The organism is Mycobacterium asiaticum, from assembly GCF_001673315.1.
GTDB lineage: Bacteria > Actinomycetota > Actinomycetes > Mycobacteriales > Mycobacteriaceae > Mycobacterium > Mycobacterium asiaticum_B.
The window spans coordinates 1-57,191 of record NZ_LZLQ01000055.1 but is presented as its reverse complement, the minus strand read 5'-3'; the positions used below and the strand labels follow the sequence as shown (position 1 = coordinate 57,191).

Genomic DNA, 57,191 nt, shown 5'->3' with positions numbered 1-57,191 from the left:
CCGACGGGGAGTTGACGGTATTCGTCGGTTCCTCCGGATGCGGCAAGACCACTGCGCTGCGGATGATCAACCGCATGGTCGACCCGACGTCTGGCACCGTCACGGTCGACGGAGCGGACGTCTCGACCGTCAACCCGGTGCGGTTGCGGCGCGGCATCGGTTACGTCATCCAGAACGCGGGATTGATGCCGCACCAACGGGTGATCGACAACGTCGCTGCGGTGCCGGTGCTCAACGGACAGTCCCGGCGGGCCGCACGCAACGCCGCCTATCAGGTACTGGAACGCGTCGGATTGGATATCAAGGTCGCGCGGCGCTATCCAGCGCAACTGTCCGGAGGTGAACAACAGCGGGTCGGTGTCGCGCGGGCGCTGGCCGCGGATCCGCCGATCCTGCTGATGGACGAGCCGTTCTCGGCCGTCGACCCCGTGGTTCGACATGCTCTGCAGAACGAAATCCTGCGTCTGCAAAGCGAATTGCGCAAGACCGTCGTGTTCGTCACCCACGACATCGACGAGGCGCTGCGGCTCGCCGACCGGGTCGCGGTGTTCGGTACCGGCGGTGTACTGCAGCAGTACGACGAGCCGGCCCGGTTGCTTTCACGTCCGGCGAATGACTTCGTGGCCAGGTTCATCGGTCTCGGCCGTGGCTATCGATGGTTGCAACTGGTCGACGCTGCTGGGTTACCGGTGCACGGCATTGACCGGGTACTCATCGATGATGTTGCCACAGCGCAACTTTCGGATGGCTGGGTGCTGGTGGTGGATAACGACGGTGGGCCGGTCGGTTGGCTCGATTCCGATGGCCTTCGGCGGCACCGAAGCGGTGCCCCGCTGGCGGCAAGCCTGACGCCGATCGGTTCGGTGTTCCACTTGGGCGGCAACCTGAGTCAGGCGCTGGACGCCGCGCTGTCATCGCCGTCGTCGATCGGCATAGCCGTGGACCGGGAGCAGAAGATCGTCGGTGGAATCCTGGCCGCCGATGTGCTGACCGCCGCAGAAGCCCACCGGCGGACCTGATGCATTATCTGCTGAACCACCTGAGCACCGCGTGGGCGCTGACCATCGTGCACCTGCGCCTGTCGCTGGTGCCGGTCGTGGTCGGACTGGCCGTCGCGGTGCCACTCGGCCTGGCAGCCCATCGCGCCCCGGTGCTGCGGCGGCTGACCACCGCAACAGCCAGCGTAGTTTTCACTATTCCGTCCCTGGCCCTATTCGTCGTCCTGCCGCTGATCATCGGCACCAGGATCCTCGACGAAGCCAACGTCATGGTCGCGCTGACGGCCTACACCACCGCCCTGATGGTGCGCGCGGTGCTCGAGGCGCTGGACGCGGTACCGGCGCAGGTCCGCGAGGCGGCCACCGCGGTCGGCTATGCGCCCGTGACCCGAATGCTGAAAGTCGAACTGCCGCTGTCTATTCCAGTGCTGATCGCCGGTCTGCGGGTGGTTGTCGTGACCAATATCGCGATGGTGTCGGTGGGGTCGGTGATCGGCATCGGTGGTTTGGGTACCTGGTTCACCGCCGGGTTCCAGACCAACAAGAGCGATCAGATTCTGGCCGGCATCATCGCGATATTCGTCTTGGCGATCGTGATCGACACCTTGATCAGTGTGCTCGGCCGGGTCGCCACGCCGTGGGAGCGGACATCGCGTGGCCGCCGCCGATTCCGATCACCAATCGTCGGCGGTGCCCGGTGAACTTCGTCGCGCAGGCGCTGTCATTCCTTACCACCGCGAGCAACTGGGCGGGCGCCACCGGCTTGGCGGCCCGCACCTTCGAGCACCTGCAGTACACCGCGCTCGCGGTGGCCGCGTCGGCCGTCATCGCCATCCCGATCGGGCTGATCATCGGGCACACGGGCCGGGGTCAGCTGCTGGTGGTGGGCGCGGTCAACGGCCTTCGGGCCCTGCCTACGCTGGGCGTGCTGTTGTTCGGTGTGCTGTTGTACGGGTTGGGTCTGGGTCCGCCGATCGTGGCGCTGATGCTGCTCGGTATTCCGGCGCTGTTGGCCGGCGCGTACGCGGGTATCGCCAGCGTCGACCGCCTGGTGGTGGACGCCGCGCGGGCGATGGGTATGACCGAGTGGCAGTTGCTGATGCGAGTCGAGGTGCCCAATGCGCTGCCGCTGATCCTGGGCGGGCTGCGCAACGCGACGCTGCAAGTGGTTGCCACCGCGACGGTGGCCGCCTACGCCAGTCTCGGAGGCCTGGGTCGCTATCTGATCGACGGAATCAAGGAACGGGAATTCACGATCGCGTTGGTCGGTGCCTTTATGGTGGCCGCGTTGGCGCTGATCCTGGATGGTCTGTTGGCGTTGGCGGTGTGGGCTTCGATGCCCGGCACCGGCCGGCTCGGCGCCGCCGCGGGCCGGTGGCAGCGGGTACCCAAGATCACAGTTACCGACAAAACCACCACGCCCGGCGGACACGTCCTACGGTAGGGGGGTGAACGCAGCTTCGTCTGACCCAACACAGCGTGTCTTAGCCGCGATGTTCACCTGGCGTGCTCAGGATTGCTCGCGGATGGAATCAGTGCGAGTTCAGTTGTCCGGCAAGCGAATCAAGGCGAACGGACGCATCGTCGCGGCCGCCACCGAGACCAACCCGGCGTTCGGCGCGTTCTACGAATTGCAGACCGACGAGTCCGGCGCCACCAAACGCTTCGGACTGACCGTCACACTGGCCGAACGCGAACGTCAGCTAGCGATCGCCCGCGACGAGGAGAACATGTGGTTGGTCACCGACCACCAGGGCGAGAGACGCGCCGGCTACAACGGTGCCCTCGACGTCGACCTGGTGTTCAGTCCGTTCTTCAATGCCTTGCCAATCCGGCGCCTCGGCATCCACGAGCGCGCGGAGATGCTGGCTTTGCCGATGGTCTATGTGAACGTGCCGTCCATGTCCATCGAGGCGGCGACCGTGAGCTACACCAGCGAAGGCCGCTTGGACGGGATCAAGTTGCGTTCGCCGGTGGCCGACACCACGGTGACCGTCGACGGCGACGGGTTCATCGTTGACTATCCAGGGTTGGCAGAGCGGATCTGATCACTCCGCCCGCCCGGCCGGCGGCGGCCAACTGCTGCCGCCAGTCATCGGCTCCGATGACGACGGTAACGATGTCCGAGCGCGGAAAACTTTCGTAACGGGTGCGGGCCGCGTGGCCTTGGTCGACCAGGTCGGCCACCGAACTGTGGCTCGCCAGCGAATCACGCGCACGGCTGAGCAGTTCGATGATCCGGCTGGTGGCCGGCACCAACTGGCCGGTGTTGGCCTCACACATCGCTCGGACCAGGTCCGGGGCGGTGCCGGCGACTCTGGTGGCATCCCGGAACGAGCCGGCGGCCAGCGCGAAGGCCAGCGGGACCTCGGCCGCGGTGACGGCCAGTGCTTCGGCAAGCAGGTGTGGCAGGTGCGAGATGGCGGCCGCGGCCGCATCGTGCTCGTCCGATTTGGCCGGCACCACCACCGCGCCGCAGTCCAACGCCAGCGTCATCACCATCGACCAGACGTGCGGGTCGACATGGTCGTCCACGCTGACCACCCAGGGTGCCCTGTTGAACAATCCGCCGTGCCCGGCGCGCCAGCCGGAATGCGCGGTGCCCGTCATCGGGTGGCCGCCGACGAAACGTTCCAGCAGCCCGGCGGCGGCGACCTCGTCGAGCACCGCGGTCTTGACGCTGGTGACATCGGTGAGCGGACAGTTCGGGGCCGCTTCGCGGATGTGGGCGAGCATGTTCGGCAGGGCCGGCATCGGCACAGCCAGCACAATCAACGCATCAGTCCGGGCGGCGCGGGTCAAAGTCTGCTGCAGGTCGGTGGTCGCGTCGAACCCGTCGGTCTGGGCTCCCTGTGCGCCCTCCACCGAGCGGTTATAGCCGAACACCTCGCGTCCGGACGCGGACGCAGCCCGCATGATTGAGCCACCGATCAGGCCCAGCCCGAGCACGCATACAGGTGTCTTCACCTCAGTCCTCACCACTTGTCCAAGGTTGGCACAGATCAATCGGCTGCGGGTTGCCCGTCCCGGCTCATCTGGCCAGAGGCCAGGTCAGGGACTAGCGTATGCGCCCATGGGAGTACAACGGGCCTCGAAAACGCAGGGCCCGTCCGCGGACACCCCGGACGGCTTCGGCGTTGCGGTGGTGCGCGAAGAGGGTCACTGGCGCTGTGCGCCGCTGGGCCCGAAATCCCTGGTCAGTCTGTCCGCGGCCGAGACCGAACTGCGGGAGCTGCGTAGCGCCGGGGCGGTATTCGGGCTGCTGGACGTCGACGACGAGTTTTTCGTCATCGTGCGGCCGGCACCGTCGGGGACACGATTGCTGTTGTCGGATGCAACCGCGGCGCTGGATTACGACATCGCCGCCGAGGTGCTGGACAACTTGGATGCGGACATCGATCCCGAAGACCTCGAGGACGCGGATCCCTTCGAGGAGGGTGACCTGGGATTACTTTCCGACATCGGGTTGCCCGAAGCGGTGTTGGGGGTCATTCTCGACGAGACCGACCTGTACGCCGACGAGCAACTCGGCCGGATTGCCCGCGAGATGGGTTTCGCCGATCAGTTGTCTGCGGTGATCGACCGTTTGGGTCGGTGAGGGTTTCTGACGAGCAGCTGATTCGCGCTGCACTGGCTGTCGCCGGAACCGCCGGGCCACGCGATGTGCCGATCGGTGCCGTGGTCGTCGGTGCCGACGGCGCCGAACTCGCCCGGGCGGTCAATGCCCGCGAAGCCCTCGGGGATCCCACCGCACACGCCGAGATCCTGGCGTTGCGCGCCGCGGCCGGAGTCCTGGGCGACGGTTGGCGCCTGGAAGGGGCGACGCTGGCGGTCACCGTGGAACCGTGCACCATGTGCGCCGGGGCACTGGTGTTGGCGCGGGTGGCCCGGGTGGTGTTCGGCGCGTGGGAACCCAAGACGGGTGCGGTCGGCTCGCTGTGGGATGTGGTTCGGGACCGCCGGTTGAACCATCGACCCGAAGTAACCGGTGGTGTGCTCGCTTCGGAGTGCGCCGCGCCGCTGGAAGAATTCTTTGCCCGCCAGCGATTGGGGTGAGCGGCGGTTGGTTCGGTAAGCTGCCTGGCGGTGGCGTGTCCGAGCGGCCTAAGGAGCACGCCTCGAAAGCGTGTGACGGCTAACACCGTCCGAGGGTTCAAATCCCTCCGCCACCGCCATGTGATGTCTCAAGACATACGCATAGCCCGAACCCTCGTTTAGGGTTCGGGTTTTTTCTTTGGGCGGCCGGGGGATCTCGTCGTCGAGTTAATTGCTGCTTGCAGGGACCGATCTTTATTGGCTCGCCCGCTCAATTCTGTGTCCGAGATCTTCTAGCTCGTCGAGCACACGGCTTGCGCCCCATAGCTGGTTGCGCTTGCGGTCGGTCAGCGGGCGCAGCACGCCGGCGTCCTGCAGGCGATTTATCGCGGCGAACACGCTGCTCCGAGGTGCGTTGACAAGTGATGCAACGTCATCGGACGAAACGATCGGTTTCGATGGCAACAGCAGCAGCAGCTTGTCCGTAGCACTATTGCGTCTAACTGGTCCGACCATGTTGCGCCACTCGTCGGGTATTTCCGCTAGGCGCTGTGCAGTAATGCGTGATTCTGCCGCAGCAGTCCTTGATGCCTTCGCGAACGTGTCGATCAGTGGGCGTAAGTCACCTGCGCGGTATGTGCTCAGGGCCCCGAAGTAGCGATCGCGCTGAGCTACAAGCGCCGATGCCAGAGGAACGACGAGACATGTGGTCGCTCCCCTTCTCCGCAGGATGGTGTTGATGAGTGCTCGACCGATTCGGCCGTTACCGTCAGCGAAGGGGTGGATTGATTCGAACTGTGCATGCGCTATGGCGGCCTGAATCAAGACGGGCATATCGGTCCTGTTCGCGAATGCTATGAGGTCGTCCATGTATGTCTGGACCATGTCAGGGGGTGGTGGGACGTACAGCGCGTCTCGGGGGGAGTAGTCGCTGCCGCCGATCCAGTTCTGAACGGTTCGTATGCGACCTGCATGCGGTCCCTCTGTCGGGTCGTCTCGCATCAGCGCCTCGTGTGCGCGCAGGATCGCGGTTGTTTGTACTGGGCCATGGTGATCGACGCTGGTGATCAATGCGTCTAGCGCTGTGGTTGCCGCAACCATCGAGACTGCGCTCGAGTTGCCTCTGTTGCCGTGGAGCGCGCGCGCATAGTCGTCCAGGCTTGCCTCAACGCGCTCGATTTTGGAGGACGCTACCGATTCGGTTCGAAGTAGGAGGGTGCTCAGCGCCGCCAGGTCGGTTCCGTGCACACTGTCGAGCCGAGAAATCTCACCCATTGCGGTCTCGAGCTCGACGGCGATGTCTGTGTTGATGTCGGCATCGAGGTCGGCGATATAGGGGGGAAGAGACACGACGACGGAACTCAGGGTTCTGTCCTCGCGGGTGCCGCCCCGCTGAGTCTGTGCCCACGGACGTCGCTGTGCGGTGTGTCTAGGCCAGGCATCTTGGGGTGTCATCGCTCTCCTAACTCGGACTAACTCTAGCGTTAGTCCGAGTTAAATTCATAAATCGGACCGTGATGCGCGACAGTCCGAGTGCCACAGCTCTGATGTCGGCAAACGAATGGCTGCCCAGGCGGCGAGATCAAGCCATGAATAACCTCGGTTGGCAAGTCGATAAAGGTTTCTTCGCACCCGAATGGAGAACCATGTACCGCGTATCGCGTGCGTCTTGCCAGACGGGTTTCGCTACTGTTGACGAGGTTTCTGGCGAAAAGATATCTTCGGAATCTGAGATTCCATTACCTACAAACCAGAACGCCGTCAAGTATGGGTAGATCCGCATCAGTAATGCGTGGGTCGATGAGGACGGTCGATAGTGGCGGCCATTGACGACCTGAATCAGGTTATGGGACCCGCGCTTACTGGTCGCGGATTTCAACTTGACGAGGCCGATGACGCTGTCTGGTACCGAAAGAGACCTGCCTGGGCGGTCTACTACCGCGGCAGCGAATGCAAACTGCAGGTCTGCTGGTCAGCGCGTGAGGGCGGCATCGACTTCATGCTGGCCCCGCTCAATGCGCCAAACGAGTTCGGGCTCATCAACCATTCGAAGAAGTGGCGATTCATGTTGGCGCTAAGCGAGGTAAATGACGGATTAAGAACGCCGTCACCAGATGCAGGACCGGAAACTTGGTGGGCCTGGCGCAAAGCGCTTTTCGACACACACTTCGAAGCTGCTCACCAAGCATTGTTACGACAGCACTGAGCTATAAACCGACGTTTCCCTACTTCGACCCGCCTCGCCGCAAGGTCCGCTGCACCTCGCCACCGCCAAAGCTCATGACTATTCACGCTTTTGGACGCGGGCGTGCGACGGCCAACACCGCCCGCCCCTCGCGCAACCGATCTCGCCGGCCGAGTTCAGCAAGCGCATCGCGGAATAACACGATGATCGCTGCCGTTGGAGGCCGTTGCTACGCTGGCAGCATGTGGTCAGCAACGAACAGCCGCGGAAACGTGGCGGTGTTGTTGTTGACGGATAAGGATTTGCGGCCCCGCGGTACCAACGGCTACACCACCTCCTGGGGCACCAATGCGCACGGCAAACTCGCCGGCGTGCCACCCTCACCTCGCTGACGACAGCGGCCATAGCTCACCTCATCTCGGCCTGGTCCAGGCCTTCTGATCGGTGCTCGCGCGTGCACTTGCCCCGCGTGCCGACCGCAGTCGTAGCTCCGCCTGTTCCTGGTCGCTGTGCCGAACATTTGGCATCCGCTGAAAGCAGTCTTCCCTTGCCGCCCTTGATATCTCGCTCCCTGCTCGACCGAAAACCTCGCGCCGCATTCCAACGGCTTACCGATCTCTTGCGCAGCGAGGCCATCAGCGGCGTGCTGCTGTTAGTCGCCACTAGCGCGGCCGTCATCTGGGCCAACTCACCATGGTCGGACAGTTACCACCAGTTCGGCGACACCACCTTCGGGCCGGCCAACCTGCACCTGGACCTGTCCCTGGCGCACTGGGCTGCCGACGGGCTCCTGGCCATTTTCTTCTTCATGATCGGCCTGGAACTCAAGCACGAATTCCTCGCTGGCGACCTGCGCAACCCACGGCGGGCAGCACTACCGGTCGCCGCTGCACTAGGCGGGATGGTCGCTCCGGCAGCCATCTACATCATCCTGAACGCCGGCAACACCGACGGCGCTCTGGCCGGATGGGCGATCCCCACCGCCACCGACATCGCCTTTGCGCTGCCGGTGCTGGCGGCCATCTCCACACACCTGCCACATGCACTGCGCATCTTCTTGTTAACGCTGGCAGTCGTCGACGATTTGCTCGCGGTCACCGTCATCGCCGTCTTCTACACCGACAAACTCAAGTTGGTGGCCCTAGTCGCAGCAGTTATCCCGTTAATTCTGTTTGCGGTAGCAGCCCGACGAACCACCAGCATCTGGATCCTGCTCCCACTGGCCGCTTTGGTCTGGTATCTCGTCCACGAGTCGGGGGTGCACGCGACGATAGCCGGCGTCCTGCTCGGCTTGACCCTTCCCGTCCACAACAACACCAAGGCTGGCCAGCGGGCTAGTCTGCAAGCCAAACCGCTGGAACATCAACTTCGGCCGCTTTCCGCCGGACTGGCAGTGCCCCTGTTCGCGTTCTTCACCGCCGGGGTCACTGTCGGTGGATCCGACGGCCTTGCCGACACCGTTCGCGATCCCGTCGCTATCGGCATCGTCACGGGCCTGATCTTCGGAAAAACGTTGGGAATCACAGGTGCCGCGGCACTCACCGCAGCTCTGACCCCCGCCGAACTGGATCGGTCCATGAAATGGGTCGATGTCATCGGCATCGGCCTTCTCGGCGGGATCGGCTTCACTATCTCGCTGCTTATCGGTGAAATCGCCTTTGCCGACAACCCAGCCCGTGAACAGCACATCAAACTCGCAGTCCTGGCCGGCAGCCTCACCGCGGCGCTATTCGCCGGCATCCTGCTGACAATGCGAAATCGGGCCTACCGGACGAAGGCGAGGATTCGGTCGGAATCCGTCGCCCGCTGTGAGGACCGGCCCCGGCTGGGTATGCATAAGTTGTCCGATCAGCGCCGGAGAGGAGAAACTGATGGCGAACGTGTTCGTTGAACCGCGACCGAAAGGCCGTGACGGAGACCCTATTTCGCACTACGTCGTGGAGGAACACGCGGATAGCGTTCTTGCCGAGTTCGACACCCAGCAAGAAGCTATTGGTTGGGCCAAAGAGCAGGGACATACACCTCACGTCGCCCGCGTCCGACACCTGGACGACAAAAAGAAGCCCGATCAATGGCGGGCGATCTGAAAGCAGTGCTTTAACTGCGGGACCCACTCCCGTAGCCGGTAACGTCCATGCATGTACCGACGGCTTCATTTCAGTCTCGATTGTGAAAGCAAATCAAGAATTTGACGCCGGCGATGATATGTATGCGGTGCTAATTCGTGTCGAGAATGAGCGATACGGACGGGGGAGCATGAGGTGCCGCCGGTGCGACGACGCGCATTGAGTTCAATAGCCGCGGTCTTAACCCTGGCGGCCAATATCACGATCCTGACACCGCTCCGCGCCGGCGCGGAGGTGGTCGCCGCGGTCGGCGCGACGGTATTGACACTTGACCCGGCATTTCGCTCTCTACCAGGCAACTGGCTGCGGGGTGAGTTGTTCGCGGCACCAAATGTCGTCGCTAAAGTGCCGTACAACAATTTTCCTGCCGCGCGCAACGTCCATCAGGGGGCGCTCAACCTCAACAACATGCTGCACGCCATCCCCGGGCCCAAGATCGTCCTCGGCCACAGCGAAGGCGCCCAAGTGGAAGACGATTGGCTGCGCACCTATGGTCCCAGCAGCGATATCGATCCGGCGTCTGTCACTTTCGTTCTCACCGGCGATCCGGAAGGGAAGTATGGCGGCTGCATGCGGGTCTCCAATAGCGGATGCACGGCCGCCTATGGCGGAACCGGTTTTCCCATCGATACGCGATACACCGTGAAGGTGGTTATCCGCCAATACGATTTCTGGGCAGATTGCCCGGCCAACTTGGCAAACTCCACTGCGCGGATGAACAGGTTCGCTTCGATGTTCGTCGCGGGCGCGGGTCAATACCGGCAGGTACACGGTGATTACAGCAATATCGGACTGAATGATCCAGCGAATACGACTTACGTGGAAGGAAATGCGACATACATCCTCGGAGCGCCCGCCACCTATTACCTGCCGATGGTCACGCTGCTGAAGATTCTGTCGCCGGAGGAACACAAGCGGAACGCCGACATCGAGCTACGCCCCAGTGTCGAAGCCGCATACAGCCGTCCGATGAGCGCACCGCCGCCGCCCGGGTGATCAAATCGGCCTCGGCACGCCACAGGTGAGTCCGCCGTCGATGACAAAATCGGCGCCGGTGGCGTACGACGATTCATCGCTGACCAGGAACACCACGAAATTGGATACCTCGGTCGGGGCGGCGCCTCGACGCATCGGAATGGGCTTCATGAACTGTTCGGTGACGCCCGCACTCAGCGGGGTGTGCACCAGGCCAGGGTGGATCGAATTGACCCAGACGTTGTGCGCCGACCCGCGCACCCTCTGGCACCAGCAACTCGGCGTGCGCGGCGCCCATGCCCTGCGCGCCGCCGCTGATCAGCACGACTTTGCCGTCGACCCGCCCCATCTAACCCCGATCCTGTCCGCTGGCGAGCTTGCGGATCAACTGCACTTCGCCGTCTTTGAAAGGTCGTCCATCCGGTTGCAGCAGGTCGGCGAACCAGACCTTGGGCGCAGCAGTGGCAGGGCGGTCCCACGAACTCCAGGGGAAGTAGGTCTGGGTTTTGCCGGCAACCAAACCCCAATTGAACGCACCTACGTTGTGCCGCCGGGCAATCGGCAGAATCCCCTCCACCGTGCTGCCCAGGGACCGCGCCAGGTACTCCGTGCAGATGATCGGCCTTCCCAGTGGCGTCAGTTCACCGATGCGTTCCTCGAATTCGCCTGGGGGAGCGTAACTGTGGAAGGTGATCACGTCGGCGTTGTCGAGTTGAATCCCCGCTATCGCGCTGCGGCTCCCGGGATCTCCCCAATTGCCCTGCCACACACCACTGGTCAATGGCTGAACGGGATCGACCGCCCGTGCCCACCGGAAGACCTCGGGGAGCAATCCGGCCACCCGGTCTACTTTGTCTTTGCGCTCCACCTTGCGGTACTCCCGCGCCGGGTTGTCGGGTTCATTCCACAAATCCCAGCCCAAAACCCTTTCGTCATTGCGGAATTGGGACAGCACACCGGTGACGTAGTCAGACAGGACAGCGGCGTAACGCCGGTCATCGAGGTGTTCGGCGCCGGGGCTCTGCACCCAGCCGGAGTTGTGCACTCCCGGACGGGGCGCGCGCTGACGTCCCAGTCTCGGGAACGGATCCCAACAGGAATCGAACAACACGAACAACGGCTTGATACCGTGCCGCGCCGCGATACCGACGAACTGTGCCAGGCGGGTCTGAAAGCCGACGCGGTCCTGAGCCCAGAGTTGATCGTGCAGAAAGACTCGCACGGTATTGAACCCGTGGAAACGTGCCACCGCCAGCTCGTTATCGATACGACGCGGGTCGTAGGTCCCGGCTTGGAACATCTCGAGCTGGTTAATGGCCGTCGAGGTGACGTAGTTGACACCGACCAGCCAACCCTGCGCTTGATACCAGTTGTGTGCGCGGTCAGCTGACCAGCGTCCTGCTTCGGCAGAGGCGCGAGGCGTCCGGGTCAAAGCCGTGCCGACTGCCAGCGCCAGGGGCAGCTTCAGAGCGGTTCGACGGTGCACCACGCGACGATAATTTTCTGAGGGCTCCACTCCGGTGCGGCTTACCGGTGCGCAACGCTTTGCGATTGGGAATTGTTATCCCGCCGTCACTCATCCACTCACAATCAGCGGAAGCGAGATCATGCCCGCCCCGCCGGTCACCATCAGAACCCAACGGCCGTCCACGGGCAGCGTTACCTCGATGGGGAATATCGCGAACCCGAGCTCGGCGGTAATGGCGGCCTCCGGCAACTCGAACTCGATGTTCAGCGGGTCGTCTTCGGTCGGCGGGCGGATCTCGACTCCGATGCGGCGCACCGGGCTGTCGGTCTCCGACTGCGTCAGCACCACAAGCAGAAACTGGGCTAAACGATTCGCATCGACTGCGAATCGGAGTAATACACCGCCCGAAACGTTCAGCTTGTTGTCCACTGCAGCCGCAGCTTCGGCCAGAAAGGCCCCGACTATCACCGGCTGAACCTACCGCCCCAACTGTTGCCCGGCTAGGGCTGGTGTTGCTATGCCCTGCGCGGCCGGCGATTTCCGAGGCGCCTTGCAATCCATCGCCTGACCACGGTTTGATCCCAGCACCGCACTGCAGGAACACATTTCGCCCGCACTCAATCCTGCGGCCGGCCACCTCGGCGGTAGTGACGACGAGCACGACACTGCCTTTCTGCCGATCGGAATCGGGCAGTTCGGGGTGCACGGTACCGCTGCGCTATGGTTCGACCAGGTCACGGCGACGACGCCCTGGGGAGGTAGTACGTGAATGCTGCGGACCCCCCCAACACCCTGGAAGACATCGACTTCGACGATCTGACATCGCCTCGGCTCACCGAAGTCCAGCGTCAGATCCTGACATTCACCGAAGCCAGGCGCGTCGAGTTCGATATCGACAGCATGATCGCCGAGGCGTGCGAACAGGCGGGCGTCGCTGATCTCGACGACACCGACGGATTCACCGAGCGCCTTAGCGCGCACGTAGCGGCGATCGAAGGCGACGACGGTCTGCGGCAGCTGACCCGGTCGACGCTGCGACAGCGCGTGGTACGGCTGCTACGCAACCGGCTGTCGCTGACCGAGCTCGTCAAACGCTTCCCCGAGATCGAGTCGATTTCGATCGAAAAGCCGTTCATTGTCGTCGGGATGCCCCGTTCGGGCACCACGCATCTGGTGAACCTGATCGCCGCCGATCCTCGTCGCCGCGCCCTTCCGTACTGGGAGAGTCAGGATCCCATCCCCGCTCCCGGCCAGGGGCCGGACACCAGCGGAGTGGATCCGCGCTACACGCGGAGCAAAAAGGAACACGAAGCGCTGATGGCCAGCGCCCCCGCTGTCGCCGCCATGCACGACCGGTACCCCGAAGCCATCGAGGAGGAAGTAGAAGTCCTCGACCTCGACCTGGCGTCCTACGTCTTAGAATGGCATGCGCGCGTGCCGGATTGGCGTGACTACTACTTGCGCCTCGATCAACACCGGCATTACGCGTATATGAAAAAGGTGTTGCAGGCGTTGACCTTCCTGCGTGGGCCGCGCACGTGGGTCCTCAAGAGTCCGCAGCACTGTGAGCAACTCGGTCCGCTGATGGCCACATTCCCGGACGCGACGGTGGTTTTCACGCACCGGGACCCGGTCGCGGTGATCCAGTCCGCGATCACCATGATGGCCTACTCCGACCGACTGCGCCGCCACACCATCGAGCCGGACTGGTTACTGAACTACTGGAGCGACCGCGTGCACCGGTTACTCGGCGCGGTCGTGCGCGACCGCGGTCTGGTGCCGGCCGAGCGCAGCATCGACATCAGCTTCCACCACCTCAACGGCAATGAAATGCCGCTGCTGGAAGACCTTTACCGGCGCGGTGGGGTGGACATGACCGCCTCGGCGCGCGACCGGTTCCAGCGCTATCTCGACGGCAATCCGCGCGGCAAGCATGGCCGGATCCACTACGACTTGCGCCGGCATTTCGGGATCTCACCCGACGAACTGCGCGGCCGGTTCGACTTCTATTACGACAGGTTCGACGTTCGCGCCGAATGAAGGGAACAACGATGTCCGAACCCGTCTACCGCAGCCGACCGGGCGCCGATGCTATGCGGCCTGCCGCGGCCGAGCGCGCCGAGCCCATCGCCCCCGGACTGTGGTGTTCACCCGGACTGTCGAACTCTTATCTGCTGACCACCGAAGACGGACGGGTGATCGTCAACACCGGCATGGGATTCGAAGGGCCGGTACACCGAGCCAACTTCGACGCCATCGACGACTCGCCGGTGCGTTACATCATCTTCACCCAGGGCCACGTCGACCACGTCGGTGGTCTGGACAGCGTGCGGGACTCGGATACAACGGTTGTCGCTCAGGCGAATTGGCGGCTCTGGCGAGACGACAACGAACGACTCATCCCGTATCGTGCCAGCCGCAGTGCCTTCGCGTTCAAGGAAACCCTGACCGCGGGAATTCAGGCGATCCAGCACCGTCTCGGCACCAAAAAGCTGGCACCGCAGAGCATCCCGGTCGTCGATCTCGACTTCGAGGACACCCTGACCTTGGACGTCGGCGGCCGCCGGCTGGAACTGATCTCGGTGCCGGGCGGGGAGACCAACGACTCGCTGGTGGTGTGGTTGCCCGAGGAGCGAGTGTGTCTGTGTGGGAACACTTTCGGGCCGCTGTTCGGGCACATCCCCAATCTCGTCACCATCCGTGGTGACCGTTACCGGGACGCCCTGACGGCCATCGCTTCAGTCGAGCGAGTGCGGCAACTGCAGCCAGAGTTGTTGGTGACGGGCCACTTCGATCCGATTACCGGCACCGACCGTATCGACAGCGAACTGACGCGATTGCGCGATGCCATCCAATACATCCACGATGAAACCGTCGCCGGGATGAACGCCGGCAAGGACGTTCAGACGTTGATGCGCGAAGTCGCATTACCCGCGGAACTCGAAGTGGGCGAAGGCTATGGAAAGGTGGCCTGGGACGTACGGGCGATCTGGGAGAACTACTCCGGGTGGTTCCACCACCGCTCGACCACCGAACTCTATCCCGTGGGTCTGGATGCCGTCGCTGCTGACCTGGTCGAACTGGCCGGCGCTGACGCCCTGGTGGATCGCGCGCGGGCGCACCTGAGCGCGGGCCGCCCGCTGCACGCCATTCACTTGGCCGAGTTGCTGCCGTCGGACCACCCCGACGTTCGCGAAGTGCTGAGAGTCGCTCACCAGGATCTGCTGGCCGACAGCACCAATTTTTGGGAAACCGCGTGGCTGAAGCAACAGATTGCGAGCAACTCATGACCGCTCCACTGGCACTGCAGGCCGAGGACCTCTACCACACCGGCGTCGTGGTGCCCGATCTCCAAGCGGCGATGACCCGACTCACCGCACTGGCCGGTTACCGCTGGATCAGTCCGATGAGTTACACGCTGCCCTTCCGGACGGCGGCCGGTACGCGTGAATTGACCTCGACGATCGTCTATTCCGTGCAAGCTCCGTATCTCGAACTGATACAGCAGGTTCCGGGCACTCCGTGGATGGCCGCCCCGGGCAACGCGGTGCACCACCTCGGCTACTTCACCGACGACCTCTCCGCGGCGGCTCGGTCACTGCAAGACCATGGCTTCGAATTCGAGATGACGGCTGAGGTGCCGGGTTCGGAACTGGGTTTGTTCGCTTACTATCTCGACGCGTCCGGAACGCGCATCGAGATCGTGGATCGCGCCCTGTTCCCTGACTTCCCCGCCTTCGTACAATCACAGGCCCGGTAGGCGAGATGCCGCTGACCGTGCTCCGCTTCAATTTCGGCTCCCCGCAGGGTGATCCGCGAAAGCAAGGGGAACTTATTCGTGCTGCATTGGAGCTGGCGCAATGGGGCGAGTCCCATGGCATCACGTCGGTGAGTGTCGACGAGCACCACGTCACCGGGCACGGCTGGAGCTGTAATCCGATCATGGCCGCGTCGATGTTCCTGGCCCGCACGTCGCGTCTGATCGCAAGCGTGGACTGTGCGCTCGGGCCGATGTGGAATCCTGTCCGGCTTGCCGAGGACATCGCACTGGTCGACAACATGAGTCAGGGCAGGTTGCACACGACGGTGGGCCTGGGTTATCGCGTTGTTGAATTCGACTCCCTGGGAGTCGATTTCAAACGGCGCGGCAAGCTGATGGACAACTTGATCGAGCGCATGCTGTCGATCTGGTCCGGCGGGGAGCCGGGTGTTTGCACCGGGACGTGGACCAGCCCCCATCCGCCGCTGTATATCGGCGGCGGATCACGTGCCACCGCGCGGCGTGCGGCGCGCTTCGGCTTGCCGCTGAGTCTGGCCGATTACCTGCCCGATGTCGCCGACCACTACCGCGAGCTGTGCGCCGACTCCGGCGTGGCACCGTTTGTGATCATGCCGGCGCCGATCAATCGGGGGATGATGTTTCTGCATGACGACCCGGACCGGGCGTGGGCCGAACTCGGTGACCACATCCGCTGGGAGGCGGTCACTTACGGCGCATGGTCGGCCGACGAGAGATCCCTCATGCACCTTCCCGGAGTTCAGACGCTAGATGAGGTCCGGGCGTCGGGTAGATATCGGTTTCTGACGCCAGAGCAGCTCGTCGCAGAAGTTCGTGGCGCCGAGAACTACGGTCCGATCGTGCTGCATCCACTGGTAGGCGGCATGCCGGTCGAGGAGGCCTGGAAATCGGTGCGGCTTCTCACCGATTCCGTACTGCCGGCGTTGGCTTAGAAACCCAGCGACGGATCCTGCGGCGCGAACTCCGTCACCAGCACGGGAATCGAGATCGCGCCGGTACCCCCGCTGACCACCAGGACCCACCGACCGTCGGAGGGCAACCGCAGCTGCAGTTCGAAGAAGGCGAAGCCGGGGAACTCGGCCACTGAGGCTTCCGGTACCTCGAACTCTAGGCGGATCGGGTCCTCGTCGGTCGGCGGTCGCATTTCGATCTTGAGCAGCCGGTCGGTGCTGCCGGGCTCGGCCTGAGTCAGGACCACCAACACGAACCGGGCCGACCGGTCGGGCCCGAGCGCGAATCGGGACAGCACCCCGCCGGACACATTGAGTTTGTTGTCGACCACAGCGGCCGCGTCGGCCAGGAAGGCGCCGGTAAGTATCACGCCGCTGAACCTACCACCTCCAAAAATTGTGCATATGACAACAATATGCCACTGCTACTATCTCCATTAGCTTTAGTTTGATATGTGGAGGGAGACTCCAATGCAGGTCCTGACTTTCGACTCGGCCGCCGCGGACATCGGTGCCCAGATATCGGACAACGCCTGGCGCGGTCTGCAGGCTGGGCGCACTGCGGCCAACGGGTTGTCCGCGCTGGCGCCGGCCGGAGCCGAGGAGGTTTCCGCGCAGGCGGTGATGGCGTTCACTTCCGATGCTGCGCAGATGATGGCCGTCAACCGGGCAGCCCAAGAGGAACTGATGCGAGCGGGGGACGCGATCATCGAAATCGCACGTATGTACTCGGCTGTCGATGCCGAGGCAGCCGCCAGCGTGATCGACGCCGGCATGCAGTGGGGCTCCAGGATGGCCATTTAGGGCGCGATAACCCCTCCGATAACGCCACTGAAAGCGCGATACTAGGCGCATGCCTGATCGCCTGCCTGATCGCAACGTGCTCGGTGGCCCGTTGGAACCGTGCGGCAACGAGCCAGTCACTGGCTTCTACCGGGACGGCTGCTGTTCCACCGGCGACCAGGATCGAGGGTTGCACACCATCTGTGCCGTCGTAACCGCGGAATTCCTCGAGCATCAGCGTTCGATCGGCAACGATCTGTCCACTCCGGTGCCCGAGTACCGCTTTCCCGGCCTGCTCCCCGGCGACCGTTGGTGCGTCACCGCCGTCAACTGGTTGCGCGCTCACCATGACGGGTGCGCGGCGCCGGTGGTCTTGGCGTCGACCCATGAGCGCACGCTGGACGTGGTGCCGCTCAATGTTCTGCAGGAGCACGCCGTGGATGTGCCAGACGACATCGCGAACCTGTAGTCAGGGGACCTCGGTCGCGTAGAGCCAGGCGTCCCATAACGGTCGCAGTGTCTCGTCGGAGTGTTTTGCCGCCAGATTGATGAAGTCGTCGGTGACGGCGTTCGAGTGCCGGTACCGGGTGGTCCAATCCTGCAGCAGCACAAAGAAATTCTGATCACCCAGCTGTCGGCGCAGGGCATGCAGGGTCAGTGCTCCCCGCTTGTACACCCGGTCGTCGAACATGAGGCGCGGCCCCGGATCGGTCAGCAGCAGGTCCTGGGGTTTCTGCGCCAGTTCCTTGTGGTGCAGTTGGGCCAATTCGTCGGCATCAGGACCTCCGCTACGTTCCGACCACAACCATTCCGCGTAGCAGGCGAATCCCTCGTGCAACCAGATGTCACGCCAGCTGCGCGCGGTCACCGAGTTGCCGAACCACTGATGCGCCAACTCGTGCGCGATGAGCTGTTCGCTGGCTCGAGTGCCGTCGCAGTGGTTGGCACCGAATATGGAAATTCCTTGCGCCTCAAGAGGAATATCCAACTCGTCATCAGTGACGACCACGGTGTAACCGGCTGCCAACGGATACGGGCCGAACAGTTCGGTGAACAACTCCACCATCTCGGGTTGCCGGGCGAAGTCGTGGTCGAATTCGCTCTTGAGCCGTTCCGGCAGCGCCGCCCGGATGGTGACCGGCGTCCGGGCCAACCGCTGGGACTCATAGACCCCGATCTGCAGCGTGATCAGATAGGTCGATGTCGGCTCAGGCTGTTCGAAGATCCAAACGGTCTGCGATGCCCGTGCCCGCCGGGATACCAGCTTCCCGTTCGCGATCACCCGATACGCACTCTCCGTGCTGATCTGAATCCGGAAGGCGGCTTTGATGCTCGGATGGTCGTTACAGGGGAACCAGGACGCCGCGCCGTTGGGCTGACCCGCGACCAGGGCACCGTCGGACAATTCTTCGAAACCCACGTCGCCCCAAAGTGTCCGGAGCGGTTTGGGGTTGCCGCCGTAGCGCACCACGACCGACATCGCGGCGCCGGCCGCCAGTTTCGTTGGCAGCGTGACGCGCAGCTTGCCGTCGCGGCAACTGAAACGGGCAGCGCGCTTGCCGTTGACCGATACCTTCGAGACCGACAGCGCACTGGATAGATCGAGGGTGAAGTCGGCTAGTTCGGTGAGCGTGACCGCGGTGATGGTCGCCGTCCCCGACAACCGGTTGATCGCGACCCGGTACTCCAGGTCCAGTTCGTAGCGCGACACCGTGTAGCCGACGTTGCCGTTGCGTGGTAGGTAGGGATCGACAACCCCGCTCGAAGGGGCTTTGTGGGCCGGGGATTTCACGCGGCCGTGCCTTCCGCGGTGTTTTTGCGGCCGGACTTCTTACGGCCCGCTTGCTTGGCTTGTTGTTTGCCTGGCTGCTTACCCAATTTCCAGGGCCGGACCGGATTGCCTTGCCAGCGAGTCGAACCGGGCACCTCGTCGCCACGCACCACCAGCGATGCCGGGCCGACGGATGCCCCGGCGCCAAGCCGGGCGGCGGGCAGCGCGACGCAGTGTGGGCCGAGGGTGGCGCCGGGTTCCAACACCACGCTGTCCATCCGCATGATCCGATCGTGGAACAGGTGCGTTTGCACCACGCAGCCGCGGTTGACGGTGCTGCCTGTCCCGAGGGCGACCAGATCGGCCTCTGGCAGCCAATAGGTCTCGCACCACGCGCCGCGCCCGATCGCAGCCCCCAGCCCGCGCAGCCACAGGTTCAGCAGCGGTGTGCCGGTGGCGGCCCGCGCAAACCACGGCGCGGCGACGGTTTCGACGAACGTATCGGCAAGCTCGTTGCGCCACACGAACGACGACCACAACGGATGTTCACCCGCCTTGATCCGGCCGACCAGCAACCACTTCGCGGCGACGGTCACCACCGCGGCGATCGCGCCGGCCGACAGCAGCACCAGCCCACCGCCGAGCGCGGCCGACCAGATCCCGAATCTGGTTACCAGCGCCTGCAGCACCCCGAGCACCGCCATCCCGACCGCGACCGTCACTGTCACCGGCAACAGCCGGCAGACCTCCACGGCAGCCCGCAGCACCTTCAACCGCGTGGGTGGCTGGTAGGTGGTCTCTTCGTCGGCCTCGGCGGGGCGCCGGCGCAACCGCATCGGCGGACTGCCCAGCCACGACGAGCCCCGTTTGGCTTTCGGCGGTGTAGCCGACAACACCGCAACAAGCCCGTCGTCAGGCACCCGACGACCGGGCTGGGTGATGCCGGAGTTGCCCAGGAATGCGCGCCTGCCCACCGTGCTCTCGGCCGCGTAGATCCAGCCGCCACCGAGTTCGTAGGAGGCGATCATGGTGTCGTCGGCCAGGAACGCACCGTCCTCGATCACAGCGAACCGGGGCGTGAGCAGGACCGTCGAGATCTCGGTGCCGCGGCCGACCCGGGCGCCGAGCATTCGTAACCAGGCCGGGGTGAAAACACTGGCGTAAATCGGGAAGAGGTAGTTGCGAGCGGCGTCCATCAGGCGTTCGGTGGTCCACAACTGCCATCCGGCGCGGCTGCGCACCGGGTGGTAGCCCTCGCGCATCCCGACGGACAGCGTCCGCACCGCGATCACCGTAATCAGGGCGTATGCGGTGAGCCCGACCAGCGCCGCGGCAGGTATCCACAGCAACGCCGGCAGCACGGCTTGCGAGAGGCTTCGGGTATGGCGCACCGCCAGCCCGATGACGACGAGTCCGCTTGCCACCGCGAGCAGCGGCAGCGCTGCCAGCAGCAATGAGGTCACTGCGTATACCGCCACCCACTGCGGTTTGGGTGCTGGTCGTTCGTCAGGCCACGGGTGCTTGACCCGCCCGGATTTGGTCGCGGGCGAACCCTTCCAGTACTGGCCGTTCTTGATCTTGTCGACGACTCCCGATCCGGGCGCCACGTCGGCGTTCTTGCCGACTACCGCACCGGGCAGCAGCGTGGTGCGTGCACCGATCGTTGCGTCGTTTCCGATTGTGATCGTGCCGAGGTGAAACAGGTCGCCGTCGACCCAATGCCCGCACAGGTCCACTTCCGGTTCGATCGCGCTGCGGTGGCCGACCGTCAACAGACCGGTGACCGGTGGCACCGAATGGAGGTCGACGCCCTTGCCGATCTCGGCGCCGAGAGCTCGTGCGTAGTAGACGAGCCACGGTGCGCCGGCGAGGTTTTCGGCGCCGCTGGCCGCGGCGAGCCGCTCGGCGAACCACACCCGCAGGTGCACCGATCCGCCTCGGGGATAGGTGCCGGGCCGCACGTTCCACAGCAGGATGCGCGCGCAAAGGACCGCGATGCCCATCCGGCCCATCGGCGTGACGAACAGGACGAGCGCCGCCGCGACGATCCACCAGTTCACCGCGACAGCCCACGGCACGAGATGCAGGGCACGGGCAACGTTGTTCCCCAAAGCCAGCCAGGTAACCCACTGCAGTGCGGACAACGTGGCCAGCGGCAGCATCAGCAGGGTTTGCGTCGCCTGCGTGCGAAGAGGCGTCGGCCGCACAACACGCTCAGACACCTGCGGCGGCGGTTCGAGTTCGTCGAGGAACGCAGCGAGCGAACCCAGCCGCGGGTGGTCGTACAGGTCGGCGACGGTGAGCTGGGGGTATTGCTGCCGCAAGGTCACCACCAATTGCGCCGCTGTCAGCGAGCCACCGCCCAGGGTGAAGAAGTCGGCTTCCAAGACTGCTCTGGTGCCGGTGGTCGTGTCGCCGAGCAGATCCCGCCACAATCCGGCCAGCCGAGCGGCAGTGCCGGCCAGTTCCGTGGTGTCCTCCTCGTCGGTACTGCCGGGCGGCGGCCACGGCAGCGCATCCCGATCGATCTTGCCGGAGGTGCGCGTCGGCAATTCTTCGACACGTACCAGCCGGGGCACCATCGCCGCGGGCAGCCGCTCGGCAAGTTCGTTGCGCGCGTTGGTGATATCGAATGACGGGTCCGCACTGAACACATATCCGACGAGGATCGGCGTCCCGGTAGTGGTTTGCCGGACCGCGGCCGCACCGCCGGCGACACCGTTGAGGTTCACCAGCGCTGCGTCCACCTCGCCGAGTTCGATGCGGCGACCGCCAACCTTGACCTGGTCGTCGGCGCGACCACAGAAGTACAGCCCGTCACGCTCGAGTCGCACGAGATCGCCGCTGCGATACGCCCGCGTCCAGCCGAGTGTCGGCATGGGGCCGTACTTTTCGGCGTCCTTGTCGGTATCCAGGTAGCGGGCCAGTCCTACGCCGCCGATCACCAGTTCGCCGGTTGCGCCGATGCTCACCGGTTCACCGTGGTCGTCGACGACGGCCAGATCCCAGCCAGCCAACGGCAGTCCGATACTGACGGCCCCCGAGCCGTCGAGCCGCGCGGCGCAGGCCACGACGGTGGCCTCGGTGGGGCCGTAGGTGTTCCAAACTTCGCGACCGCCCTCCACTCCCACGGCGAGCCGCTCGGCCAGGTCGGGCGGGCACGCCTCCCCGCCGAAGATCAACAGCCGCACCGCTTCTAACGCCTCGGCGGGCCACAACGCGGCCAGTGACGGCACCGTCGACACCACGGTGACGTCGCGGGTCACCAACCACGGTCCCAGGTCCATGCCGCTGCGCACCAGCGAACGGGGGGCGGGGACCAGGCAGGCGCCGTGCCGCCAGGCCAACCACATCTCCTCACACGAGGCGTCGAACGCCACCGACAATCCGGCCAGTACCCGGTCACCCGGGCCAATCGGATTGTCTTGCAGGAATATTCGCGCCTCGGCATCGACGAATGCCGCGGCGCTGCGGTGGGTGACCGCGACACCCTTGGGGGTGCCGGTGGATCCGGAAGTGAAGATTATCCAGGCGTCGTCGCGCGCCAGCGGCGCCCCGGCCCGCCACCCGCGCGACGCTCCCTGGGTGCGTTCGATGCCTTTGGCGCTGATGACGGCGACCACGCCGGCTTCGCCGAAGACCAAGTCGGCGCGCTCGTCGGGATCGTCTGCATCGACGGGCACATAGGCGGCGCCGGCGGCAAGGACAGCCAGGATCGCCACATACAGCGAGTAGCTGCCCGAGGGCATCCTGATGCCGATCCGGTCACCGCGGCCGATGCCGCGGGCCGCCAGCCAGGCGACGCTGTCGTTCATGTCCTCGAGCAGCTCGCTGTAGGTGATCTGGACGTCGCCGTCGTCAATCGCCACGGCATCCGGGTACTGCGCCGCGGTGTCGTTGAAGATGTCGATCAGCGTGCGCGGGCTCGGTGCGTCAGTTGACAGCAGGTACTGCGCAGGGATCGCGGGCACCTTTGGAACCCTAGTGGTCGCGCCGTTCCAACCAGTCGACCAGCGAGCGCCCGGCGTCCAGAACGTGGCGCTCGGCAATGGTTCGGGCACGCTCGGCGTCCTTGACCGCGAGCGCGTCGAGCAATTCCCGATGCTCGTCCAGTGAATGCTTCTCGTGGTCGGGGAACAGGGTGAGGAAATTGGTGGGCACCACCCGTGCGGCCTGCTTGATCTGCGTCATCAGCCGCTGGGAGTGGGCGGCACGGTGAATCCTCTGGTGGAAAAGCCAATTCGCCTCGCCGATGCTGTCGTCGCCGGATCGTGCCGCGACATCGGCTGCGAGTTCACGCAACGCCGCCAGTTCGTCAGGTTTCACTCGTTCGGCCGCCCAGGCGGCGGCCTGGCCGGTCAGCACACCCAGGATGGTGAAGCTGTCCAGCACATCGCCGGAGCTGATGCCGATCACGGTGACCCCGCTGCGGGGTGCGACACGCACCAGACCCTCGAAAGACAGCTCCAGCAGTGCCTCGCGGACCGGGGTGCGGCTGGTGGCGAATTCTTCGGTGATGGCGTCGAGGTCCAGGCGCGAGCCGGCCGGGAGGGTGCCGGTGAGGATGCGGTCGCGCAGTTCCCGGGCAGCGCGCTCGCGGACGGTGCCCGAGATGTCGATTCCCGAGTCTGACGGCACGGGTGCGAGCATAACAGGCGCCTAATTTAATATTTGAAATCTGAAATATCAGGTGTTAGATTCACAACTGTGCGAAGCGACAAGATGACCCTGGTGGCGTTCATGCAGGCCGGCAGCACATCGGTGTATGCGGGCTCGTGGCGGCACCCCGCGACCGAGCACCGCTACCTCGATGCGTCCTACTACGCGAAGATCGGCCGGCAGTTGGAAGAGGGCTGCTTCGACCTGATGTTCTTCGACGACCGACTGGCGATGCCAGGGGTCTATGGCGGATCCGTAGCCGAAGCGGTGTCCTTCGGTGCGCGTCCGGTCAAGCTGGACCTCGGTGTGGTGCTCGGGGTACTGGCGGAGGCCACTTCGCGCATCGGGCTCGGCGCCACCTACTCGACCACGTATTACGCGCCGTTTCATGTGGCGCGCACCTTCGCCTCGTTGGATCACCTCTCCGGAGGCCGCGCCGCGTGGAATGTCGTCACCTCCGTCAACGACAGCGAGGCGCAGAATTTCGGCATCGGCGCACACCTCGGCCACGACGAACGCTACGACCGCGCCGAGGAGTTCCTGGACGTGGTCACCGGGCTGTGGGACACCTGGGAGGACGACGCGGTACTGCACGACCGCGCGTCTGGCCACTATGCGGATCCGGCGAAGGTGCACGAACTTGGCCACGTGGGTCAGTACTTCTCCGCGCGCGGCCCGCTGACCGTACCCCGGACCCCGCAGGGCCGCCCGGTCATCATCCAGGCCGGGTCTTCGGGGCGTGGGCGCGAATTCGCTTCGCGCTGGGCCGAATTGATCTTCACCGGGGATCCCGGCATAGAGGTTGCCCGGAGCCATTACGCGGACCAGAAGCAACGGATCGAGGCGGCCGGGCGGGATCCGGGATCGGTACGCATCTGCCCGATGGCTTACGCCGTAGTGGGAGAGTCGGAGGCGCACGCCAAGGATCGCGAGGCGATGTTCCTCAACGACCTGGTGCATCCGATGGCATCGCTCACGCTGCTGTCCGAGCTGATGAATTATGACTTCGCACAACATGATTTGGACGATCTGGTCACAGATGAGCTCATCGCTGCGGTGTCCGGTATCCGCGGACTGGTGCAGAATCTGCGCGAACATCTCAGTGGCCCGGTGACCGTCGGCGATCTGGCCGGTCACCGTGCCACGCTGTTGCAGGGCCCGCGGTTCGTCGGTACCGGCGAGCAGGTAGCCGATCAGATGGCGGACTGGTTCGAAGGAGGGGCCTGCGACGGATTCGTCCTGGCGGCGACGCATCTGCCGGGGGCCTTCGAAGACGTGGTGCGCATGGTGGTTCCGCAACTGCAACGACGCGGACTGTTCCGCACCGCCTACGAATCGGCCACACTGCGGGGTCACCTCGGATTACAGCGACCCGCACGGGTCGGCGCCAATGCTTGACGGTGTGCGGGTGCTCGACCTGGCCACTCTGGCCGCAGCGCCGTTGGTGGCAACCTATCTGGGGGAATTCGGCGCCGATGTCATCAAGGTCGAGCAACCCGGTACGGGTGATCCCATTCGGGGATGGGGAAACCAACGCGACGGTGTCGGCCTGATGTGGAAGTCGATATCCCGTAACAAGCGCTGTGTGACACTGGATATGCGCTGCGCTGAGGGGCAGGACCTGGTGCGTCGGCTAGTGGCCATGGCCGACGTAGCGATTCTGAACACGCGACCGCAGACCCTGCGCAAATGGGGGTTGGACTACGAGAGCCTGCGCGCGGTCAACGAGCGAATTGTCGTGTTGCACATCACCGGCTACGGATTGACCGGCCCGAAAAGTGAACGGCCAGGTTTCGGCACGCTCGGGGAGGCGATGAGCGGCTTTGCCCACATCACCGGTCAGGCCGGGGGACCACCGACCCTGCCGCCGTTCATGCTGGCCGACGGTGTGGCGTCGCTGAACGCGGCCTATGCGGTGATGATGGCGCTCTACCACCGCGACGTACATGGCGGACCGGGTCAACTGATCGACGTCAACCTCATCGACCCGCTCACCCGGTTGCTGGAACAGACATTGCTGGCTTACGACCAGCTGGGGCTGGTGCCGGAAAGGTCCGGCAACCGGTGGGATATCTCGGCCCCACGCAACACCTACCGCACCGCCGATGGGCGGTGGTTGGCGATGTCGGGCAGTTCACCGGCCTTGGCATTGCGGGTTTTTCACGCCATCGGGCGGGACGATTTCGTGCATCATGCCGACTTCTCCGATCCGCAACGGCGGCTCGCCCGAGCGGGCGAGGTGGACACCGCGGTGGCGGATTGGGTTGCGAAGCGGACTCTTTCGGAAGCGATGGCAACCTTCGAAGCGCATGACGTCGCCGCGGCACCCGTGTACGACGTCACCGACCTGCTCGGCGACGTTCAACTCGGGCATCGCGAGGTGTTTGTCTCCGTGCCGGACGACCAACTCGGACCGATGACGGTACAGGCGCCGGTGCCGCGGTTCTCCGCTGTGGCCGGCACGGTCGACCACCTGGGACCCACACTCGGGCAGCACAATGCCGAGATCTATGGCGAACTACTCGGTCTGAGCCCCGACGACATCGACGACCTGCACACCCGCAGCGTGATATGAGGAGACGACGGAAATGACTCAACTGCTGCGCCGCTCCGAACTCGCCGTACCCGCGAGCAACGACGGCATGTTCGACAAGGCTGCCGGGTGCGGCGCCGACTTGGTCTTCCTCGATCTCGAAGATGCGGTGCCTGCGGCGTACAAGGAAACCGCGCGCGCCAAAGCGATCGCCGCGCTCAACGACATCGACTGGGGCCGCACCGTTCGTGCCGTCCGGATCAACGGTTTGGACACCCGCTGGTGCCACGACGACCTCATCGACGTCGTCACCGCGGCGGGACCCAATCTCGACACCGTCATCATTCCGAAGGCGCGCACCGCGCGTGACGTCTGGTGGGTGGACGTGCTGCTCACCCAGCTCGAGGCAAAGCTTGCGCTGGACAAGCAGATCCGTTTGGAAGTGCTCATCGAGGAGGTGGAAGGGCTGGCCAACGCCGAAGCGATCGCGGTGGCCAGTCCGCGGCTGGATGCCCTCATCTTCGGCGTGGGTGACTTCGCACTGTCACAAGGCGCACGGGTCGACACCAATTTCGTCCCGCTCGGCGAATACCCCGGTGATTTCTGGTATTACGCGCGCAGCAAGGTGATCGTCGCGGCGCGCATCGCGGGCATCGACGCCATCGATGCGCCCTATCCCGACTACCGGGATCTCACCGGCTACGAACGCGATGCCCGCCGCGCGTCTCTGTTGGGCTACCGCGGCAAGTGGGCGATCCATCCCAGCCAGGTGCCCGTCGCGAACGAGGTTTACGCGCCGACGGTCGACGAGATCGCGCTCGCGCAACGCAATCTCGCGGCCTACCGGGAAGCCGAAGCCAATGGCCGCGGAGCCGTCGGGGTCGGCGGTGTCCTCGTCGATGCCGCCCATGTGAAGATGGCGCAGGAAACGCTGGCTCGTGCCGCTTTGCTGGAAGCGGCTGAGGGCGAGGGCTAAAAGTGCGGTAAGCGCTGAACTGACGCGGCGCTGCGCACCGAGCCTGCGCCGACGGCATCGAAGCTGAGCTCAGATCGCGCAGAGTCGCTACAGGTAACCCTGGACACAGGGTCGGCGCGGCACACGCAGTCTCGATACTCACCAGCCCAACCTGGCCGACCGGGTAGATTGCGGCGATGGAACCAGCTGTACCCCGGGTGGCGATACTCGACGACTACGCCGGCGTAGCCCTCCGGTATGCCGACTGGTATTCCGTCCAAAAGCGCGCCGGGATAACCGTTTTCGGTCGGCATCTTGCCGAAGCGGAGGCGGCTGAGGTGCTGCAGCCGTTCGATGTGATTTGCACGCTGCGGGAGCGTATGGCGCTGCCGCGCACGCTGATCGAGCGACTGCCCAACCTCAAACTGATCACCATCGTCGGCCGGAGCCTGCCCAATCTCGATATGGCTGCAGCAACCGAGCGTGGCGTCCTGGTCGCCCACTCGGATTTCGCCCATCCCCGCTTCCGGGCCGTACGTGACGCGACCCCGGAACTGGCGTGGGGACTGCTGATCGCGACCGTGCGCAACCTGGCCGAGGAACATCGAAGCATGCGTGCCGGCGGGTGGCAGTCCACGACCGGCATCACCCTGTCCGGAAAGACGCTCGGACTTCTTGGCCTAGGCCGAGTCGGCAAACGGATGGCAGAGTACGCCAACGTGTTCGGCATGCGAGTCATCGCGTGGAGCCAGCACCTCACCGACGAGACGGCGCAGCAGGTGGGTGCCAGCCGGGTGGAGAAGGCGGCGCTGTTCGAGGAATCCGACATCGTCGCTATCCATCTCGTGCTGTCCGAACGAACCCGACGCCTGGTCGGCGAGGCTGAGCTGGCTGCGATGAAGCCGACCGCGTACCTGATCAACACGTCTCGCGGACCGATCGTCGACGAGGCCGCACTGATCGATGCACTGACCAGTAAACGAATCGCCGGCGCAGGGCTCGATGTCTTTGACACCGAACCGCTTCCGGCCGAGCACCCACTGCGGCGGCTGCCCAACGTAACCCTGTCGCCGCATCTTGGCTATGTCACCCGCGAGATGCTCAGCGCCTTCTACGCGGACACCGCCGAATCCGTAGCCGCATGGCTGGATGGGTCACCCATCCGGATCGCTAATCCGGAAGCACTTCGCGGTTAGCTCCAGTAGGGGCTCTGCACCGCCTGCAGAGCCTGCGTGACGTAGAAGTCCAGCGGGTGGTGGGCGCCGGTTCCGCGTACCCAATGCTGAAACGCGAAATCCCCCGCTGCAAAACCGATCTGGACCAAAAGTCCGGGTCGGATGTCTCCGTCGGGGTGCACGCTCATTCGCTCGGCGATCAACTTCGTCGCTCGTTCCCGGTCGGCTGGGGCGTACATCGTGACCTTGCCCAGCAGGTCGGGGGCCACCAGCAGTGCTGCCCGCCATTCTTCGCAATCGGTCGGGTCGAAAGACCGTGTCCGGCTGATGATGGCGTTGACCAGCGCGACATCGGCCGATTCGGTGGCGGGCCGTTGTTCGAGCATGCTGACGATCGCGGCACCGCCGTGGCGTACGGGTCCCAGCAGCAAGTCCTCCTTCACCGGCACATGCCGAAAGAACGTGCGCGGCGAAACACCTGCTGCCGCTGCGATTTCCTCGGTGGTCACGGCGTCGTAGCCGCGTTCGATGAAGAGCCGGAAGGCCGCACGCCGGATGTCGGCGCGGACCTGGTCGCGCTGACGGTCTCGCAAGGACGTTGTCACCGGAAGCTACCGATGCCGCCGTCGACGTGAATGGTTTGTCCGGTGATGAAGGTGGCGTCGCCCCCGAGCAGGAACGCAACGAGCGCGCCGACGTCGGTGCGGACGTCGCCGATTCTCTTCATCGGGACGCGTCCGACCGCCTTCGCGTAATCAGTGGGAGCAAACTGTTTCCAGAACTTGACGCCGTCGGATTCGGCGAATGGGCAGATAACGTTGACGCGAATGTTGTCACGGCCCCATTCCAGGGCGGCGACCTTCGACAAGCCCCGGATGCCTTCCTTGGCGGCGGCGTAACCGCCCCACTTCGGTTCACCACCGGTGCCCGTTCCCGAGCCCAGGTTCACAATCGATCCGCTGCCCGCCTCGGCCATGAGCGGGTACACGGCCTGCATCAGCAGGAAAGTGGCGCGCGGACCGACCTCGTAACCGAGCGCCAGGTCGTCGGTGGTGATGTCCACGAACGCTTTTGGCTCATTGGTCGCGATGGCGTTGTTGACCAGGCCGTGCACCGTGCCGAACGAGTCGACCGCGCGCGCCACGATGCGTTGTGCGCTGTCGGGCTCGCGAAGGTCAGCCTGGATCATCGCGACCCGCCCGGCCGCACCGAGTTCGGTAGTGGTGGCGTCGAGCTTGTCGCCCTGGGTGTCGACCAGCAGCACCGCGGCGCCGCGCTCCAAGAGTGCGGCGGCCACCCCTTTGCCGACGCCCTGTGCCGCGCCGGTGACGATCGCAACCTGCCCGCTCAATGATTGGGGATGGGAGTAGCTCATCCCCTGAGGACAATGCTCATGCGCGGCCGGCGATCAGGGGCAGGTCCAGGTAGGTTTTGATGCCGGGTTCGGCGGGGCAGACGTAGGGAATGGCGTTGACACAATGGTTGGCGGTGGCGACGACACCGGGATTACGTTGCAGCCCTTCAGCGATCGACTGCGGCTGCAACCCCTTGAAGGTGATGCTGACGTCCGGGTCGCCGGTGATCTCGACTTCGAAGCGCTCACCCTGCTCGCCGAAGTTCCAGGCCGGTTCCAAATTCTCCCCGCCCATCAACCAATTCACCGCTGCGGTGATCACCGGTTCACCGTCGACGATGGCCTGCCAGCGGAACCGGCGGGCCGCCACCGTTCCCTTGGTGATCGGCACGGGTTCGTAGTCGATATCACCGGTCGCGACAGCGATCTCCTGGAGTGTCCTGATGTTGGGATCAATGCGGAATCCCATGACATCGGCGATCATTCGCACCGATTGTTTGAAGCCGGCTTCGAGCAGGCTGGCCATCGGTCCTTGCATCGCCTCTTCGGGGGTGCCGCCGAATCCCATGATGTGGCGCACCACGTCGGGTGCGTTGTAGGTGCGGATGTCGGAGAACTCTTCGGCACGGACATGGGTTACCGCCGAGGACAAGGACGACAACATCAGCGGGAACCGCTCGGTGATGCCGCCCGGGTGGATACCCGACCCGTGCAGCGTCACCCCGGCGTCGACGGCGGCGTCGGCGATCGCCTGCACGCGTGGGTTGCTCAGGTCGGGATACACCCAACCGACGGGGGTGACCACGTTCTTGCCCGAGCGCAGGATCGCGATGACCTCGTCGTCGTTGGGGATGAGCGGGCTGTACATGACGCAGTCGGCCTCGGTGGCCAGTAGCTGATCGGCGTCGATGGTGGCGGTGACACCCAACTCAGCGGTGCCGACGATCTGCCCGACGTCGACACCGTCCTTTTCCGCACTGTGCACCCAGCATCCGACCAACTCCAGGTCCGGATGGTTCTGCACGCATTCAATGGCGGCTTTACCGACACCCCCGGTCGCCCACTGGATCACGCGGAACTTGGACGAGCTATGCACGGCGACCTCCCGATGGACGGTGACCTGCGGCACGCTATGCCGTATTGGCAGTCACTGTCAATATCGGCTTTAGGCCGCAGGCAGGCTGTCCCGTTCTGCGGCGGCCTGGTCGGTGTCGCGGACGAACTTGCGAAACAGGGTGGTCGCGGTCGCTATACACACCACGAGCAGGGTCGGGCCGACCGAAACAATCAAGATCTGGGATACGTCCACCGGCAACGTGAAGATGCAGGCGACCGCGGCGAAAGGAAACAGGCCACAGATCAGCCCGAGCCGCACGCACAGACGTGTGTGCAGATGGTGCCAGTCCTGAATTTCGCGCTGCGTCCAGCCGCGCTGCACCAACGCCGATTCGGCGAGGCCGGGCGCGATCACCCCGGCGATCAATTTCGAGGTGGGTTTACCCATCAGGCCGCTCACCACGACGGAATAGACCAGAAACGTAGCGGGGATGAGTTCGGTGACCTGGACGATACGAGGGTTCTTGGTGGTGAACGCGACGGTCAGCGATGCCGCGGCGCACACCAGCACGGCGACGTTGACGGGTTCGAGCTTGCGTTTGCGGACGACGGTGTACAGACCCTGCAGCGTCGCAACGACGATCGCGCCGACCAGCGCCAGGTAGGGAGTCACGCCGAACAGCCGCAGTCCGTAGTAGGCAAGCACCGGCGGCACCGTGTTGATCACGGTTGTCTTCGCGTATTCGCGCAGGCTCTTCGGGGCGTCGATGCCGACGCTCGGGGCATCGGTTGTCAAAGGATCGGTTGGTTGAGACACCGCTCGAGGGTATCTGATCGTTAGGTTGACCTAACTAGCCGCAAGCCACCACTGGCGCGTCCCGATCGCGGCGGGGTGCAGTCACGCTCGTGAAAAAGGGACACCAGGCGAAATCGGCGGGTCCCGTCTAGAACTCAACAGAGTCCCAAGAGAGTCTCAGGAGAGTCTGAACAGACGTGTTAGACACGCTTTAATGAGTGCATGGAATTGATGATGCCCACCGATTCGATGTTTCTCTTCACCGAATCGCGCGAGCATCCCATGCACGTGGGCGGCCTGTCGTTGTTCAAGCCACCGGCGGGTGCCGGCCCGGACTTTGTTCGGGAGTTCTACGACCGCCTGGTTGCCAACGACGAATTTCAGCCGACCTTCCGCAAACACCCGGCGACAATTGGCGGCGGAATCTCGCAACTGGCGTGGACTTTCGACGACGAAGTCGACATGGACTATCACGTCCGACGTTCGGCGTTGCCGACCCCAGGCCGGGTGCGCGACCTGCTGGAGCTCACCTCGCGGTTGCACACCAGCCTGCTGGACCGCCACCGCCCCCTTTGGGAACTGCACGTCGTCGAGGGCCTCAAGGACGGCCGCTTCGCGCTGTACACCAAAATGCATCACGCGTTGATCGACGGTGTGTCCGCCGTCAAGCTCATGCAACGCACCATGTCCACCGACCCGGACGACACCCAGGTGAAAGCGATGTGGAACCTGCCGCGACCACCCGGGCCGCCGTCGAGCAAACCCGCCCGAAACCCGCTGACCTCTTTGGTGAAAGCAGCCGGATCCGTTGTGGGAGTTGCCCCTTCGGCGCTGAAGCTGGCCCGAGCCGCGTTGCTGGAGCAGCAGTTGACGCTACCGTTCGCAGCGCCGCACACCATGCTGAATGTGAAGGTCGGTGGGGCACGTCGGTGCGCGGCCCAATCCTGGTCATTGGACCGCATCAGGAGCGTCAAGCAGGCCGCCGGTGTCACGGTGAACGACACCGTGCTGGCGATGTGCGCCGGCGCGCTGCGCTACTACCTGCTCGAGCAGGACTCGTTGCCGGACACACCACTGGTCGCGATGGTCCCGGTGAGCCTGCGGTCGGAGGCGGACGCCGACAGCGGGGGCAATAAGGTGGGCAGCATTCTGTGCAACCTGGCCACCGACGTCGAGGATCCGGCAAAGCGGATCGAGATCGTGGCCGAGTCCATGCGCCAAAACAAAAAGGTGCTGGCGGAGCTGCCGTCGTACCAAGTGCTGGCGTTGTCGGCACTGAACATGGCGCCACTGACCCTGGCCGGGGTGCCGGGATTTCTTTCGGCGGTGCCGCCGCCGTTCAACATCGTTATCTCCAACGTGCCAGGGGTGGGAGAGTCGCTGTATTACGGCGGCGCCCAGCTCGACGGCAGTTATCCGTTGTCGAACATCCCCGAGGGCCAGGCGCTGAACATCACGTTGGTGAACAATGCCGGCAACCTCGATTTCGGTTTGGTCGGATGCCGTCGCAGCGTGCCGCACCTGCAACGGTTACTCGCTCATCTCGAGACGTCGCTGAAAGATCTGGAGCAGGCCGTCGGGGTCTGAATCATGCCCAAGCTCAGTGCGGGTCTGCTGCTGTACCGGGTCGGCGCCGGTGCCGTCGACGTGCTCATCGCGCATCCGGGCGGACCGTTCTGGGCTCGCAAGGACGACGGTGCCTGGTCGATCCCGAAAGGTGAGTACGACGACGGAGACGACCCGTGGGAGGCCGCTCAGCGCGAGTTCGCCGAAGAACTGGGGTTGGCAGTGCCGGACGGCCCGCGAATCGACCTGGGCACGGTGAAGCAACCCAGCGGCAAGGTGGTCACCGTCTTTGCCGTCGGCAGCGATCTCGACATCACCGACGCGCACAGCAACACCTTCGAAATGGAATGGCCGCGCGGTTCGGGGAAGCTGCGGCAGTTCCCCGAAATCGATCGCGTCGACTGGTTTCCGGTGACGCTGGCACGCACCAAACTACTCAAGGGGCAGCACGTGTTTCTCGACCGACTGATGGCGTACCCGGACGTCGGTGGGCACGTCGCCGAAGGTGAAATCCGAAGTGATTCCTGATGTTCGGGAAATGCCCATGCGTGTCGTGGTCTTCGTGGTCAGACCCGCCTTGATCGGGTCCAGGCACAATGGTCACCATGACCACGGTTCCCACCGAACAGGCTGATCCGCAGACGTTGCTGTTGCAACTGCTGGACCCGGTAAGCCGTGCGGACCCCTATCCGGTGTGTGCCGAGTTGCGCGCCGGCGGACCGCTGGCACTGCCGGGCAGCGGTTTTGTCCTTTTCTCGTCGTACCGCGATTGCGACGAGGTGCTGCGGCATCCGTCGTCGAGCAGCAACCACCTCAACTCGACGGCGGCGCAGCAAATGATCGAGGCGGATCCGTCGGTGCGGAGCGAAACGCCACCGAGTTTCCTGTTTCTCGACCCGCCCGATCACACCCGGCTGCGCAAGCTGGTCAGTAAGGCATTCGCCCCTAAAGTGGTCAATGCACTGGAGCCAGAGATCAGCGCATTGGTCGACGGTCTGCTGGACCGCATCGCCGAAAAGGGCAGTTTCGACGTGGTTGCCGACTTCGCCTACCCGCTGCCGGTCGCGGTCATCTGCCGCTTGCTCGGCGTGCCGATCGAAGACGAGCCACAGTTCAGTCGCGCGTCTGCGGTGTTGGCCAAGGCGCTGGACCCGTTCTTCACCGACGACAGGTCCGACGAACTGGACGAATCGTTAAGTGCCGGTGCCGGACTGCGTGATTACCTGCACGGCCTGATCGCGCGGCGCCGGTCGTGCCCGGGTGACGATCTGTTGTCGGCGTTGGTCGCCGTCAACGAATCCGGTGATCAGCTGACTGAGGAGGAGATCGTCTCGACGTGCGTGCTGCTCCTGGTGGCCGGTCACGAGACCACGGTGAATTTGATCGGCAACGCCGTCCTGGCGATGCTGCGAGACGGCCGGCAGTGGACGGCGTTGGCGGGGGATCCTGCCCGCGCGGCGGCGGTGGTCGAAGAAACCCTGCGATACGACCCGCCGGTGCAGCAGCTCAGCCGAATTGCCCTCGACCCCATGACAATTGGCGGCACCGATGTGGCCGCGGGGGATGTGTTGATGCTGCTGCTGGCTGCAGCGCACCGTGATCCCGCCGAATTCGACCGGCCCGACGTCTTCGATCCGGATCGAACGGCGTTGCGCCATCTAGGGTTTGGCCGGGGCGCGCACTACTGCTTGGGTGCCCCGTTGGCCCGGTTGGAGGCCAGCGTGGCGTTGTCCGCAGTGACGGCACGATTTCCGGATGCCCGGTTGGCCGGTGAACCGGTGTACAAATCGAACGTCACGTTGCGAGGGTTGTCGGCGCTGGCCGTTTCCGTCTAGTTGCCGCCGGAGCGTCGCTGACGTCCCCCGGCCAGCCCGATGAAAAGCGGTGTGGGGGTGCCTATCGAATTCGTGGCCTCCGGATCGCGGTAGACCCCGATTGCGTACTCTCCCGTGGTCTCGATCGCGAACGAGAGTTGCGGGGTGAAGCAACGGTATTTGGACGGCCTGCCGTCCTCGTCCGGCCATTGCCAGGCGAAGCGCACTGTTCCGCGAATCGTGCCACCGGGATCTTTGCAGACGACGAACAACTCGGGATCGTATTCCCCGCCGGCCGGCGCGTGCACCACCAGAACGAGGGGAATGGTCAGCCACACCGGGGTCTGGTTGACCTCGTAGCTGGTGATGGGCAAGCGGGTGGCGTCGATCGCGGAATCGTCGATGTTGGCGGCTCCCGCCACCAGAAGACCGGCTACATGCATCGGCATAGCCTAGCCGCTTCCATCGGCCTGTTCGCCAGGACTCGTCTCGGCCAACAGAATTGAAATCGGAACGGGAGTGAACAACTCGATTTTGCCGTCGGCGTCGTAATAGGCACCTACCGTGTACTCCCCGGGCGCCGCTACCGGGAACGAGAGGTCTTGGGTAAAGCAGCGGTATTTGGAGGCGCGGTTCCCATCATCTGGCCAGTGCCATGCCGCCCGCAGGGACCCGCGCGGCACCCCGGCGGGGTCTTTGCACACGACATGCAGTTCCGGATCATAATCTCCGCCGGCAGGCGCGTGCACCACCAGAACAACGGGAACCGTTGCCCACAAGGGCATTTCGTCGACTTCGAACCAAGCCATCGGTAAGGACGTGGCGTTGATCGCGCCCTGCTCGTCGAATGCGGCGCTACGCGAGACGAACAGTGCGGACACATGCAGCATTTCGACATCCTAGGGGGGCAGAGGGCCCACCCGTGTCATGCGAGGCCCGGCACGATGTCGCGCAACCTGAAGCTGACCGGTCGCTCGAGCTGTTCATAAGTGCACGAGCGCGGATCCCGGTCGGGCCGCCACCGGTTGAATTGAGCGGTATGGCGGAAGCGGGCGCCCTCCATGTGGTCGTAGCGGACCTCGACCACCCGCTCGGGTCGCAGCGGAACGAACGACAGATCCTTGCCGGCATTCCAGCGCGAGAACTCGTTCTTGCGTGGGGTACGTTCGCCCGCTTCGTGCGCGGCCCAGTTCCACGGATGGTTATCGAAGGTGGTGACCAGTGGCTGCAGCTCGGTGAAGAGGCGCCTGCGCTCGGCCATGGGAAAGGCGCCGATCACACCGACGGACGCGAGCTGGCCGTCATCTTGGTAGAGACCAAGCAACAACGAACCGATGGTCTCCCCGCCGGATTTGTGCACCCGGTATCCGGCGACCACGCAGTCCGCCGTGCGTTCGTGCTTGATTTTGTACATCACCCGCTTGTCCGGCTGATAGGTGACGGTAAGCGGTTTGGCCACGACACCGTCCAGACCGGCGCCCTCGAAGTCGGAAAACCACTGCTGCGCGATGTCGCGGTCGGTGGTGGCCGGCGTGACGTGAATCGAGGGTCCCGAATCGGCGAGCGCGTCGACCAGGGCCGCACGCCGCTCGCTGAACGGACGACCCCGGTAGTCGTCCTCACCGTGGGCCAGCAGATCGAATGCGATGAATGACGCGGGCGTCTGTTTTGCCAGCATCCGCACCCGGGAGTCCGCCGGGTGGATGCGTTGCTGCAACGCCTCGAAATCCAGTCCCTGATCGGTGGCGATCACGATCTCACCGTCGATGACGCAGCGCTGCGGCAGTTCGGCCTTGACCGCCTCGACCAACTCGGGGAAATAGCGCGTCATGGGCCGCTCATTGCGACTTCCGAGTTCAACCTCGTCACCGTCGCGGAAGCAGATGGAGCGGAAGCCGTCCCACTTGGGCTCATATGACGCGTCCGGCGGAATCGTCTTGACCGACTTGGCCAGCATTGGCGACACGGGCGGCATGACGGGTAAGTCCATTGCTTCATTCTGGCGTGCGGCATGCTGGAGTCCACCTATGGCAGTCGCAGCAGAAGAACTCGACGTCGACGGCATCGCCGTCCGGCTGACCAACCGGGACAAGGTGTATTTCCCCGAGCTGGGAAAGAACGGCACCAAAGGCCGGTTGGTCGAGTACTACCGTGCCGTGACAACAGGACGAGCCGGCGGTCCGATGCTTTCCCCGCTGCGCGACCGACCGACCCATCTGCAGCGCTTTCCCGACGGCATCGACGGCGAAGAGATTTACCAGAAGCGGATCCCGCAGCATCACCCCGACTATTTGGAGACCTGCCGGGTGACGTTCCCGTCCGGACGCACCGCCGACGCGTTGAAGGTGACGCATCCGGCAGCGATCGTGTGGGCAGCGCAGATGGGCACCGTGACGCTGCACCCGTGGCAAGTGCGCTGTCCCGATACCGAGCACCCTGACGAATTGCGCATCGACCTGGATCCCCAACCGGGCACCGGCTTCCCGGAAGCTCGAGCGGTCGCGGTCGACGTGCTGCAGCCGCTGCTCGACGAACTCGGCCTGGTGGGTTATGCCAAGACATCCGGCGGGCGCGGCATCCACGTCTTCCTGCGGATCGCACCCGACTGGGATTTCATCCAGGTCCGCCGGGCCGGCATCGCGCTGGCCCGCGAGATCGAGCGGAGGGCGCCCGACGCGGTGACCACGTCGTGGTGGAAGGAAGAGCGAGGAAAGCGCATCTTCATCGACTTCAACCAGAACGCCCGGGACCGCACCATGGCATCGCCGTATTCGGTGCGACGTACCCCGATCGCGACCGTCTCGACACCGCTGAGTTGGGCGGAGTTGGCGCAGGCCGACCCGGATGACTACACCATGGCGACCGTCCCTGACCTGGTGGCGAGTCGTGACGATCCGTGGGCAGGCATGGACGAAACCGCCCAGTCGATCGCTGGTCTGCTGGAAATGGTCGAAGCTGACGAGGAGCGTGGCCTCGGCGACATGCCCTATCCGCCGAACTATCCCAAGATGCCGGGTGAGCCGAAAAGGGTTCAGCCGAGCCGGGATACGGACCGCAAGAAGTGACCGTCCCGGATTTCGCGTTCGCCCGGCATGGTCGCGATGACTCGGCGGTGGACACGATCGCGCCGCCTGACATCGCCATCGTGGGCGGAGTATGCGACGGTTCGGCACAACGACCGTGACGTGTCCGCCGACTGCGCCTATTCTGTGAGGGCCGGACAACCCGGGGGCCGTGACGGGCTCAACGCAGAGGGGTTGGATGACGACCGTAACGGGTTGCCGCACATGCGGCGTCGAAGCGCTGCCGAACGCGCGCTTCTGTCACGGATGCGGCGCACCGCTGATACAGGCGGACGCCCCGGCCGAGTACAAGCAGGTGACGGTGTTGTTCGCCGACATGGTGCACTCGATGGACATCGCCGCCGCCGTCGGACCGGAGCGACTGCGCGAGATCATCACTGAACTGGTCACCCGCGCGGCCGCGGTGGTACAGCGCTACGGCGGCACGGTGGACAAGTTCACCGGCGACGGCATCATGGCCTTGTTCGGGGCGCCGGCCGCGCTGGAGGACCACGCACTGCGAGCGGGCTTGGCGGCACTGGGAATTCAAGAAGAAGTCAACCGGCTGGCCGCCGACCTCACCGACGGTGTGACTCTGGTGCTGCGGATCGGACTCAATTCCGGTGAGGTGATTGCCGGCGAAATCGGTTCGGGTGCACTGGGATACACGGCGATCGGGGAACAGGTCGGGATGGCTCAACGAATGGAGTCGGTGGCCCCGGCGGGCGGTGTGATGGTCAGCGAATCAACCGCCCGGTTGATCGAAGGCGTGGCGGTGTTGGGTGAAGCCCAACGGGTGCAGGTCAAAGGCGCCCACAACGCGGTCCCGGCGTTCCCGTTGATCAGCGTCGCCACTCAACCCGAACAACTCAAGGTGTCGCAGTCGACGCTGGTGGGCCGCGGGTGGGAAGTGAGCGCATTGGCCACGATGCTGGATCGCGCGAAGGCGGACCGTGGCTCGGTCGTCGCGCTCAGCGGACCTGCCGGCATCGGCAAAACCCGACTCGTGCGCGAAGCGGTGCATCTCGCCAAAGCCCATGGCTTTCAAGTCTTTTCCAGCTTCTGCGAATCACACGCCGCTGACATCCCGTATCGGGTGATGGGACGCCTACTGGGCGCGGTCGTCGAGACACACGGCCTGGCGGACGAAGCGGCGCGTGCGCGCGTGCGGGCGCGTTTCCCGAACGGTGAACCACAGGACCTGTTGCTGCTCGACGACCTGCTGGGCATCCTCGATGTCCGCACCGAGCTGGGCAAGATCGACCCGGACGCGCGCCGCCGCCGGTTGACCGCGCTGTTGAGCGCCACCCTGCTGGCCCGCAGCGAACCTGCCGTCTTCGTCATCGAGGACGTGCACTGGATCGACGAGGCCAGCGAGTCCATGATCGCCGACCTGCTGTCTGTCATCCCGCAGACACGGTCGGTGGTCCTGGTCACCTACCGGCCCGAATACCGGGGAGCGCTGCAACTCGTCGGTGGGGCACAGACCTTCGCGCTGGCACCGCTGACCGAGCCCGAGGCCGCCGCGCTGGTGTCCGAACTGCTGGGTGACGACCCGTCCGTCGAAGAAATCGGCGAGATCATCGCCGCGCGCGCCGCGGGAAATCCGCTGTTCGCCGAAGAGATCACCCGCGAACTCGCCGAGCGGGGCGTGCTGGGTGGACAGCGCGGGCACTACGCCTGCACCGCAGATGCGGCGGAGGTTCGGGTGCCCCCAACCCTGCAGTCGACGATCGCCGCGCGCATCGACCGACTCAGCCCCGCCGCCAAGCAGACCCTCAGTGCGGCGGCGGTCGTCGGTTCCCGTTTCGCCGCTGATCTGCTGGCCAGCCTTGGCATCGAACCCTTTATCGACGAGTTGATCGACGCCGAACTCGTCGACCAGGTGGGGTTCAGCGCGCAGCCGGAGTACGCGTTTCGTCATCCAATGATTCGTAGCGTCGCCTACGAGTCGCAACTGAGATCCGATCGGGCCCGGTTGCACCGGCGGTTGGCTGAAGCCATTCAAACCCGGGAAACCCAAGCAACCGACCAATCCGCGGCACTGATCGCTGAACATCTGGAGGCCGCCGGCGACGGTCCAGATGCGTACGGCTGGCACATGCGCGCGGCGAACTGGGCGACCAACCGTGACATCGCCGCGGCGCGGCTGAGTTGGGAGCGGGCGCAACACATCGCCGATGCCCTCCCCGTCGACGACGCCCGCCGAACGGCGTGGCGTATTGCGCCGCGCACCATGCTGTGCGGTGTCGCCTGGCGCGTGCACAGCGACGCCACCGCCCGGTTCGAGGAATTGCGTCAGTTGTGCAGCGCCTCGGGGGACAAGGCATCGCTGGCCATCGCCATGGCCGGGCAGGTCATCGACCTGGCGTATCAGGCCCGGATCCGCGAAGCCTCGCATCTGGCGTCCGAGGCGATGGCACTCATCGAATCGGTCGACGAGCCGACGCTGACGGTAGCGCTGTCGTTCGCGCCGATCTACGCCAAGGGCGAGAGCACTGAATGGTCACAGGTGCTGCAGTGGTCGCAGCGGGTAATCGACCTGGCCCACGGCGATCCGACTATGGGCAATTTCATCATCGGGTGTCCGCTGGCAATCGCCTTCACCACGCGGGCTATCGCCTGTTACTGCCTGGGCCGGCCCGGCTGGCAGGAAGACATGCGGCAAGGACTGGACATGGCCCGACGGGCCGACCCGCTGTCCTATGCCAGGGCGGTCGCCTACGTCTACTTCCCCGGCATCCCGGCCGGCGTGCTACGGCCCGATGTTCGCGCGGTACGGGAGATCGAGGGTGCGCTGCGAATTGCCGAACGTGCCGGTGACAACTTCGCGCTGGCGTTCGCGCGGCTGACGCTGGGAGTGGCACTGGTCCACCACGAAACAGCGGAAGACCACGACCGTGGCGAACGACTGCTGAACGAGGTCACCGAATTGTTCCAGCGGCAAGGCCACAATCTGTCCGAGCTACCGATCGTCAACGTGTACGGAGCGCGCGATATGGCGCGGCGTGGGCAGCGCGATGAGGCCATCCCCCTGATGCGGGCCACCGTCGAGCATCTGGCGACCGAGGCCCAACTATTGACGTGGGGTATCCCGGCAACGGCCGTGCTGGTCGAGACGTTGCTGGACCGGGGCGCTGCAGGGGATGTGGCCGAGGCCGAGGCCGCGATCGACCGAGTGGCGCAGGAACGTCACAGCGAGGACCTGCCGGTGCGTGCGATCTGGCTGTTGCGAATGCGCGCGCTGCTGGCGCGGGCGCGGGGCGACACCGCCGAATACACCCGGCTGGCGGATCGCTATCTGCAGCTGGCGATCTCGCTGGGCTTCGAGGGACACATCGTGTGGGCCGAGGCGATGCCGTAAACCATTGGCGCACCGCATGCGCCGCAACGTGCGAACGGCTCTCTAGGCGTTGGGCGATTCCCGCAGCGCCGCGACCGTGTCCGCGAGAGTGGTTCGGGGATCGTGAAATTGGATACCGAGGTCGCGTTCGGCCGGTGAGTCATCGGATTCGGGCATCTGCGTGTAGTACTGCATTCCGGCCGCGGTCACCGGATTGTCAAAAGGCAGATAGGGGCCCACGAAGTCCAAAAGCGTTCCGGCGGCACGCAATGCGCTGTCCGGAACGGGAACGGGGAACATTCTCGTGCCGGATACCTCGCCGAGCAGCCTCGCCAACTCCGCCACCGGAACCCGGTGCCCGCCGGCCATGTACCGACGCGGCCCATGCCCCGGCTCCAGCAGCGCCGCGTGCAGTGCTGCCACGTCGCGCACGTCCACGATCATCCAGGCTGCGCTGCGTCCAGGAATGCCGTGCATCTGCAGTGCCGCTCGCACGCCCTCGCCGGCCTCGCCGTATTGATCGCCCACCGGCGGGCCCAGCACCATGCCGGGGTAGGTGATGTTCACCGGAGCGCCGGCATCCTGCAGACCGCGCGCATAGATTTCCACCTGCGCCTTGGACGTTCCGTATCCGTCTGTGCCACCGACGACCGGTAAATCGGCGGACAGGGTTTGCACGTTCGGGTGGAAAAGCGCGGTGAAGCTGGAGACGTGCACGATCGGGTCCAACCCGAGCTGGACAGCTTGGCCCAGAACGTTTCCGGCGCCCTCCATATTCGTCGCGAGCATCTGTGCCGTCTGTCGCGGATCGGTTGCCACCAGCGCGGCGCTGTGCACGACGGCGTCGCACCCTGTCAACGCTTTGCGGACCGACTCGCGGTCCTTGATGTCACCGACGGCGTAATCCGATATGTCCACCCCCAGCGCGGCCACTGACGTCTGCAGCCGCTCGGGCTTTCGCACCAGGAACCGGACGGAGTGCCCGGCGTCGGCAATGGCTTTGGCGGTCCACCCGCCGACGAACCCGGTACCCCCGGTGACCAGAACGCGCATCCTCGCATTGTGCAACCGTCACCATTGCGCCGAGTGCGTGGGGTCTGCGTGGGGAGTGCGTGGGGTGTGCGTGGAATGGATGTGTCGTCTTCGGTAGCCTCGCGCGGTTTCCACCACCTGCCGGCGGGGTAATACCCCGCGGTGCGGCATCGCTGACTTCGGGGTTGGCGACCATACCCAGGAGGAAATACGCGTGGCTGTCGGGTTCAAAGACGTCATCGATTCGAAGTATTTGCGGTTGACGACCTTCACCAAGGACGGCCGCCCCAAGCCGACCGCGATCTGGGGTGTGCCCGACGGCGACCGGTTGCTCGTGATCACCGACGACGATTCGTGGAAGGTGAAGCGCATCCGCAATACACCGCGGGTGACCATCGCCAAGAGCGGATCGTTGGGCAAGCCCAAAAGCGAGGAAGTGGAAGGGGTTGCCCGCGTCCTGCCGAAATCCGAAACACGGCGGGTCTACAACGCTGTGCTCAAGCGGTACTGGTACCACGCCTGGTGGTTCTACGCACATTCGATCGTGCGCGGCGGTATCGACAAGGTCCACGTCGGCCTCGAGATCAAACCCGCTGCCGCCTAAACCTGTCACCATCCTGAACCTGTCACCATGGAGTGGTGACCACCGCAATCATCGTCGGGACGTTAATCCTGCTCGGGTTCGGCATCGTCATCAACGGGCTACTTCGGTTGCGTGGTTGGCTGAAAAACTCACCCGCCATCCCGAATCCGGAACTGCCGGACGAACCTGACTAGCGGCGCCGCCGAAGCTACAGGCGCCCCGCAGCGAAATCCGCTGCCTGACTCGTCATTCCGTTGGTGGCGTACAACGTGTGCGCGAAGGTCGGGGTGGTGCCCCCGCCGGCGCAGATGGTGTCACCGTCGGCACACAACTGAATGGTCTTGGGCTGATACAGCGGTCCGATGACGATTTGGGGCGCACCGTACTGGCTGAGGAATTCCGGTGAGGGTGTACCGAACAAGGCGACCGCGGCAACGTGATTCGCGATTTCGGGTGCGAGCGGCTGGGGTACCAGGTTGGCGGGCACGCCGGGTGGGACGGCGGCCGAGGTGACGTAGCCCGCAACCGCGGCCCCTTGGGAATACCCGCCCAGCACCTCCCGGGTGTTAGGGCACCTCGATGCCATCGATTGAATATGACCGCCCGCGTCCCGGATCCCGTCAATGACGGTCAACGGAAAATCGCTGCTGCCAAAGTCCGTGCTGGCCGGGTAATTCACCGGATACACCTCGAGTGATCGCGCGCCGACATCTGCGCGCAAGGCATCGACGAACGCTCCGCCGATGCCGCCGACTCCCGGAGGCTCGCCACTGCCGCGGGCGAAGACCACCTCAACGTCTGGGCACGGGGCGGCATCCGCCGAGGGCATTGGAGAAGCGAGCGACGCGAGTCCGCATATCGCGATCGCAGCGCCGCCGTATGCCATCAACCGGCGAAGCAGAGTTCTTTCGTTCTTCCTGAGCAGCATGAGCCTAGGAGTAACCATTACTTCGATGTTCAACCAGGAACTTAAAAATGTTGTGGCGCAAAGGAATGTCCCGCGCCGGTACGCATGATGCGGGTACCGGCACGGGACAACTCCAAATTGGAGACTATTTCTTGAAGGCGTCCTTGACCTTTTCGCCGGCGTCCTTCAGGCTCGACTTGGCCTGGTCGCCGCGTCCTTCATTCTCGGTGCTCCGATCTCCGGTAGCGCGTCCGACGGCTTCTTTCGCCCGGCCGCCCACATCTTCGATCTTGTTCTTGATCTTGTCTTCGGCGCTCATAAGTTGCCACTCCTCGGTTGTCGGCTCAAACGTGCTGACCCCGCCTCGAATACCCGATTGGGGATCGGCCTGAAACGTCGGTCAGTACCGTGGTCGACGTCTGACGGCTCCCCGCTCGCCGCGCAGCGCGTTTCGGACACGTAGCCCGGTGTCTTTGAAGTTGGCCTTCGCTTGATCCAGGACACCTTCATACTGGGTGCGCCTGTCGCCGGTCAGGCGGCCGACCGTTTCTTTGGCCCGACCGCCCCAATACCTCGCTGAATTACTGAATCGGTTGTTGGTAGCCATACGGGCTCGGGTACCCGCTGACCGCCCGCTTCACGCGGTCGGCAGCCTCAAGGCGAGGGAACCGTCCCGCGCGGCAGCGTCAGCGGAAGATCGGCGTATGTGGCGATGCCGGGCGCGGCGGCAACCACCCCAGGGATGGCGTTGATCGCAGGCATCGCCGTCATGATGTGTCCGAGCGCCATGAACTCGGCCAGCGTGGTCGCCTGAAAATACGGTGGCGGCAGGAAACCGACCCTGGTCGTGACCGTCGGTTGACCGTCGATCTGGATGACCCAGCCGTCCTGGTCGATCTGCCAGTCGGGTTCGAGGGTCTGCCCCTTTTTCCACCGCACATTGAGATCGATCAGGGTATTTCCGCCGACGATGCCCTGCCAGCTGATGTAAACGCCCGCAACGCATCCCGCTGGGATGGTCCAGGAGGCCATTTCGAGATCGGCCGTCGTCTGGGCGAACTCGGGAACGCACCGGATCTCGTCCAGTTCCACACCCAGCGCGTCCGCAACCAACCGAACTGCCTCGCCGAAGATGGCCGTCCCCTTCTGTGCCATTGCGGGCAAGTCGGGATTATCGATCGGTTGCCCGAAGCCGACGGGCTTCTCGGTGTCTGGCGAATCGTAGAACGTCGTATCGGCCGCTTCGTTGATGGTGACCTTGTCGACGCGGTTGCACACCATTGCCGACACGATCGCCAGCAGTTCGGCGAAGCCGGGGCTGACACCGGACCCGAAGACGGTCGAGCCGCCTTGCTGGCAGGCCGCTACGATCCGATCCCGCCCTTCGCCCAGGTTGTCACCCGTGATGAATGACGCCGTCGTCACCACGTTGACGCCCGCCGACAGGATGCGGACCAGTTCATCGACGTCGATCCACATCGGGTTGTAGACCACGCAGTCCGGCTTCAGGGCGAGCAATTCCTCGACGTCGTTGGTTGCCGTAACACCGAGCGGTTCGATGCCGGCCAGTTCGCCGGCATCGCGCCCGGCTTTGTCCGGCGACCACGCGTAACACCCCACCAGTTCGTACTGGGCGTTGGCGACGATCGACTGTAGCGAGCTCTTACCGACGTTTCCGGTCGTCCACTGCACGACGCGATATGTGTTGGGCACTCGCTCAGCATAGGGATGCGGGCTGTCGCCGCCTAGTAGGACGATTCGGCCGCGAGTATTTCGGCGAGGAAGGCATCCGCCGGCGGGCGGTCCAGTCGGGCCCGTACCCAGCCGCGGATCCGTTCCCGGACGGCACGGGGTTCTGTCACCTCGGCGCCGACGACCACCGAGGTGGCCGGCCAGTCGTGATTCCAGGCAACCGTTTCCGACAACGCGCGTCGCCGGGCGTCAACCAGTGGCACGGTGGCTCGGCCGCCGACGTCCAGCGCCCCTGCGCCGCTGACGTCTCCGGACTGCACGCGAACCGGCACGTCGGCGGCCGGGCCAGGCCCGATGACGGCGGCACGCACGACGGCAACGACCGCCGGACCTCGCTGCTCGACGCTCCAGTCCACGGTGTCCTCGGCCGCGTCGAAGATGCCAGGCGGTACCGCACCCCAGTTGATCGACGCGACACCGCGACCCATCGCCACAGCGGCGGCCGGCCCCGGATCGGCGCCCGCGGCCAGTGCGTAGTCATCGCGGTAGCCTGTCGGCTCGGCCGGCCTGAGGCTCGAATCCTGCACCGCCGCAGACAGCTCCGCCCATTCGGCGCCCTCGACCCCCACTTCGTCGGCAAGCTCGGTACCGGCCCGCACCAGGTCACGGATGCGGGGATCGTTGCTTCGGGCGTGGGCGAGCAGGGCGGCACCGTGGGGGACCAGCAGCTCGCTCATATCCGAATCCAGGGTGTCGTCGGTGAAGAACCCATCCGCGCCGGCCGTCAGCAGCGCGATCTCCACATCGAGCAGGGCCTGATCCAGCGCGCCGATACCGTCCCGCAGGCTCGCCGGCCACCACCGCCGCAGCCATTGACCGATCGCCAGTCGGTGCAGCGGGTCCAGCGACCCTGGCGCGATCTGCACACCGGGCAGATCTTGTGGTTCGTCGGTCGCGCTCGACACCACCGCAATGTGGCCGGCCTGGCCGACCACCCGCCAGAGCCAGTCGGCACGGTCCGGATCGGTGAAGGTGATGTGCGCGGCGACCGCGCCGGCGGGGTCATCCACGATCCAGGACAACACCGCACCACTGACTTCCAGCACCGCGACCAGCGGTGAGGTCTGCGTCCATAGCCCCGATTCGGCGACTAATCTCATCCCGCCGCCTGCAATTCCAGCATCGACTTGATGCGCTGCCGGTGATCGAGGCTCACGGACCTGGCAACCCCTTCGAGTAGCGACCGCACCTCGTCGATGTCGTCGCAAGGCTCCTGCCATACGTCGCGGCCGTGCAACCGCGCCCACAGCCGGCTCAGGTAGGGCTGCGCGTACGAGGCCAGGTCGTCAACGACCTGTTGCTGCCGCGGATGGATCGGTCCACCCTCGGCGAGATATCGCCGCGCGTGCAGCACGTAGGCCTCCTTGCGCAACCGCGCCTGGATCTGGGCGCCCAGCCCGTACCGGCTGACGACCGATCGATCCAGCGGCGCCAGGTCGACAGCCACTTCGATGCCCGCTACCAGGGTGGCCTGCTTGTCCTCGGCCAGCAGTCCCCAAGGCGCACAGGCCCGGTCCACCTCCTCGGCGCACAACAGCGGGATGTCGGGCAGTGCGTCACGGTCCATGGCGCGCCGCAATGTGGAGCGGACCCGGTCCACCACAGTGCGATCCAGCGGGCGGTCGCTCACGCCGCCGCCGCCGACAACTTGTGGAGTGCGTTGTGGTGCAACGGAACTCAATCCCAAATCGACGATCGACCAGGGCAGCCCGGCATGCTCGGCACGGATCAGGGCACCTAGGTTGTACGGCGTGGTGTCGGTGATCATCGCGGCCCAGGTCCGCTGCCGCGCCGCTGCGGCGGTGTGACTCATGGCCGGGCCGAGTACGGTGGTCAACTCCGCCATGAACGGTGCCCGCGGCGCATCGCCGGCCCGAACGTCTTGCCAGCTCTTGGCGAGTTGCGCCGCCAGCGTCGCCACGACCTGTGGAGTGGCGAGGTAGTCGTTGAGTACCTCGACCGCGGTGCGGTCCCTGCCCTGGTGTATCTCGTGCAGTACCGTGGCCGCGACGGCCGAATCCTGCGGTGTCGGTGGGCCTTTGGTCACCGCAAGCTCGAAGCACACCGGAAAATATAGTTCCTGGGCATTCCCGCTGCGGATCCGCAGCCGGCGACGTTCCAGTTTGAGTACCTCGAACCACGCTGCGGTGCAACGTAATTGGCTCGCGCTTGCGACTATCAAGTCGTGGATGCCGGTGGCGGTTTCGGCGGCCACGACTGGCGCTGAATACTTCGGGTTAGCCCGCAAACGCAGCACCAGCGGGTCGATGATCCGCTTGACGGTCCGAGTCAACGGACCGCCGTCGTCACTGCTCAATACCTCGACGCCGGGGCCGATGGCCGCCACGCCGCGTCGATCACCGCCCGGCGGGGCTGGCCCGGGCCGCTGTCGTCGCGTCCGTTCAAGACTTGCTGAACCTGCGGATCGGCGCTCATGACCACAGGATAGGGGCAGCAACGAAAATCCTGGTACCCGAAAAGTTGGGTTCGGTAGCCGATCGGAGCCCCGAAGCTGGTCACATGACCAAGTCGAAACTGATGGCAATCGGTGCTCAAATCGCATCACTCGCAACCCTGGCCCCCCGGCCACGCAAGACGCCGGAGGCCAGCCGCGCCGTCGGGGTCGGTACCGTACGAACCGTCGCCCACGAGGAATCCGAGGCCGGCGCCGGCGAACGCCAGATCTGGATCGAGGTGTCCAGTGTCCACGGCGACACCTTCATCGGCCGCTTGATGCACCACGACGTGGATGCGGACCTGGCCGCGTTGCGACCCGGCCTGGTGGTCTTGGTTGCGTTCGATCCCACTGCCCGAGAGCAGCTTTCGCTGCCCGACGATGCGCTGGCGGTACGGGCGCGGGGCCTCGCCCTGGTGTGAGTGCGCGGCGGTTCAACGCGCGCCGTCGACGGCGAAAGTGACCAGCGCACCCCAGAACAATGGACTCGCCGTGCGCTCCCCGTCTCGCCAGCGGCGCATCTGCGCGCGCTGCCATCGATTGACCGCTCTGCCGGCCGCGGGCTCTTCGTGCGCACTGTCCACCGCGGCAACGACTTCGGCCATCGGATCGGGGGAGTCGGGGCGCTCCCCGGGAGGCGCGAATTGCCGGTACGCGGCGGTCGTGGGCAGCGACCACAGCGTGGCGGTGACCAGCTGCGCGCCGCCCAGGATCATCGCCGCCACCAGACCGGTAGCTTCGTCGAACTGGTAGTCACCGCCCGAGGCGCAGGCGAGCAGAGCCACCCGTGGCGGCATCGGCAACCGCAGTCTCATCAGGTCCGAAGCGGTCAGGGGCCGGTGATTGCTGATGGGCGTGGCGTGTCCGGGCACCGCCGCCGTGCACGCGAGGTGCAGCGCGGCTCGGTCGGCGTGGCCCACGTCGGCGTCAGCCGAGCTGGCATGCCCGACGTAAAGGAGCCGACTCGGCCGTTGTGCCAGCAGATTGGCCAACCAGCCGCGGTCGGCGTCCTGGCGGCGAAACAGGTCCACCGCACTGTCGACGCCGGGAAGCACCGGCCGGTGCCCCAGCACTTCGGTGAAGTGCCGCGCCAGCGGCGTCTGATCGGACGGCCGGCCCAATACCGAGCCGAGCGCCGAGTCCGGGCGTTGCCCCGGCACGCGAGGATCCAGGACCAACAGCGGGGGACCGTCCTGTCTAGCGGCCCATTCGGCGCGAACTCGTGGCGCATGCACGATGTTCTGTGGCACGGCCAACAGCACGTCAACCAACTCCATCAGCCGATAGCCGTCGGTGTGCTCCTTGACATCGGCCAGCTGCCAAGGAATTTGGGCCGCGACCCGACCGCTGGCGGTGACCGCATCCTGCCGGGCACGCACCAGCTCTTCTTTGCTGGGGCCAGATTTCGGCACGGCCAGCAAGCCCCAGGGCACCCGCGCCAGCCTGGCGCTGGGCGAGATGAACAGCGTCGGTCGGGGCGATGCGACGCAGTCCACCAGCAGTTGCCACCCGGCTGAACCGATCAGCAGCACGCCAAGGATGTATGCCACCGTCAGCTCGCTTTCCGGCGTCGCGAACGGGCCGCGGGCGAGGGCCCGCTCGATAGCGTCACGCCGGCTCTCGGACTCACGCGGTTCGGGCAGGGCATCACCCAACTCCTGCAAGGCGGCCAACAGGATCGGTTCCTCCACCACCCAGTTAACGGTCCGCAGCGTCCCCCCGGACCGGTCGATCAGCCGCAAACTGGCATACGTGGCGACGCCGACATCGGCGTAACGCAGGGCCAGCGTCGACCGGGGGGTCTCGGTCATGGCCAGGTCGACCACGCCGGCTCGGCAGCGGTCACTTCACGGCCGTATCGCTGAAACGCCAGCGCGCGGTAATGACTCAGGATCGGTGCGGCCTCGGGCTGCATCCGCAATGGCGGCAGCGGGCCAAGTCGGGTCAGCGAAATTCCCTCGTTCGATGCCGGTCCGGCCGCCGCCGCCGCCGGAAAGGGAAGCTCGGCACCGGTCTCGATGAAGGCCGGTCCGGTGCCGGTGGACTCCCATTCACCGACGTGACGCCGCGCCGGTTCGATATTGAAAGTCCCTCGCGCACTGTGATATTCGACCAACTCGCTGACTAGTTGGGTATTCTCCCACTCCCAGGCAACCGCGAATGCGCTGGCCAGGATGGGCGCCGAAACACTTGTCGCCCAGCGCGATCGGGCATCGGCGTCGGCGATCGAATAGCGCACGGAGTCTACGGCCAGCGCCGCCGGCACTTTGAGCTCGGCTGCCTGCTCCAGCTTGGGCATCGCGCGCCAGTACTCCGGGGTGCCGACCTCACCGCGCAGGATGCCGAGGGATTCGGCTTGCCGGGCCTCGGTCTCCTGCAACGACTCGCCCGGATCGCCGGCGCCGTCGAAACCCAGATCCGCCAGGGCATCCGCCCGCCATACCGTGCCCAGGTGGCTGTCCAGCAGAGCGTATTGCAGCCAACTGCTGCGCGGCGACGAGTCGAGCAACTCTCGGGCCTGGGCGATCAGCTCGACGGCATCGGCGAACCGGCTTCGGAATATCGCGATCCAACTGCGCTGCAACAGGATGCGATGTAAATGCAGTGGCTTGCCCAACTCGCGCCAGTGCCGCTCGGCGTGCTCCCAACACTGGTCCGCGGCCTCCAGCGCACCGGCGGCAAGGCGGGTGAGGCCCATATACAGCCAACAACGTGACACGTCGTGAGCCCGTGCGTGACGGGCGATGACGGGATAGGCCTCGGTGACCAACTGCTCGGTGGTGTGGTGGTCGCCGACGGTCCACGACGCGGCGGCGCGCTCCAATTGTGTTCGGGCGCTGGCTAGTTCCCAATCGCGGGCCTGCGCACGTGCTCCCGCCCGCCGCAGCCAGGGCTCGGCCTCGTCCAGTCGGCCGGTCTCTATGCAGAACCGCCCGTAACCGGTGGCAGCCAATACCCAGAGGTGGTCGGCAGATTCGGTTGCTTCCGCGTGCCGAGTCAAGGCCGCTCGCACCTCATCCCACAAGGGCAGCGAGTGCGCGTGCAGGTCGTCGTCACACAGGGCTGTCGCGCACATCAGCCGGACGTGAGTGAGCAGGTGCCGATGCTCGTCGGCGAGATCCTCAGCGGACCCGGGGGATTCACTCAATAGCCGAAGTGCGACCTGCGCCTGCTCGTGGTCACCGCGCGCCGCCGCCAAACCGGTGTCGAGGAATTGCGCCCAGCGGGAGTAGCGCGCAACCATGTGTGAAATCTCGGGCTGCGACATCGTGACCTGATCGGCGACGTCGGGCCTGGTTCCGGCCAGGATCCCCTGATAGATCGCCAACGGCTCGCGGATACGCCGGATGCATTCTGCCACTCCGTCATTCGCGCCGCGGGCCAGATAGATCGCGCCGAGTTGGGCGAAGACTTCCAGCAACAGGTCGTCCCGGTCCGCCTGTTCGATCCTGGGCATCAGGGACACCAACAAATCCCGGGCCGCGTCTTCGTCGGCGGCGAACGCCAGTTGGCGCGCGCGATCCAGGTCGCTGGAGATCGACACGGCTGCATCATAAGTCCGAGCCCGAATCCGGAGCGGCGGACCTGCACTGCATGCCCGCCGCCCCGAACTATCCCTCATCAGCCGCAAGAGACCTTGATGCTGAAGTCCTTGGTGATCATCCCGGCCATCGGGTTCTTCAGGTCAGCACCCTGCGCCTGACCGGTGATGGTGTAAGTCTTGCCGTCGACCGCGACCTTGGCCTCGCCGACCTTGGCACCCATGTTGTCGGCGACCGACAGCGCGTTGCCGTCCACGACCATGGCCAACGAGTCGACCGTGGGTGGGTTGCCTTCGCTCATCACCACCGCCAGGGCCTGCTGGCCCCCGGAAGAGCCGCTGCCGATGTTGATCTTCCCGGCCTGCTTGACGCACGTCACCGAGGACGGGTTCACACCCGGCAGATCCGAGCCGCCCACCTTGACCTCGGTGCCCGCGCCCCCGCCCGTGGCGACACTGGCCGGCGCGTTCGATGCCGGCCCCGCGGTGTGGCCGCCGCTCGAGCAACCCACCAGCGCGGACGCGCAGCCGAGGGTTCCAATCGCAACCGCGATAGCACGTTTCACTGGACTTCCTTCCGTCATGCGCCGCCCTGTTGGCGTCGTCATGGGAGTAAGTACAGGCGGTGGTCGTCGCTACCGATCCCAAGAACTGTGGTGAAGTATCTCTGTGATCGAGATCGAAGCTTCCGGATCGGTGCAGGTACTGACCCTTTCCTGGGGGCGGGTCAATGCTCTCGACGTCGAGGCGCTTGCAGAGTTGACCCAGACCGTGCAGGAACTCGGCCGCGCGGGCGGCGGCGCTCTGGTCATCACCGGCGCGGGCCGGGTGTTCTCCGCCGGGGTGGATCTCAACCGGGTGGTCGAGGGCGGCTCGGCCTATACCGATCAGCTGGTGCCCGCCCTGTCAGCCGCGTTCGAGGCGGTGTTCAGCTACCCGGGACCGACTGTGGCGGCGATCAACGGCGCGGCGATAGCCGGCGGATGCGTGCTGGCCTGTGCCTGCGATTGGCGCCTGGCCAGTCCCGAGGCCCAAATCGGCGCGGCTGAAGTGCGGGTGGGGGTGGCTTTCCCGGTCGCCGCGCTCGAGGTGGTGCGCTACTCGTGCGGTAATCGCGCCGAGGAGGTCCTGCTCGGCGGCCGAAACTACCGCGGCGACGACGCCGTGCTCAGGGGACTGGCCCACCGCATCGTGCCCGAGAACCTCCTGGACGCGGCCGTGACCGAAGCGACAGACCTCAGCGGTATCCCGGAGGCGGCGTATCGCCACACCAAGGCTCAGCTGCGGGGACCGACCTTGCAGCGCATTCGTGCGGGTGCGGAGACCGATCGCGAAGTCCGCGGAATCTGGGGCGCAGATCAGACGCTGCAGGGCATCGCCGACTACGTCGAGCGGCTGCGTCGTCGCTGAGGACTATTCCTCGACCACGACCCCGCCCCGGGTGCGACGACGGCGGTGCGAGGTCTTACCCGTGGGGCGCCGGTTGCGCAGCCGCTGCGGTGTGGGAGCGTCTGCGGTTTCCGCGGCTTCTTTCGTTGCGCTTTCTGAGGTTTCTGCGGTCTCCGCGGTTTTTGCGGTTTCTGAGGTTTCTGCGGTTTTCGAGACTCCGGCGGTTTTCGGGGCTCCCGCGGTCTCCGAGACTGCCGTCGTTTCCGACTCCTCCGAAGTTTCCGACTGCTCCGAAGCGCCCGAGGCGTCCGAGGTTCCCGCCGGGCTTTTTTTGGTTTCGTGCTCTTCGGTGACCGACTCCGGGATCTTGGCCTCGACGGTCTCGGCTTCCGAGGATTCCTCTGCGCCCGTCTCGACGGCGGTGCCCTCGTCGTCGTCTTCGGTGTCGGTGTGTTCGTCGTCGGTGTCTTCGTCTTCGGTGTCGGCTTCGTCTTCAGCTATGTCAGCTTCGTCGACCTTGCCGCGCTTCTTACCCCGACTGCGGCTCTTCTTGGCTTTCTTCGGCTTGATCGGTTTCGGCGGAGGTGGCGGCAGTTCGGCCAGGAACGACAGGTAGAAGCAGAAGAACCCGAGCACGGCTATGGCCGCGGCGGCGCCGTAGATCGCGAAGAGCCATTGGCCGGCGGTACCCAGCTTGAACCAGAACTCGCTGATCGCGGCGCCTACGATCAGCACGCCGGCCAGCACATGGGCCACGATCGACCAGGTCCTGATCGACAGCGCCAGTTGCGGGGTGCCGAGTTCGGGCCTGCGGGTACGCAGCAACGTGAAGACCACCGGCAGGGCGGCTAAGCCGATCAGCGCGCCGGTGACGATTCGCAGAGTCTGCCCCAGAGCTTCGGGCGTGTCACCGACGAGTTCGGGCCACCGCGGCAAGACGAAATAGAAGAAGAGGACGCCCGCGCCGATCGAGAACAGCGCGTGCCAAAGCATGGCGACTCTGCGCCCCATACCCCTCCTCAAAACAGACTGAACTCAAGTCGCCGAAAGGCGACCAGGCCAATTGTCGTTCCTGGTCACACGGCCGACCGTACAGCGGAGGATGCGGGATTTGAACCCGCGAGGGCTATTAACCCAACCCGCGTTCCAGGCGAGCGCCATAGGCCACTAGGCGAATCCTCCGTGGTCATGGTAACTGCTGAACCCCGCCGGGTGTCCCGGCACCGCCTTGGAAGAGTGTCGGTGGAGTCGCCAAGGCCGGGTACTACACTCGCCGGTGGACCCCGCGCGGCGTCTATCCTGTGAACTCCCCCAGGGCCGGAAGGCAGCAAGGGTCAATGGGCTCTGTCGGGTGCGCGGGGTCCCCTCAATTTGTGTGCAAAACGAAAGGGCCGCATGGCGTCGTTCGATTCCCTCAGCCCTGACGAATTGTCGGCGTTGCATAGGCGCCACCAGGAGGAATATGCGGCGCTGCAGGCAAAGAAGCTGTCGCTGGATCTGACCCGCGGAAAGCCGTCGCCCGAACAGCTCGATCTGTCCAACCAATTGTTGACCCAGCCCGGTCCGGACTTCCGTGACCCGGAGGGCACCGACACGCGTAATTACGGCGGCTTGCACGGCCTGCCGGGTTTGCGCGCCATCTTCGCCGAGTTGCTCGGCCTGCCCGTACAGAACCTGATCGCCGGCAACAACGCCAGCCTCGAGTTCATGCACGACGTCGTCGTGTTCTCGATGTTGCACGGCGGTGTGGATTCGCCGCGGCCGTGGATCAAGGAGCCCGCCGTCAAGTTCCTGTGCCCGGTGCCGGGTTACGACCGGCACTTCGCCATCACCGAGACGATGGGCATCGAGATGGTTCCGATCCCCATGCTCGAGGACGGACCGGACGTCGACCTGATCGAGGAACTGGTCGCGGTCGATCCGGCGATCAAGGGGATGTGGACGGTTCCGGTATTCGCCAACCCCACCGGCATCACCTACTCCTGGGAGAACGTCCGTCGCCTCGTTCAAATGCAGACGGCGGCCAACGACTTCCGCCTGTTCTGGGACAACGCCTACGCCGTGCATACGCTGACGCACGACTTCGTCCGTCAGGTCGATGTCCTCGGTCTGGCCACCAAGGCAGGCAACCCGAACCGGCCCTACATCTTCGCGTCCACGTCGAAGATCACGTTCGCCGGTGCCGGCGTCAGCTTCTTCGGCGGATCGCTCGGCAACATCGCGTGGTACCTGCAGTACGCCGGGAAGAAGTCGATCGGACCCGACAAGGTGAACCAGCTGCGTCATCTGCGCTTCTTCGGCGACGCCGACGGGGTGCGCCTGCACATGTTGCGACACCAGCAGATCCTCGCGCCGAAGTTCGCGCTGGCGGCTGAGATCCTGCAGCAGCGGCTGGGCGATGCCAAGATCGCCTCGTGGACGGCGCCCAAGGGGGGCTATTTCATCAGCCTCGACGTCTTGCCTGGGACCGCGCGGCGGACGGTTGCGCTGGCCAAGGACGCGGGGATCGCCGTCACCGAGGCGGGTGCGTCCTTCCCGTACCGCAAGGACCCCGAAGACAAGAACATCCGCATCGCGCCGTCCTTCCCGTCGCTATCGGACCTGCGCGAAGCGGTTGACGGGCTGTGCACGTGTGCACTCTTGGCCGCGACCGAGACTCTCTAACTTCACTCTGCGCTTATGGCGCCAAAGTGTGAGTGCGGCGCACCCTCTACGCAGAATCAACGCTAAGCGCCTCCTCAGCCGACCCTCTGGGGTCGGCCTCGTCACCGGGCGTCGGTAGCCTGCTCACCGTGGCCCTCTACCGCAAGTATCGACCGGCAACTTTCGCCGAAGTGGTGGGGCAGGAGCATGTCACCGAGCCGCTGTCCATCGCACTGCAAGCGGGACGGATCAATCACGCCTACCTGTTCTCCGGCCCCCGCGGCTGCGGGAAAACATCCTCCGCGCGTATCCTCGCGCGCTCGTTGAACTGCGCCCAGGGGCCCACTCCCACCCCGTGCGGTGACTGCGATTCCTGCCAGGCGCTGGCGCCCAATGCATCGGGCAGCATCGACGTGGTCGAACTCGACGCGGCCAGCCACGGCGGCGTGGACGACACCCGCGAACTGCGCGACCGTGCGTTCTATGCGCCGGCTCAGTCGCGGTACCGGGTCTTCATCGTCGACGAAGCCCACATGGTTACCACGGCCGGCTTCAATGCGCTGCTCAAGATCGTCGAGGAACCGCCCGAACACCTCATCTTCATCTTCGCGACCACCGAGCCCGAAAAGGTGCTGCCCACCATCCGGTCGCGCACTCATCACTATCCGTTCCGATTGCTGCCGCCGCGCACCATGCGCGCGCTGATCGCCCGGATCTGTGAGCAGGAGGGCGTTGTCGTCGACGAGGCGGTGTATCCCCTGGTCATCCGGGCGGGTGGGGGTTCGCCCCGGGACACCCTCTCGGTGCTGGACCAACTGGTAGCAGGGTCCGACGGCGGCCGGGTCGGATACCAGCGGGCCCTTGGCCTGCTGGGCGCCACCGACGTCGCACTGATCGACGACGCCGTAGACGCACTCGCCGCCGGGGACGCGGCCGCATTGTTCGGTGCCGTCGAATCGGTGATCGACGCCGGCCACGACCCGCGCCGCTTCGCCACTGACCTGTTGGAGCGATTTCGCGATCTCATCCTCATGCAAGCGGTCCCCGACGCCGTATCCCGCGGCGTAGTGGACGCGCCGGAGGACGTCCTGGACCGCATGCGCGACCAAGCGGCCCGAATCGGTCCGGCGACCCTGACCCGGTATGCCGAGGTAGTCCAAGCGGGCTTGGGGGAGATGCGCGGCGCGACGGCACCACGGTTGCTGCTGGAAGTGATCTGCGCGCGGCTGTTGCTGCCCTCGGCTACCGATGCCGAATCGGCTCTGCTGCAGCGCGTCGAACGCATCGAAACCCGGCTCGCCATCTCGATACCCGCCGCCGACGCCGCTCCGAGCGCGCCCGTTCACCCGCCCGTCACACGACCCGCACCCCGGCGGACGCCCCCTTCCCCAAAGCCGGAGGCAGCGGCGTCGTCTATCAGTCCGACGTCGGTGGCGATCCGCTGGCCTAGGGCCCGCTGGTATCCGACCCGGCCGCCGTCTGACCC

General features: G+C 65.1%; 56 protein-coding genes, 2 tRNA genes, 1 other RNA gene and 3 pseudogenes (1 of these 62 running past the window's edge). 35 read left to right on the top strand and 27 right to left on the bottom strand.

Annotated features, from left to right (window positions below; all coding sequences use genetic code 11):
* The 4 genes in view from A5636_RS08265 to A5636_RS08250 are tightly spaced (at most 4 nt apart) and all read left to right on the top strand, a layout consistent with a single transcriptional unit that may run on beyond the window.
* A protein-coding gene (locus tag A5636_RS08265) for an ABC transporter ATP-binding protein (protein ID WP_065158193.1) crosses the window boundary here: on the top strand, positions 1-1,019 show its 3' portion. 76 nt of this gene lie to the left of the window's left edge; 1,019 of the gene's 1,095 nt are visible here — the last part of the coding sequence; its start codon lies beyond the left edge, outside the window; its stop codon occupies positions 1,017-1,019.
* Complete coding sequence (locus A5636_RS08260) at positions 1,019-1,699, top strand: ABC transporter permease (RefSeq protein WP_065158192.1); 681 nt, start codon at positions 1,019-1,021, stop codon at positions 1,697-1,699. The genes A5636_RS08265 and A5636_RS08260 overlap by 1 nt, the downstream gene beginning before the upstream one ends.
* Positions 1,696-2,442 carry an ABC transporter permease gene (locus tag A5636_RS08255; RefSeq protein ID WP_065158191.1) on the top strand — a complete coding sequence of 249 codons (747 nt, stop codon included), beginning with the start codon at positions 1,696-1,698 and terminating at the stop codon, positions 2,440-2,442. Before A5636_RS08260 ends, A5636_RS08255 begins: the two co-directional genes overlap by 4 nt.
* Before the next feature lie 4 nt (positions 2,443-2,446).
* On the top strand, positions 2,447-3,046 hold the full coding sequence (locus A5636_RS08250; protein WP_065158190.1) for a putative glycolipid-binding domain-containing protein: 600 nt from the start codon (positions 2,447-2,449) through the stop codon (positions 3,044-3,046).
* Here the strand turns inward: A5636_RS08250 and A5636_RS08245 are convergent.
* On the bottom strand, positions 3,009-3,965 hold the full coding sequence (locus tag A5636_RS08245; RefSeq protein ID WP_155763697.1) for a prephenate dehydrogenase: 957 nt from the start codon (positions 3,963-3,965) through the stop codon (positions 3,009-3,011). The genes A5636_RS08250 and A5636_RS08245 overlap by 38 nt on opposite strands.
* Before the next feature lie 106 nt (positions 3,966-4,071).
* Between A5636_RS08245 and A5636_RS08240 the strand changes: the two genes are divergently transcribed.
* The 3 genes from A5636_RS08240 (at position 4,072) to A5636_RS08230 (ending at position 5,173) form a co-directional block, all read left to right on the top strand.
* Positions 4,072-4,596 (top strand): tRNA adenosine deaminase-associated protein, encoded by a 525-nt coding sequence (locus A5636_RS08240; RefSeq protein WP_065158189.1) that lies wholly within the window; start codon positions 4,072-4,074, stop codon positions 4,594-4,596.
* A complete protein-coding gene (locus A5636_RS08235; protein ID WP_065158188.1) occupies positions 4,593-5,054 on the top strand; it encodes a nucleoside deaminase in 462 nt (153 codons plus the stop codon). Before A5636_RS08240 ends, A5636_RS08235 begins: the two co-directional genes overlap by 4 nt.
* A gap of 29 nt (positions 5,055-5,083) precedes the next feature.
* Positions 5,084-5,173 (top strand) — tRNA-Ser (locus A5636_RS08230).
* Positions 5,174-5,288: 115 nt separating this feature from the next.
* Here A5636_RS08230 and A5636_RS08225 read toward each other — a convergent pair.
* The gene (locus tag A5636_RS08225) at positions 5,289-6,383 is read right to left on the bottom strand and encodes a Fic family protein (RefSeq protein WP_253900536.1); all 1,095 of its coding nucleotides are present in this window, start codon (positions 6,381-6,383) and stop codon (positions 5,289-5,291) included.
* A gap of 466 nt (positions 6,384-6,849) precedes the next feature.
* On the opposite strand from A5636_RS08225, the gene A5636_RS08220 reads away from it, so the two are divergent.
* The 5 genes from A5636_RS08220 (at position 6,850) to A5636_RS08205 (ending at position 10,340) form a co-directional block, all read left to right on the top strand.
* Complete coding sequence (locus A5636_RS08220) at positions 6,850-7,239, top strand: hypothetical protein (protein ID WP_253900535.1); 390 nt, start codon at positions 6,850-6,852, stop codon at positions 7,237-7,239.
* Positions 7,240-7,460: 221 nt separating this feature from the next.
* Entirely contained in the window at positions 7,461-7,610 is a 150-nt protein-coding gene (locus A5636_RS26030; RefSeq protein ID WP_155763696.1) for a hypothetical protein, read from the top strand.
* Between the two features lie 164 nt (positions 7,611-7,774).
* Positions 7,775-9,109, top strand: coding sequence for a Na+/H+ antiporter NhaA (gene nhaA, locus A5636_RS08215; RefSeq protein WP_253900534.1), 1,335 nt, complete (start codon positions 7,775-7,777; stop codon positions 9,107-9,109).
* Positions 9,090-9,305 carry a hypothetical protein gene (locus A5636_RS08210; protein ID WP_065158185.1) on the top strand — a complete coding sequence of 72 codons (216 nt, stop codon included), beginning with the start codon at positions 9,090-9,092 and terminating at the stop codon, positions 9,303-9,305. Before nhaA ends, A5636_RS08210 begins: the two co-directional genes overlap by 20 nt.
* Positions 9,306-9,488: 183 nt before the next feature.
* Complete coding sequence (locus tag A5636_RS08205) at positions 9,489-10,340, top strand: PE-PPE domain-containing protein (RefSeq protein ID WP_081287676.1); 852 nt, start codon at positions 9,489-9,491, stop codon at positions 10,338-10,340.
* On the opposite strand, the pseudogene A5636_RS08200 reads toward A5636_RS08205, so the two are convergent.
* From A5636_RS08200 to A5636_RS08190, 3 genes and pseudogenes are all read right to left on the bottom strand, one after another.
* A pseudogene (locus tag A5636_RS08200) lies at positions 10,341-10,565 on the bottom strand (SDR family oxidoreductase); the annotation flags it as partial. It abuts the gene before it with no gap.
* Between the two features lie 103 nt (positions 10,566-10,668).
* Positions 10,669-11,805 (bottom strand): cellulase family glycosylhydrolase, encoded by a 1,137-nt coding sequence (locus A5636_RS08195; protein ID WP_065158228.1) that lies wholly within the window; start codon positions 11,803-11,805, stop codon positions 10,669-10,671.
* Between the two features lie 90 nt (positions 11,806-11,895).
* Positions 11,896-12,255, bottom strand: a complete 360-nt coding sequence (locus A5636_RS08190; RefSeq protein ID WP_065158182.1) for a hypothetical protein — start codon at positions 12,253-12,255, stop codon at positions 11,896-11,898.
* A gap of 297 nt (positions 12,256-12,552) precedes the next feature.
* On the opposite strand from A5636_RS08190, the gene A5636_RS08185 reads away from it, so the two are divergent.
* The 4 genes from A5636_RS08185 to A5636_RS08170 are packed head-to-tail and all read left to right on the top strand — an operon-like array spanning position 12,553 to position 16,518.
* Positions 12,553-13,827, top strand: coding sequence for a sulfotransferase family protein (locus tag A5636_RS08185; protein ID WP_065158181.1), 1,275 nt, complete (start codon positions 12,553-12,555; stop codon positions 13,825-13,827).
* A gap of 11 nt (positions 13,828-13,838) precedes the next feature.
* Positions 13,839-15,077, top strand: coding sequence for an MBL fold metallo-hydrolase (locus A5636_RS08180; protein WP_065158180.1), 1,239 nt, complete (start codon positions 13,839-13,841; stop codon positions 15,075-15,077).
* Positions 15,074-15,547, top strand: coding sequence for a VOC family protein (locus A5636_RS08175; protein ID WP_065158179.1), 474 nt, complete (start codon positions 15,074-15,076; stop codon positions 15,545-15,547). Before A5636_RS08180 ends, A5636_RS08175 begins: the two co-directional genes overlap by 4 nt.
* 5 nt (positions 15,548-15,552) lie before the next feature.
* A complete protein-coding gene (locus tag A5636_RS08170; RefSeq protein ID WP_065158178.1) occupies positions 15,553-16,518 on the top strand; it encodes an LLM class flavin-dependent oxidoreductase in 966 nt (321 codons plus the stop codon).
* Here A5636_RS08170 and A5636_RS08165 read toward each other — a convergent pair.
* On the bottom strand, positions 16,515-16,907 hold the full coding sequence (locus A5636_RS08165; RefSeq protein WP_065158177.1) for a hypothetical protein: 393 nt from the start codon (positions 16,905-16,907) through the stop codon (positions 16,515-16,517). The genes A5636_RS08170 and A5636_RS08165 overlap by 4 nt on opposite strands.
* Positions 16,908-17,007: 100 nt before the next feature.
* Between A5636_RS08165 and A5636_RS08160 the strand changes: the two genes are divergently transcribed.
* Both A5636_RS08160 and A5636_RS08155 read left to right on the top strand, forming a co-directional pair.
* The gene (locus tag A5636_RS08160; protein ID WP_065158176.1) at positions 17,008-17,340 is read left to right on the top strand and encodes a PE domain-containing protein; all 333 of its coding nucleotides are present in this window, start codon (positions 17,008-17,010) and stop codon (positions 17,338-17,340) included.
* Positions 17,341-17,401: 61 nt separating this feature from the next.
* Positions 17,402-17,788: a DUF2237 family protein gene (locus A5636_RS08155; protein WP_065158227.1), complete on the top strand. Its 387-nt coding sequence runs from the start codon at positions 17,402-17,404 to the stop codon at positions 17,786-17,788.
* Here the strand turns inward: A5636_RS08155 and A5636_RS08150 are convergent, their stop codons facing one another.
* Genes A5636_RS08150 through A5636_RS08140 form a run of 3 tightly spaced genes read right to left on the bottom strand, consistent with a single transcriptional unit; the run spans position 17,789 to position 23,728 of the window.
* On the bottom strand, positions 17,789-19,111 hold the full coding sequence (locus tag A5636_RS08150) for a M1 family metallopeptidase (RefSeq protein ID WP_065158175.1): 1,323 nt from the start codon (positions 19,109-19,111) through the stop codon (positions 17,789-17,791).
* Positions 19,108-23,061: a Pls/PosA family non-ribosomal peptide synthetase gene (locus A5636_RS08145; protein WP_065158174.1), complete on the bottom strand. Its 3,954-nt coding sequence runs from the start codon at positions 23,059-23,061 to the stop codon at positions 19,108-19,110. Before A5636_RS08145 ends, A5636_RS08150 begins: the two co-directional genes overlap by 4 nt.
* A gap of 10 nt (positions 23,062-23,071) precedes the next feature.
* The gene (locus A5636_RS08140) at positions 23,072-23,728 is read right to left on the bottom strand and encodes a GntR family transcriptional regulator (protein ID WP_081287675.1); all 657 of its coding nucleotides are present in this window, start codon (positions 23,726-23,728) and stop codon (positions 23,072-23,074) included.
* Positions 23,729-23,797: 69 nt separating this feature from the next.
* Between A5636_RS08140 and A5636_RS08135 the strand changes: the two genes are divergently transcribed.
* The 4 genes from A5636_RS08135 (at position 23,798) to A5636_RS08120 (ending at position 28,433) form a co-directional block, all read left to right on the top strand.
* On the top strand, positions 23,798-25,147 hold the full coding sequence (locus tag A5636_RS08135; protein WP_065158172.1) for an LLM class flavin-dependent oxidoreductase: 1,350 nt from the start codon (positions 23,798-23,800) through the stop codon (positions 25,145-25,147).
* Positions 25,140-26,324 carry a CaiB/BaiF CoA transferase family protein gene (locus tag A5636_RS08130; RefSeq protein ID WP_065158171.1) on the top strand — a complete coding sequence of 395 codons (1,185 nt, stop codon included), beginning with the start codon at positions 25,140-25,142 and terminating at the stop codon, positions 26,322-26,324. The genes A5636_RS08135 and A5636_RS08130 overlap by 8 nt, the downstream gene beginning before the upstream one ends.
* A 13-nt stretch (positions 26,325-26,337) precedes the next feature.
* Entirely contained in the window at positions 26,338-27,258 is a 921-nt protein-coding gene (locus A5636_RS08125) for an HpcH/HpaI aldolase/citrate lyase family protein (RefSeq protein ID WP_065158170.1), read from the top strand.
* A gap of 176 nt (positions 27,259-27,434) precedes the next feature.
* Positions 27,435-28,433, top strand: a complete 999-nt coding sequence (locus A5636_RS08120; protein ID WP_065158169.1) for a D-2-hydroxyacid dehydrogenase family protein — start codon at positions 27,435-27,437, stop codon at positions 28,431-28,433.
* Here the strand turns inward: A5636_RS08120 and A5636_RS08115 are convergent.
* The 4 genes from A5636_RS08115 to A5636_RS08100 form a co-directional block, all read right to left on the bottom strand.
* Positions 28,430-29,017 (bottom strand): TetR/AcrR family transcriptional regulator, encoded by a 588-nt coding sequence (locus tag A5636_RS08115; RefSeq protein WP_065158168.1) that lies wholly within the window; start codon positions 29,015-29,017, stop codon positions 28,430-28,432. The two genes, A5636_RS08120 and A5636_RS08115, sit on opposite strands and share 4 nt — an antisense overlap.
* Positions 29,014-29,787 (bottom strand): SDR family NAD(P)-dependent oxidoreductase, encoded by a 774-nt coding sequence (locus tag A5636_RS08110; protein ID WP_065158167.1) that lies wholly within the window; start codon positions 29,785-29,787, stop codon positions 29,014-29,016. The genes A5636_RS08115 and A5636_RS08110 overlap by 4 nt, the downstream gene beginning before the upstream one ends.
* A 16-nt stretch (positions 29,788-29,803) precedes the next feature.
* Positions 29,804-30,862: an NAD(P)H-dependent amine dehydrogenase family protein gene (locus tag A5636_RS08105; RefSeq protein ID WP_065158226.1), complete on the bottom strand. Its 1,059-nt coding sequence runs from the start codon at positions 30,860-30,862 to the stop codon at positions 29,804-29,806.
* Between the two features lie 69 nt (positions 30,863-30,931).
* Positions 30,932-31,591 (bottom strand): VC0807 family protein, encoded by a 660-nt coding sequence (locus A5636_RS08100; protein WP_065158225.1) that lies wholly within the window; start codon positions 31,589-31,591, stop codon positions 30,932-30,934.
* A gap of 249 nt (positions 31,592-31,840) precedes the next feature.
* Here A5636_RS08100 and A5636_RS08095 point away from each other — a divergent pair, with 249 nt between their 5' ends.
* The 3 genes from A5636_RS08095 (at position 31,841) to A5636_RS08085 (ending at position 35,019) form a co-directional block, all read left to right on the top strand.
* Entirely contained in the window at positions 31,841-33,205 is a 1,365-nt protein-coding gene (locus A5636_RS08095) for a WS/DGAT/MGAT family O-acyltransferase (protein WP_065158166.1), read from the top strand.
* A gap of 3 nt (positions 33,206-33,208) precedes the next feature.
* Positions 33,209-33,712 (top strand): NUDIX domain-containing protein, encoded by a 504-nt coding sequence (locus A5636_RS08090; RefSeq protein WP_065158165.1) that lies wholly within the window; start codon positions 33,209-33,211, stop codon positions 33,710-33,712.
* A 77-nt stretch (positions 33,713-33,789) separates the two neighbouring features.
* Positions 33,790-35,019: a cytochrome P450 gene (locus A5636_RS08085; RefSeq protein WP_065158224.1), complete on the top strand. Its 1,230-nt coding sequence runs from the start codon at positions 33,790-33,792 to the stop codon at positions 35,017-35,019.
* Here A5636_RS08085 and A5636_RS08080 read toward each other — a convergent pair.
* Genes A5636_RS08080 through A5636_RS08070 form a run of 3 tightly spaced genes read right to left on the bottom strand, consistent with a single transcriptional unit; the run spans position 35,016 to position 36,988 of the window.
* On the bottom strand, positions 35,016-35,441 hold the full coding sequence (locus tag A5636_RS08080; protein WP_155763695.1) for a hypothetical protein: 426 nt from the start codon (positions 35,439-35,441) through the stop codon (positions 35,016-35,018). The two genes, A5636_RS08085 and A5636_RS08080, sit on opposite strands and share 4 nt — an antisense overlap.
* 9 nt (positions 35,442-35,450) lie before the next feature.
* Positions 35,451-35,888, bottom strand: coding sequence for a hypothetical protein (locus A5636_RS08075; protein WP_065158163.1), 438 nt, complete (start codon positions 35,886-35,888; stop codon positions 35,451-35,453).
* A gap of 35 nt (positions 35,889-35,923) precedes the next feature.
* Complete coding sequence (locus A5636_RS08070; RefSeq protein ID WP_065158162.1) at positions 35,924-36,988, bottom strand: ATP-dependent DNA ligase; 1,065 nt, start codon at positions 36,986-36,988, stop codon at positions 35,924-35,926.
* A gap of 37 nt (positions 36,989-37,025) precedes the next feature.
* Between A5636_RS08070 and A5636_RS08065 the strand changes: the two genes are divergently transcribed.
* From A5636_RS08065 to A5636_RS08060, 3 genes are all read left to right on the top strand, one after another.
* On the top strand, positions 37,026-38,063 hold the full coding sequence (locus tag A5636_RS08065) for a DNA polymerase domain-containing protein (protein WP_065158161.1): 1,038 nt from the start codon (positions 37,026-37,028) through the stop codon (positions 38,061-38,063).
* On the top strand, positions 38,060-38,182 hold the full coding sequence (locus tag A5636_RS27560; RefSeq protein WP_301336690.1) for a hypothetical protein: 123 nt from the start codon (positions 38,060-38,062) through the stop codon (positions 38,180-38,182). The genes A5636_RS08065 and A5636_RS27560 overlap by 4 nt, the downstream gene beginning before the upstream one ends.
* Before the next feature lie 77 nt (positions 38,183-38,259).
* Complete coding sequence (locus A5636_RS08060; RefSeq protein ID WP_065158160.1) at positions 38,260-41,424, top strand: ATP-binding protein; 3,165 nt, start codon at positions 38,260-38,262, stop codon at positions 41,422-41,424.
* A gap of 42 nt (positions 41,425-41,466) precedes the next feature.
* Here the strand turns inward: A5636_RS08060 and A5636_RS08055 are convergent, their stop codons facing one another.
* Complete coding sequence (locus tag A5636_RS08055; RefSeq protein ID WP_065158159.1) at positions 41,467-42,456, bottom strand: SDR family NAD(P)-dependent oxidoreductase; 990 nt, start codon at positions 42,454-42,456, stop codon at positions 41,467-41,469.
* A 193-nt stretch (positions 42,457-42,649) separates the two neighbouring features.
* Between A5636_RS08055 and A5636_RS08050 the strand changes: the two genes are divergently transcribed.
* On the top strand, positions 42,650-43,039 hold the full coding sequence (locus tag A5636_RS08050) for a PPOX class F420-dependent oxidoreductase (RefSeq protein WP_065158158.1): 390 nt from the start codon (positions 42,650-42,652) through the stop codon (positions 43,037-43,039).
* Between the two features lie 35 nt (positions 43,040-43,074).
* Positions 43,075-43,212 (top strand): hypothetical protein, encoded by a 138-nt coding sequence (locus tag A5636_RS26025; RefSeq protein WP_155763693.1) that lies wholly within the window; start codon positions 43,075-43,077, stop codon positions 43,210-43,212.
* Positions 43,213-43,226: 14 nt separating this feature from the next.
* On the opposite strand, the gene A5636_RS08045 is transcribed toward A5636_RS26025, so the two are convergent.
* The 5 genes and pseudogenes from A5636_RS08045 to A5636_RS08025 all read right to left on the bottom strand — a co-directional run bounded on the left by A5636_RS08045 (position 43,227) and on the right by A5636_RS08025 (position 48,113).
* Complete coding sequence (locus A5636_RS08045; RefSeq protein ID WP_065158157.1) at positions 43,227-43,946, bottom strand: cutinase family protein; 720 nt, start codon at positions 43,944-43,946, stop codon at positions 43,227-43,229.
* 124 nt (positions 43,947-44,070) lie between these two features.
* Positions 44,071-44,244, bottom strand: a complete 174-nt coding sequence (locus A5636_RS08040; protein ID WP_065158156.1) for a CsbD family protein — start codon at positions 44,242-44,244, stop codon at positions 44,071-44,073.
* Positions 44,245-44,579: 335 nt separating this feature from the next.
* On the bottom strand, positions 44,580-45,638 hold the full coding sequence (locus A5636_RS08035) for an NAD(P)H-dependent amine dehydrogenase family protein (RefSeq protein WP_065158155.1): 1,059 nt from the start codon (positions 45,636-45,638) through the stop codon (positions 44,580-44,582).
* A gap of 32 nt (positions 45,639-45,670) precedes the next feature.
* The gene (locus tag A5636_RS08030) at positions 45,671-46,777 is read right to left on the bottom strand and encodes a hypothetical protein (protein ID WP_065158154.1); all 1,107 of its coding nucleotides are present in this window, start codon (positions 46,775-46,777) and stop codon (positions 45,671-45,673) included.
* A pseudogene (locus A5636_RS08025) lies at positions 46,774-48,113 on the bottom strand (hypothetical protein). Before A5636_RS08025 ends, A5636_RS08030 begins: the two are co-directional and overlap by 4 nt.
* 84 nt (positions 48,114-48,197) lie before the next feature.
* Here A5636_RS08025 and A5636_RS08020 point away from each other — a divergent pair.
* The gene (locus A5636_RS08020) at positions 48,198-48,554 is read left to right on the top strand and encodes a hypothetical protein (RefSeq protein WP_065158153.1); all 357 of its coding nucleotides are present in this window, start codon (positions 48,198-48,200) and stop codon (positions 48,552-48,554) included.
* A 12-nt stretch (positions 48,555-48,566) separates the two neighbouring features.
* Here the strand turns inward: A5636_RS08020 and A5636_RS08015 are convergent, their stop codons facing one another.
* The 3 genes from A5636_RS08015 to A5636_RS26470 form a co-directional block, all read right to left on the bottom strand.
* Positions 48,567-49,943: a CHAT domain-containing protein gene (locus A5636_RS08015; RefSeq protein WP_065158223.1), complete on the bottom strand. Its 1,377-nt coding sequence runs from the start codon at positions 49,941-49,943 to the stop codon at positions 48,567-48,569.
* A complete protein-coding gene (locus tag A5636_RS08010) occupies positions 49,940-51,676 on the bottom strand; it encodes a hypothetical protein (protein WP_065158152.1) in 1,737 nt (578 codons plus the stop codon). Before A5636_RS08010 ends, A5636_RS08015 begins: the two co-directional genes overlap by 4 nt.
* A 77-nt stretch (positions 51,677-51,753) precedes the next feature.
* Positions 51,754-52,257, bottom strand: a complete 504-nt coding sequence (locus A5636_RS26470; RefSeq protein WP_172827186.1) for a lipoprotein LpqH — start codon at positions 52,255-52,257, stop codon at positions 51,754-51,756.
* A gap of 85 nt (positions 52,258-52,342) precedes the next feature.
* Between A5636_RS26470 and A5636_RS08000 the strand changes: the two genes are divergently transcribed.
* Positions 52,343-53,083 (top strand): enoyl-CoA hydratase/isomerase family protein, encoded by a 741-nt coding sequence (locus A5636_RS08000; protein ID WP_253900532.1) that lies wholly within the window; start codon positions 52,343-52,345, stop codon positions 53,081-53,083.
* 440 nt (positions 53,084-53,523) lie between these two features.
* Here A5636_RS08000 and A5636_RS27835 read toward each other — a convergent pair.
* A pseudogene (locus A5636_RS27835) lies at positions 53,524-54,073 on the bottom strand (hypothetical protein); the annotation flags it as partial.
* Positions 54,074-54,158: 85 nt separating this feature from the next.
* Positions 54,159-54,244, bottom strand: a tRNA-Ser gene (locus A5636_RS07990).
* 93 nt (positions 54,245-54,337) lie between these two features.
* Between A5636_RS07990 and ffs the strand changes: the two genes are divergently transcribed.
* The 3 genes from ffs to A5636_RS07975 form a co-directional block, all read left to right on the top strand.
* Positions 54,338-54,432, top strand: an RNA gene (gene ffs / locus A5636_RS07985) — signal recognition particle sRNA small type.
* Between the two features lie 25 nt (positions 54,433-54,457).
* On the top strand, positions 54,458-55,726 hold the full coding sequence (locus A5636_RS07980) for an aminotransferase class I/II-fold pyridoxal phosphate-dependent enzyme (RefSeq protein WP_065158148.1): 1,269 nt from the start codon (positions 54,458-54,460) through the stop codon (positions 55,724-55,726).
* A 128-nt stretch (positions 55,727-55,854) separates the two neighbouring features.
* On the top strand, positions 55,855-57,191 hold a 1,337-nt coding region (locus A5636_RS07975), incomplete at its 3' end, for a DNA polymerase III subunits gamma/tau (RefSeq protein WP_155763690.1).

Bases quoted from the DNA above. Each gene is read 5' to 3' on its own strand.
- A5636_RS08260 (WP_065158192.1), top strand. From the start codon at position 1,019: ATGCATTATCTGCTGAACCACCTGAGCACCGCGTGGGCGCTGACCATC.
- A5636_RS08240 (WP_065158189.1), top strand. From the start codon at position 4,072: ATGGGAGTACAACGGGCCTCGAAAACGCAGGGCCCGTCCGCGGACACC.
- A5636_RS26030 (WP_155763696.1), top strand. From the start codon at position 7,461: ATGTGGTCAGCAACGAACAGCCGCGGAAACGTGGCGGTGTTGTTGTTG.
- A5636_RS08210 (WP_065158185.1), top strand. From the start codon at position 9,090: ATGGCGAACGTGTTCGTTGAACCGCGACCGAAAGGCCGTGACGGAGAC.
- A5636_RS08180 (WP_065158180.1), top strand. From the start codon at position 13,839: ATGTCCGAACCCGTCTACCGCAGCCGACCGGGCGCCGATGCTATGCGG.
- A5636_RS08175 (WP_065158179.1), top strand. From the start codon at position 15,074: ATGACCGCTCCACTGGCACTGCAGGCCGAGGACCTCTACCACACCGGC.
- A5636_RS08170 (WP_065158178.1), top strand. From the start codon at position 15,553: ATGCCGCTGACCGTGCTCCGCTTCAATTTCGGCTCCCCGCAGGGTGAT.
- A5636_RS08160 (WP_065158176.1), top strand. From the start codon at position 17,008: ATGCAGGTCCTGACTTTCGACTCGGCCGCCGCGGACATCGGTGCCCAG.
- A5636_RS08130 (WP_065158171.1), top strand. From the start codon at position 25,140: ATGCTTGACGGTGTGCGGGTGCTCGACCTGGCCACTCTGGCCGCAGCG.
- A5636_RS08125 (WP_065158170.1), top strand. From the start codon at position 26,338: ATGACTCAACTGCTGCGCCGCTCCGAACTCGCCGTACCCGCGAGCAAC.
- A5636_RS08120 (WP_065158169.1), top strand. From the start codon at position 27,435: ATGGAACCAGCTGTACCCCGGGTGGCGATACTCGACGACTACGCCGGC.
- A5636_RS08110 (WP_065158167.1), bottom strand. From the start codon at position 29,787: ATGAGCTACTCCCATCCCCAATCATTGAGCGGGCAGGTTGCGATCGTC.
- A5636_RS08095 (WP_065158166.1), top strand. From the start codon at position 31,841: ATGGAATTGATGATGCCCACCGATTCGATGTTTCTCTTCACCGAATCG.
- A5636_RS08090 (WP_065158165.1), top strand. From the start codon at position 33,209: ATGCCCAAGCTCAGTGCGGGTCTGCTGCTGTACCGGGTCGGCGCCGGT.
- A5636_RS08085 (WP_065158224.1), top strand. From the start codon at position 33,790: ATGACCACGGTTCCCACCGAACAGGCTGATCCGCAGACGTTGCTGTTG.
- A5636_RS08080 (WP_155763695.1), bottom strand. From the start codon at position 35,441: ATGCATGTAGCCGGTCTTCTGGTGGCGGGAGCCGCCAACATCGACGAT.
- A5636_RS08075 (WP_065158163.1), bottom strand. From the start codon at position 35,888: ATGCTGCATGTGTCCGCACTGTTCGTCTCGCGTAGCGCCGCATTCGAC.
- A5636_RS08070 (WP_065158162.1), bottom strand. From the start codon at position 36,988: ATGGACTTACCCGTCATGCCGCCCGTGTCGCCAATGCTGGCCAAGTCG.
- A5636_RS08065 (WP_065158161.1), top strand. From the start codon at position 37,026: ATGGCAGTCGCAGCAGAAGAACTCGACGTCGACGGCATCGCCGTCCGG.
- A5636_RS08060 (WP_065158160.1), top strand. From the start codon at position 38,260: ATGACGACCGTAACGGGTTGCCGCACATGCGGCGTCGAAGCGCTGCCG.
- A5636_RS08055 (WP_065158159.1), bottom strand. From the start codon at position 42,456: ATGCGCGTTCTGGTCACCGGGGGTACCGGGTTCGTCGGCGGGTGGACC.
- A5636_RS08045 (WP_065158157.1), bottom strand. From the start codon at position 43,946: ATGCTGCTCAGGAAGAACGAAAGAACTCTGCTTCGCCGGTTGATGGCA.
- A5636_RS08040 (WP_065158156.1), bottom strand. From the start codon at position 44,244: ATGAGCGCCGAAGACAAGATCAAGAACAAGATCGAAGATGTGGGCGGC.
- A5636_RS08030 (WP_065158154.1), bottom strand. From the start codon at position 46,777: ATGAGATTAGTCGCCGAATCGGGGCTATGGACGCAGACCTCACCGCTG.
- A5636_RS08020 (WP_065158153.1), top strand. From the start codon at position 48,198: ATGACCAAGTCGAAACTGATGGCAATCGGTGCTCAAATCGCATCACTC.
- A5636_RS08015 (WP_065158223.1), bottom strand. From the start codon at position 49,943: ATGACCGAGACCCCCCGGTCGACGCTGGCCCTGCGTTACGCCGATGTC.
- A5636_RS26470 (WP_172827186.1), bottom strand. From the start codon at position 52,257: ATGACGGAAGGAAGTCCAGTGAAACGTGCTATCGCGGTTGCGATTGGA.
- A5636_RS07980 (WP_065158148.1), top strand. From the start codon at position 54,458: ATGGCGTCGTTCGATTCCCTCAGCCCTGACGAATTGTCGGCGTTGCAT.